The sequence below is a fragment of the Bacillus norwichensis genome, assembly GCF_014836955.1.
Taxonomy (GTDB): domain Bacteria; phylum Bacillota; class Bacilli; order Bacillales; family Bacillaceae_C; genus Siminovitchia; species Siminovitchia norwichensis.
On sequence record NZ_JACSPV010000033.1, the window covers coordinates 1 to 49,555 of the forward strand.

General features: G+C 41.0%; 49 protein-coding genes and 1 pseudogene. 10 read left to right on the forward strand and 40 right to left on the reverse strand.

From position 1 onward, the window contains the following. From H9631_RS15835 to kynU, 26 genes and pseudogenes are all read right to left on the reverse strand, one after another. Positions 1-146, reverse strand: a pseudogene (locus H9631_RS15835) (agmatinase); the annotation flags it as partial. A 152-nt stretch (positions 147-298) separates the two neighbouring features. After that, the gene (locus tag H9631_RS15840; protein WP_191814488.1) at positions 299-1,696 is read right to left on the reverse strand and encodes a sigma-54 interaction domain-containing protein; all 1,398 of its coding nucleotides are present in this window, start codon (positions 1,694-1,696) and stop codon (positions 299-301) included. A gap of 439 nt (positions 1,697-2,135) precedes the next feature. Further along, a complete protein-coding gene (locus H9631_RS15845) occupies positions 2,136-3,551 on the reverse strand; it encodes an amino acid permease (RefSeq protein WP_225221098.1) in 1,416 nt (471 codons plus the stop codon). Between the two features lie 247 nt (positions 3,552-3,798). Further along, a complete protein-coding gene (locus H9631_RS15850) occupies positions 3,799-4,011 on the reverse strand; it encodes a 4-oxalocrotonate tautomerase (RefSeq protein ID WP_191814492.1) in 213 nt (70 codons plus the stop codon). Positions 4,012-4,029: 18 nt separating this feature from the next. Further along, entirely contained in the window at positions 4,030-4,821 is a 792-nt protein-coding gene (locus H9631_RS15855; protein ID WP_191814494.1) for a 2-keto-4-pentenoate hydratase, read from the reverse strand. A 2-nt stretch (positions 4,822-4,823) separates the two neighbouring features. Beyond that, a complete protein-coding gene (gene dmpG / locus H9631_RS15860) occupies positions 4,824-5,849 on the reverse strand; it encodes a 4-hydroxy-2-oxovalerate aldolase (RefSeq protein ID WP_191814496.1) in 1,026 nt (341 codons plus the stop codon). 39 nt (positions 5,850-5,888) lie between these two features. Continuing rightward, the gene (locus tag H9631_RS15865; RefSeq protein ID WP_191814498.1) at positions 5,889-6,764 is read right to left on the reverse strand and encodes an acetaldehyde dehydrogenase (acetylating); all 876 of its coding nucleotides are present in this window, start codon (positions 6,762-6,764) and stop codon (positions 5,889-5,891) included. 24 nt (positions 6,765-6,788) lie between these two features. Then, positions 6,789-7,565, reverse strand: a complete 777-nt coding sequence (locus tag H9631_RS15870) for a 2-keto-4-pentenoate hydratase (RefSeq protein ID WP_191814500.1) — start codon at positions 7,563-7,565, stop codon at positions 6,789-6,791. 66 nt (positions 7,566-7,631) lie between these two features. Beyond that, positions 7,632-9,101: an aldehyde dehydrogenase gene (locus H9631_RS15875; protein ID WP_191814502.1), complete on the reverse strand. Its 1,470-nt coding sequence runs from the start codon at positions 9,099-9,101 to the stop codon at positions 7,632-7,634. Further along, on the reverse strand, positions 9,098-9,595 hold the full coding sequence (locus H9631_RS15880; RefSeq protein WP_191814504.1) for a RidA family protein: 498 nt from the start codon (positions 9,593-9,595) through the stop codon (positions 9,098-9,100). Before H9631_RS15880 ends, H9631_RS15875 begins: the two co-directional genes overlap by 4 nt. Further along, entirely contained in the window at positions 9,592-10,602 is a 1,011-nt protein-coding gene (locus tag H9631_RS15885) for an amidohydrolase family protein (RefSeq protein WP_191814577.1), read from the reverse strand. Before H9631_RS15885 ends, H9631_RS15880 begins: the two co-directional genes overlap by 4 nt. Continuing rightward, positions 10,599-11,144: a 3-hydroxyanthranilate 3,4-dioxygenase gene (locus H9631_RS15890; RefSeq protein WP_191814506.1), complete on the reverse strand. Its 546-nt coding sequence runs from the start codon at positions 11,142-11,144 to the stop codon at positions 10,599-10,601. Before H9631_RS15890 ends, H9631_RS15885 begins: the two co-directional genes overlap by 4 nt. A gap of 291 nt (positions 11,145-11,435) precedes the next feature. Further along, positions 11,436-12,092 (reverse strand): cysteine hydrolase family protein, encoded by a 657-nt coding sequence (locus H9631_RS15895; protein WP_191814508.1) that lies wholly within the window; start codon positions 12,090-12,092, stop codon positions 11,436-11,438. Positions 12,093-12,298: 206 nt separating this feature from the next. Continuing rightward, the gene (locus H9631_RS15900) at positions 12,299-12,826 is read right to left on the reverse strand and encodes an FAD synthetase family protein (protein ID WP_191814510.1); all 528 of its coding nucleotides are present in this window, start codon (positions 12,824-12,826) and stop codon (positions 12,299-12,301) included. Positions 12,827-12,862: 36 nt separating this feature from the next. Next, on the reverse strand, positions 12,863-14,368 hold the full coding sequence (locus tag H9631_RS15905) for a 4-hydroxyphenylacetate 3-hydroxylase family protein (RefSeq protein ID WP_191814512.1): 1,506 nt from the start codon (positions 14,366-14,368) through the stop codon (positions 12,863-12,865). Positions 14,369-14,587: 219 nt separating this feature from the next. Further along, on the reverse strand, positions 14,588-15,070 hold the full coding sequence (locus H9631_RS15910) for a flavin reductase family protein (protein WP_191814514.1): 483 nt from the start codon (positions 15,068-15,070) through the stop codon (positions 14,588-14,590). 152 nt (positions 15,071-15,222) lie between these two features. Next, positions 15,223-16,506: a TRAP transporter large permease gene (locus H9631_RS15915; protein WP_191814516.1), complete on the reverse strand. Its 1,284-nt coding sequence runs from the start codon at positions 16,504-16,506 to the stop codon at positions 15,223-15,225. Further along, the gene (locus H9631_RS15920) at positions 16,503-16,988 is read right to left on the reverse strand and encodes a TRAP transporter small permease (protein WP_191814518.1); all 486 of its coding nucleotides are present in this window, start codon (positions 16,986-16,988) and stop codon (positions 16,503-16,505) included. The genes H9631_RS15915 and H9631_RS15920 overlap by 4 nt, the downstream gene beginning before the upstream one ends. Before the next feature lie 15 nt (positions 16,989-17,003). Then, positions 17,004-18,023, reverse strand: a complete 1,020-nt coding sequence (locus H9631_RS15925; RefSeq protein ID WP_191814520.1) for a TRAP transporter substrate-binding protein — start codon at positions 18,021-18,023, stop codon at positions 17,004-17,006. 66 nt (positions 18,024-18,089) lie between these two features. Further along, on the reverse strand, positions 18,090-18,878 hold the full coding sequence (locus H9631_RS15930; RefSeq protein ID WP_191814522.1) for an IclR family transcriptional regulator: 789 nt from the start codon (positions 18,876-18,878) through the stop codon (positions 18,090-18,092). A gap of 182 nt (positions 18,879-19,060) precedes the next feature. Continuing rightward, a complete protein-coding gene (locus H9631_RS15935; RefSeq protein ID WP_191814524.1) occupies positions 19,061-20,314 on the reverse strand; it encodes an MFS transporter in 1,254 nt (417 codons plus the stop codon). Positions 20,315-20,584: 270 nt separating this feature from the next. Beyond that, positions 20,585-21,217: an arylformamidase gene (gene kynB, locus H9631_RS15940; protein WP_191814526.1), complete on the reverse strand. Its 633-nt coding sequence runs from the start codon at positions 21,215-21,217 to the stop codon at positions 20,585-20,587. Positions 21,218-21,331: 114 nt separating this feature from the next. After that, entirely contained in the window at positions 21,332-22,324 is a 993-nt protein-coding gene (locus tag H9631_RS15945) for a TauD/TfdA family dioxygenase (protein ID WP_191814528.1), read from the reverse strand. 240 nt (positions 22,325-22,564) lie between these two features. Beyond that, the gene (locus H9631_RS15950) at positions 22,565-23,926 is read right to left on the reverse strand and encodes a sodium-dependent transporter (protein WP_191814529.1); all 1,362 of its coding nucleotides are present in this window, start codon (positions 23,924-23,926) and stop codon (positions 22,565-22,567) included. An 88-nt stretch (positions 23,927-24,014) separates the two neighbouring features. Beyond that, positions 24,015-24,794 (reverse strand): tryptophan 2,3-dioxygenase, encoded by a 780-nt coding sequence (kynA, locus tag H9631_RS15955; RefSeq protein WP_404801751.1) that lies wholly within the window; start codon positions 24,792-24,794, stop codon positions 24,015-24,017. Between the two features lie 170 nt (positions 24,795-24,964). Beyond that, entirely contained in the window at positions 24,965-26,242 is a 1,278-nt protein-coding gene (gene kynU, locus H9631_RS15960) for a kynureninase (protein ID WP_191814533.1), read from the reverse strand. A 166-nt stretch (positions 26,243-26,408) separates the two neighbouring features. Between kynU and H9631_RS15965 the strand changes: the two genes are divergently transcribed. Then, on the forward strand, positions 26,409-27,023 hold the full coding sequence (locus H9631_RS15965) for a TetR/AcrR family transcriptional regulator (protein ID WP_191814535.1): 615 nt from the start codon (positions 26,409-26,411) through the stop codon (positions 27,021-27,023). Between the two features lie 192 nt (positions 27,024-27,215). On the opposite strand, the gene H9631_RS15970 is transcribed toward H9631_RS15965, so the two are convergent. The 4 genes from H9631_RS15970 to aguA form a co-directional block, all read right to left on the reverse strand. Then, the gene (locus tag H9631_RS15970) at positions 27,216-28,487 is read right to left on the reverse strand and encodes an ATP-binding protein (protein WP_191814537.1); all 1,272 of its coding nucleotides are present in this window, start codon (positions 28,485-28,487) and stop codon (positions 27,216-27,218) included. A 323-nt stretch (positions 28,488-28,810) separates the two neighbouring features. Beyond that, a complete protein-coding gene (locus H9631_RS15975; protein ID WP_191814539.1) occupies positions 28,811-29,524 on the reverse strand; it encodes a hypothetical protein in 714 nt (237 codons plus the stop codon). A 451-nt stretch (positions 29,525-29,975) separates the two neighbouring features. Further along, the gene (locus H9631_RS15980; protein ID WP_191814541.1) at positions 29,976-30,737 is read right to left on the reverse strand and encodes a hypothetical protein; all 762 of its coding nucleotides are present in this window, start codon (positions 30,735-30,737) and stop codon (positions 29,976-29,978) included. A 413-nt stretch (positions 30,738-31,150) separates the two neighbouring features. Further along, positions 31,151-32,251 carry an agmatine deiminase gene (gene aguA, locus H9631_RS15985; RefSeq protein WP_191814543.1) on the reverse strand — a complete coding sequence of 367 codons (1,101 nt, stop codon included), beginning with the start codon at positions 32,249-32,251 and terminating at the stop codon, positions 31,151-31,153. 664 nt (positions 32,252-32,915) lie between these two features. Between aguA and H9631_RS15990 the strand changes: the two genes are divergently transcribed. Continuing rightward, positions 32,916-33,263, forward strand: coding sequence for a DoxX family protein (locus H9631_RS15990; RefSeq protein WP_191814545.1), 348 nt, complete (start codon positions 32,916-32,918; stop codon positions 33,261-33,263). 202 nt (positions 33,264-33,465) lie between these two features. Here the strand turns inward: H9631_RS15990 and H9631_RS15995 are convergent, their stop codons facing one another. Next, positions 33,466-34,353, reverse strand: a complete 888-nt coding sequence (locus H9631_RS15995; protein WP_191814547.1) for a LysR family transcriptional regulator — start codon at positions 34,351-34,353, stop codon at positions 33,466-33,468. A gap of 238 nt (positions 34,354-34,591) precedes the next feature. On the opposite strand from H9631_RS15995, the gene H9631_RS16000 reads away from it, so the two are divergent. Both H9631_RS16000 and H9631_RS16005 read left to right on the forward strand, forming a co-directional pair. After that, positions 34,592-35,188: an ankyrin repeat domain-containing protein gene (locus H9631_RS16000; protein WP_191814579.1), complete on the forward strand. Its 597-nt coding sequence runs from the start codon at positions 34,592-34,594 to the stop codon at positions 35,186-35,188. Between the two features lie 179 nt (positions 35,189-35,367). Then, positions 35,368-35,850, forward strand: a complete 483-nt coding sequence (locus H9631_RS16005) for a nucleoside deaminase (protein WP_191814549.1) — start codon at positions 35,368-35,370, stop codon at positions 35,848-35,850. A 252-nt stretch (positions 35,851-36,102) separates the two neighbouring features. On the opposite strand, the gene thiD is transcribed toward H9631_RS16005, so the two are convergent. Beyond that, entirely contained in the window at positions 36,103-36,930 is an 828-nt protein-coding gene (gene thiD, locus H9631_RS16010; protein WP_191814551.1) for a bifunctional hydroxymethylpyrimidine kinase/phosphomethylpyrimidine kinase, read from the reverse strand. A gap of 238 nt (positions 36,931-37,168) precedes the next feature. Here thiD and H9631_RS16015 point away from each other — a divergent pair, with 238 nt between their 5' ends. Continuing rightward, positions 37,169-37,945 carry a MerR family transcriptional regulator gene (locus H9631_RS16015; RefSeq protein WP_191814553.1) on the forward strand — a complete coding sequence of 259 codons (777 nt, stop codon included), beginning with the start codon at positions 37,169-37,171 and terminating at the stop codon, positions 37,943-37,945. Positions 37,946-38,032: 87 nt separating this feature from the next. Here the strand turns inward: H9631_RS16015 and H9631_RS16020 are convergent, their stop codons facing one another. Continuing rightward, complete coding sequence (locus tag H9631_RS16020) at positions 38,033-39,283, reverse strand: DUF5068 domain-containing protein (RefSeq protein ID WP_191814555.1); 1,251 nt, start codon at positions 39,281-39,283, stop codon at positions 38,033-38,035. 271 nt (positions 39,284-39,554) lie between these two features. Between H9631_RS16020 and H9631_RS16025 the strand changes: the two genes are divergently transcribed. The 4 genes from H9631_RS16025 to H9631_RS16040 all read left to right on the forward strand — a co-directional run bounded on the left by H9631_RS16025 (position 39,555) and on the right by H9631_RS16040 (position 41,880). Beyond that, on the forward strand, positions 39,555-40,289 hold the full coding sequence (locus H9631_RS16025) for a GTP pyrophosphokinase (protein ID WP_191814557.1): 735 nt from the start codon (positions 39,555-39,557) through the stop codon (positions 40,287-40,289). A 7-nt stretch (positions 40,290-40,296) separates the two neighbouring features. Further along, positions 40,297-40,725, forward strand: a complete 429-nt coding sequence (locus H9631_RS16030; protein ID WP_191814558.1) for a DUF5392 family protein — start codon at positions 40,297-40,299, stop codon at positions 40,723-40,725. Between the two features lie 15 nt (positions 40,726-40,740). Then, on the forward strand, positions 40,741-41,379 hold the full coding sequence (locus H9631_RS16035) for a TetR/AcrR family transcriptional regulator (protein WP_191814560.1): 639 nt from the start codon (positions 40,741-40,743) through the stop codon (positions 41,377-41,379). A gap of 93 nt (positions 41,380-41,472) precedes the next feature. Further along, entirely contained in the window at positions 41,473-41,880 is a 408-nt protein-coding gene (locus H9631_RS16040) for an SLAP domain-containing protein (RefSeq protein WP_191814561.1), read from the forward strand. A gap of 189 nt (positions 41,881-42,069) precedes the next feature. On the opposite strand, the gene H9631_RS16045 is transcribed toward H9631_RS16040, so the two are convergent. The 7 genes from H9631_RS16045 to H9631_RS16075 form a co-directional block, all read right to left on the reverse strand. Beyond that, entirely contained in the window at positions 42,070-42,876 is an 807-nt protein-coding gene (locus H9631_RS16045; RefSeq protein WP_191814563.1) for an HAD-IIA family hydrolase, read from the reverse strand. Between the two features lie 17 nt (positions 42,877-42,893). Then, complete coding sequence (locus tag H9631_RS16050; protein WP_191814565.1) at positions 42,894-44,015, reverse strand: ABC transporter ATP-binding protein; 1,122 nt, start codon at positions 44,013-44,015, stop codon at positions 42,894-42,896. Further along, complete coding sequence (locus H9631_RS16055) at positions 43,993-44,793, reverse strand: sugar phosphate isomerase/epimerase family protein (RefSeq protein WP_191814568.1); 801 nt, start codon at positions 44,791-44,793, stop codon at positions 43,993-43,995. Before H9631_RS16055 ends, H9631_RS16050 begins: the two co-directional genes overlap by 23 nt. 17 nt (positions 44,794-44,810) lie before the next feature. Then, complete coding sequence (locus tag H9631_RS16060) at positions 44,811-45,596, reverse strand: carbohydrate ABC transporter permease (protein WP_191814570.1); 786 nt, start codon at positions 45,594-45,596, stop codon at positions 44,811-44,813. A 12-nt stretch (positions 45,597-45,608) separates the two neighbouring features. Then, positions 45,609-46,493, reverse strand: a complete 885-nt coding sequence (locus H9631_RS16065; protein ID WP_191814572.1) for a carbohydrate ABC transporter permease — start codon at positions 46,491-46,493, stop codon at positions 45,609-45,611. A 21-nt stretch (positions 46,494-46,514) separates the two neighbouring features. Next, positions 46,515-47,852: an ABC transporter substrate-binding protein gene (locus tag H9631_RS16070; RefSeq protein WP_191814574.1), complete on the reverse strand. Its 1,338-nt coding sequence runs from the start codon at positions 47,850-47,852 to the stop codon at positions 46,515-46,517. Positions 47,853-48,075: 223 nt separating this feature from the next. Then, a complete protein-coding gene (locus tag H9631_RS16075) occupies positions 48,076-48,663 on the reverse strand; it encodes a glycerol-3-phosphate responsive antiterminator (RefSeq protein ID WP_191814575.1) in 588 nt (195 codons plus the stop codon). 163 nt (positions 48,664-48,826) lie between these two features. On the opposite strand from H9631_RS16075, the gene H9631_RS16080 reads away from it, so the two are divergent. Continuing rightward, positions 48,827-49,372 carry a hypothetical protein gene (locus tag H9631_RS16080; protein ID WP_318246823.1) on the forward strand — a complete coding sequence of 182 codons (546 nt, stop codon included), beginning with the start codon at positions 48,827-48,829 and terminating at the stop codon, positions 49,370-49,372. The last annotated feature ends 183 nt before the right edge of the window (positions 49,373-49,555 follow it).

Genomic DNA, 49,555 nt, shown 5'->3' on the forward strand with positions numbered 1-49,555 from the left:
CCTGTCCGGTTGGATGCCGCCGTGTCAAAAGGAACACCAAGCACAGCGAAGTCAATATCATCAGTTGTTCTGACCTGCTCCAATCTCATAAAAGTCCTGTGTCCCACAAAGCGTGGAGATTGGGATGAGTCTTTAGGCTTATACATTGGTTAACCTCCTAAAATTATTGCTTACCCCTAACTTATTAAGCAAAGAGCATGCCAACTGTATAAGCCTTCCATATATGAAAATCCCAATAAAATAATCCGAATCTGCATCAAGGAGAGGTTTATTGATGCTAATCCGGATTTAAATTCACTTATGAATTAATACCATATTTTTGCAGCTTTCTAACAACACTTGACTGGCTGATTCCTAAGTAATCCGCCATTTCATACGTAGTTTTATATTGTCTATAAGCTCTTTTCAGCCAACGGATTTCTACGTTTTGTAATGCTTCTTGCAGGTTTTCCGCCTGTTCAGGAAGCTCTTCCTCTTCCTGTTCATAAGCAACGGAAGGAGAGTGCCTCTCATGAAACGGAAGGGCCACAGGATAAATGATCCGATCTTCTGTCGTAATCACTAGCCGTTCCATTAAATTCTCTAATTCTCTAACATTACCCGGCCAGCTATAGTCAAGTATTTCATGGATTGTCGTCGCATGAAGTACCTTATCAGTTCTGTACTTGTCATTGAACATCCCTAGAAAATACTCGCATAATTGCAACAAGTCATCCTTCCGCTCCCTTAGAGACGGTATAGTAATTGGGACGACATTCAAGCGATAAAAAAGATCCTCGCGGAACTTCCCTTCCTTTACCATCTCCGCCAAGTCCCGGTTCGTTGAAGCAATAATCCGAAAGTCAATCTGTTTAGGCTCTGTGCCGCCGACTCTTGTCATTTTCTTTTCTTGAATCACCTTCAGAAGTTTTGCTTGGAGATTTAACGGCAGCTCCCCTACTTCATCTAGAAACAGCGTACCTTTATTGGCTAGTTCTATTAGCCCCGGCTTCCCTTCCCTGCTTGCTCCAGTAAAAGCTCCCTTTTCATATCCGAACATCTCGGATTCAAATAGCGTCTCCGGTATGGCTCCGCAGTTCACTTCAATGAAGGCTTCCTTACTGCGACTACTTTTTTCATGAATCGCCCTCGCAAAAACGTTTTTTCCGACCCCTGATTCACCGAGAAACACGACAGTTGCATCAGATAGTGCCACCCGCTGAATGAGCTGCCAAACATTGCTCATCTCCTTGCTTTTTAACACAATGCCATCTGTATATTGTTCCTTATCCCGCAACTCTTGAATTTCTGACTGATAATATTCCATTTTGACTCGCAGTTCTTCAAAATCTTCCTTGATTTGGCGGAGCTCGGTCAAATCATGTGAGAAGCTGATAACTCGAATGATTTCTCCATTTGCATCAAATACAGGCATAGCAGTTGCCATGACTGTGCGACCCGTGAGCGTATTTTGCATCACCTGGATTTCTTTCTTTTCTCGAAGCACTCTTTTTGTAACTGATGGCGAAAAGACCTCCATCTTCTCCAAATCATCGACCGTTTTTCCGATCAGTTCTTCAATTGCCAATCCATATATAGATTGGCAATTAGGACTACTTCTTATTACTTTTCCCTTCCCATCAGTAATAACAATATTATCATTTGATGTTTCAAGAATAGCCCGTAATTCCAGCTCACAAATATTTTCTTCCACCATTCAACTTTCACTCCTCACACAATATCCGAACTCATATGTAAAGATATTCTATCATAGTAGTGTTTGAATACATGCAGCTTTGCTACGGTGTTCAAAGCTTCTCCAATATGTTTCCACACGGCTTTCCCTCTAAACCAGCAAATAGCTTCTTTTTGAATCAGCGAAGACACTTTTATTCATTCTTTTGCTTCTGATTTGCCAAGTGCATTCCTTATCTGCAATTCTCTAATTAAAGCGACCGCTGAACAAGAGATTTTAAATCAGCAAAACTAAACGATGAATCAGGTAAAATACGTTTATAAAATCAATAAGCACACAGCTTTTTTGCTGTGCGCCCCTTCTGTAATAAAAGACATTCGATCTGATCGTATTAAAGACGCTTTATTCGCGTCTATTACGGGTCAGCATTCTTCACAGATGATCTTCAACATCCCCAATATTAAAGTGCATCTTCCTGATTTTCCGCCCCTGCCCGATTCGATTGTATCTTTTTCCATATAAAGTATACAACGGTAATCAAAATTAACCATGGAATTCCGTAGATCAGCGTTTCTTTGAAGTTTTCCGAGTACCAAGTAGAAATGACGATAGAGAAAACGAGAACTGCACCTAAAATAGATGAAAAAGGATACCCGATCATTTTAACCGGAAGCTTTCTGCCACCGATTTCATTCCAAGTTTTTCGAAACGCCAGGTGAGTAATAAAAATCATAAACCAAGTAAACATCGCTCCAAAGCTGGAGATAGAAATCATTGTTGTAAATGCTGTTTCTGGCGAAACAACTGTATAAACGGTTGCAATAGCAATACCAATAACGGACGTTGCTAGAGCCAATGTTGGGACGGATCTTTTACTTAATTTTCCAAATACCTTTGGTGCATAACCCGCTCGCGATAATGAAAACATCATACGTGTGGATGTATATAGCTGACTGTTCATTGCTGAAAGTGCTGCAACCAGAACAACGAAGTTTACAACACCTGCTGCCCCAGGTATATTTAAAACTTCCATAACCTTTACAAAAGGACTTACTTCTATACCCGCTACACCCCATGGAACAATCATGAGCATAAGCGATAAAGATACAATATAGAACAATACTAATCTTACAACCGCAGATTTTAAAGCGATAGGAACTGCCCTCTCTGGCTCTTTCGCTTCCCCTGCGCTAACCGCAATCATTTCAATACTCAGGTAACTGAAAAGTGAAATAAATACAGCGATCCACATACCCCAAAATCCATTTGGGAAAAACCCACCATTATTTGTATAGTTTTGTATACCAATTTCAGAAGAACTGTCTGCACCCACGATTACGTATATTGCAAGAATAATAAAAGCAGTAATCGCTACAATTTTGATTAGAGACAACCAATATTCAACTGCTCCAAACATGTTCACACTCGTTGCATTTACATAAATAAGAAGGCCGGCAAAAAGAAGGATCCATACGATTCCAGGCACCGTGGGGAACCAATATTTCATATAAATGGCAATCGCTGTTACTTCCGTCCCTACCGCACACACAAGGCAAAACCAATATGAATACCGGACAGAGAATCCTGACCATGTGTTTAAATACCGTTCAGCATAGGCACCAAATGAACCAGAAGTCGGGTGGGCAACGGTCATTTCAGAAAGAGCTCCCATCAATAATAGAGCGATAAGTGCACCTATTGCATAGCTTAGAATTACACTTGGTCCAGCTGTGCTGATAGCCAGCCCGCTCCCCAAAAACAATCCTGTTCCAATTGCCCCGCCAATGGCAATCATGGTCAGCTGTTTCGTGGTCAATCCTTTGTTGAGTCCTTTTTCTCTTTCAATAATCTCCTTAATTCGATCATTTTCTTGCAAGTGTCTCACCTCAAATTCCTTTTTTGTCATTCCGGCTTTTAGAGGTGTTTCATTTTTTAAAAATTGTCTTTGTAATCCAAAATAATTATTATTGAAAAGATATTAAACTTTCTCAAATTCCGCGGTAACAATGGCACTTGATATACTCTGATCCTGCTCTATAATTTGCTTTATTATAGTCTACTGGGGCCTCCTCATAGAAAACAAACACGTTCCGAGAGCAAGATTCTTATCGTAAGGCTCTCTATTACGCCTGGCTTAATCCTTTTGTCTTCCTAATCTCTTTCATTGGGAGGCCACCGGCCCCCCAATGGCTATGATCAATTTCCGTTACCAGTACCCTAACTTGCTCTGGCTTGACTGAAAGGTTTTTTACTGCAGCTTGCGTTACATCCGCAATTAGCCCTTTTATCTGCTCACTGCTCCTACCTTTTAAAACTTGAACTTGAAAGATTGGCATAACATCCCCCTGTATACCCTATTGGCAATAGAAAAAGACACTGCCCAACCCGTTAAACTGAGCTACGATTGTATCTCCTGAATCAAAAGAAATAGCTTCGGACATGGCACCGCCAAGGATGATTTCACCCTTTTTAAACCCTCTGCCTCGTTTGCTCAACTGATTGGCCGCCCATGCTATGGCTGTAGCAGGATGACCAAGAACAGCAGCACTCGAACCAGTCTGCTCTACTTTTCCATTCTTTGACATAACCATACCGATATTTCCCAGATCCAATTTACGAGGACTGACCAACTGGCTGCCCACAACAAACTTGATAGATGAGCAATTGTCCGCAACAACATCTGTCAAAGTGAATCGGAAATCCTTATAACGGCTGTCGATTACTTCTAATGCTGGAGCTACATACTTGGTTGCTGCAATGACATCTTCTTCCGTTACATTTTCTCCTTCTAAATCCTTATCCAAAAAAAAGGCAATTTCGGGTTCAGCTTTCGGATGGATTAGCTCCGACCTTTTCATTGCTTCCCATTCGTATGCCAGCATATCCGCATGCAAATAGCCATAAATAGCTTCATTGACTCCCATCATTTCCTGTTTAGCCTTGCTTGTCAATCCTAGTTTAATACCGACAGTTTTCGTTTGGTTTTCTTTTAATCTGCGGGTGAGAAGACCATCCTGAAGCTCATAGGCTTTTTCAATCGTCAAGTCAGGATATGTATCCGTAATTTTGACTACTTCACGAGCTTCACGTTCGGCAGATAACAGATAGTTAATAATCTCTTGATCCTCATTTGTTTTTAATAACATGATCATGCCTCCACTGTTTGTTTTTTAGACAAATTGGCTGCCACATCCAATATCATATCTTCCTGCCCACCGACAACGTTCATTTTGCCAAGCTCTATTAAAATATCTCGTGGGTCGATTCCGAATTTCTTGCCAGCGCGTTCAGCATGAAGTAAAAAACTTGAATATACTCCTGCATAACCAAGAGCCAAGCTGCCTTTTTTGATTTCTTGGGAGCCCGGTATAATCGGACCAACGACATCTTCCGCCAGGTCCATCATTTTATATAAATCAATGCCGACATCATACCCCATCCGATCCATCACCGCCAGCAGCACCTCCGTCTGTGTATTTCCTGCTCCTGCCCCAAGACAGCGTACACTGCCGTCGATCCGTGTAGCTCCTTCCTCAATGGCAGCAAATGTGTTGGCAACTGCTACAGACAAGTTGTTATGCCCATGGAACCCAACTTCGATATCAAGGGATTCACGCAGGGCTCTTATTCTTTCCCGCACTTCATGCGGCAGCAAAGCTCCGGCTGAATCAGTAACATAGACTGCTTCAGCTCCATAGCTTTCCATTAATTTTGCCTGTTCCACTAGTTTTTCGACTGGTGCAGAGTGCGCCATCATCAGGAAGCCCAAAGCTTCCATTCCCAGTTCGCGAGCCATATTGATATGCTGAGCTGAAACATCTGCTTCTGTTACATGAGTCGCCACTCTGACTAGTTTCGCACCGCACTTGTTGGCTTCTTTGAGCTCATGCACTGTACCGATGCCCGGCAGCAGCAAAACTGCTATCTTGGATTGCTTCACTTCCTCAACAGCTGCTGCAATCAGTTTCAATTCATCTACAAGAGACCGCCCGTACTGGATTGTAGATCCTCCAAGCCCGTCTCCATGGCTGACTTCTATATAATGCATACCTGCATCATCCAATGCTCGAGTCACATCTCGTACCTGCTGCTCTGTGAACTGGTGAGCCACCACATGACTTCCATCACGTAGAGAAACCTCTGTAATTTTAATATCCTTTCCAGGTCTACTCATAAGAGGCACTCCCTTCATATTCGATTATTATCTTCTGACTTAAGAGACGACAATCATACTGCGAGCAATATCTTCCCCCACTCTTGCAGCTGCTGCTGTCATAATATCAAGGTTACCTGCATATGAAGGAAAATAGTCTCCAGCCCCTTCTACTTCTAGAAAGATCGTAACGATATTCCCATCAATAAGAGGCTCCTGTTTTAATCGGTAACCTGGCACGTATTCCTGTACTTTTTTGGCCATGGCATGAATGGCATCAAAAACTGCTTGTTCATCCATATCTTTCACTTCGCAATAAACCGTATTTCTCATTAAAATCGGCGGTTCCGCAGGATTTAATATGATAAGGGCCTTTCCCTTGTCCGCTCCGCCAATTTCCTCGATTCCACGTCGGGTAGTCAGCGTGAACTCATCAATATTTGTACGAGTACCTGGTCCTGCACTTTTACTGGAAATAGTGGCTACAATCTCTGCATAAACCACATCTGCTGCCTGATTCACTGCGTTCACCATCGGAATCGTTGCCTGGCCGCCGCAAGTAATCATATTGACGTTATCTGCAGGAGCGTCCCCGAACTTGGTGCCGACCGCCGGGCTAAAAAATGGCCCTACCGCAGCGGGGGTCAAGTCTACTACTTTTTTCCCCATCTCTTTTAAAATTTTCGCATGGTTCAGATGAGCTTTGGCCGATGTGGCATCAAATACAATGTCGGCAAGGTCTGGATGATCAATAAGAGCCTGGATTCCATTAAAAAATGTCTGGTATCCTTTATTCTGCGCTCTTTTCAAACCTTCAGAATGCTCTTCTATGCCGATCACGGCCGTTAATTCGATGACATCACTGTTTTCAAGCTTATACATCAGGTCTGTGCCGATATTTCCCGAGCCGATAATGGCGGCCTTTACTTTTCCCATAAAATATCTCCTTTCATATCATTTCTATTTAAATGTCACACTGACGGACCCCAACGAGCCAAAATCAGCTTTTACATAATCACCGGCCTTAATCGCCACGGCAGCGGAGAGAGCCCCTGGTAAAATCAGCTCATCCTTTTTCAAAGTGATGCCGAAGTCATACAATTTATTAGCCAGCCAAGCAATAGCCTCCGCCGGGTGTCCAAGAGCCGCTGCTCCGGAACCGGTAGCTAGTAATTCTTCATTTTTATAAAGTGCCATTCCCGCTGTCCGCAGATTTGTATTGTCCAAGCCAGTCTGCCGGTCTCCCAACACCACTTTTGCTGATGATCCGTTATCTGCTACCGTATCAATCAGTTTAATTTTCCAGTCGGCGATGCGACTGTCGATGATTTCCAAAGTAGGAATAACATATTTTGTGGCCATCAAGACATCCAAATAGGTTACGTTCGGACCAACCAGATCCTCGCTTAACATGAAGCCGATCTCAGCTTCTACCTTTGGAGCTATCATGTCGGCTGTATCAATTATGCTGCCATTTCTAATTTGCATATCATCAAACAGATGCCCGTAATCTGGTTCTTCAACATTAAGCATCTTCTGCATGGCTACGCTCGTTAATCCAACCTTCTTGCCGATCGCTGTTCTTCCTTGGTCATTTTTTAATTTGACTGTCTCCAATTGAATTTGATAGGCGTCTTTTAGCGTTAGTGACGGATCACGTTCTGTTAAAGGAGACACTTCTTTTCGGGTTTCTTCAGCATTTAACAGCTCTTTGGCATAGTCCTCTAATGTAGTCAATTTTATCCCCCCACAAAGTAAGTAAAACAAAGGAAAGGTGATGAGATCACCTTTCTCTATGTCTTGTCATTTTTTTATTGTGATTGTTTTAGCCTCAGTATAGAAATCAAAGCTGTGTCTTCCGCCCTCTCTTCCAATACCACTTGCTTTGGAACCTCCGAATGGTGTGCGCAGATCACGGACATACCAGCAATTGACCCACAATAGCCCGGAATTGATGGCTGATGAGACTCGTTGGGCTCTTCTTAAATCATTTGTCCAGACCACGCCAGCTAAGCCATAGATGGAATCATTAGCAATAACAACAGCATCTTCTTCCGTTTTAAATGGAATAATCACTGGGACCGGTCCAAAGATTTCTTCCTGTGCCACTCGCATTTTGTTATTCACATCATATAGAACAGTCGGCATATAGAAGTTTCCTTCTTCAAGTCCTTCGACCCTCTTACCGCCATGCGCCAGTTTTGCTCCCTCTTCAAGCCCAATCTGTACATACTTGTCAACCGTTTCCAAATGGCTTTGAGAGACAAGAGCACCCATATCAGTAGATTCATCCAATGGATCTCCCACCTTAATAGCGCGAACTGCTTCGACAAACTTGTCTAGAAATTGGTCATAAATGCTTTCTTGCACAAGAATTCTAGACCCTGCTAAGCAGATTTCTCCTTGGTTGCGGAATATCGCTTCAATCGAACCGGCTACTGCTTCATCCAAATCTGCATCTTCGAAAACGATGTTAGCTGACTTTCCACCTAGCTCCAGCGAAACAGGAATGAGACTCTTGGATGCGTTAGCCATGACAGTCTTACCTGTTTCAGATTCGCCGACAAAAGATATTCGGCGCACAGACGGTTCGCTAGCCATCACCTTACCTACCGTACTACCCGGTCCAGTTACGATATTCAGCACACCCGCAGGCAGTCCAGCTTCGTTGGCAATTTCCCCAAGCATGACAGCACTTAGAGGTGTATAAGAGGCCGGTTTAACAACAATAGTGTTTCCCGCCGCCAGGGCGGCTGATGCTTTCCAAGTCATTTGCATAAACGGCAGATTCCAAGGAATAATCAGACTGGTGACCCCTGCAGGAGCATACTGGGTATAAGACATATGACTGCTCATATCATAGTGTTCATGAGCGATATACTTAGCCATTTCAGCAAAAAAACGGAAGTTCGCTGCTGCACGCGGAATGTCAAAGTCCCGACTTTCTTTAATCGGTTTCCCAACATCCAACGTCTCCACAAAGCTAAGCTCATCCACTTTCTCTAAAATAAGGTCTGACATTTTGCATAAAATACGGGATCGTTCTTCAACCGACATGCCGCTCCATATACCACTGGTGAAAGTCCGCTGGGCAACATCGATAGCGCGTTTCGTATCAATTTCATCTGCACTTGCTACCGAAGCTAATCTTTGGTTGTTTGCCGGATTAAGGGAATCGAACGTGGCTCCAGAATGGGCATCTACATATTGGCCGTCTATAAAAAGCTTAGCATCTTGTATTCTTGCTTTCTCCAATGCTTTCTGTTTCGTCACCTTGATTCCTCCTCGTCCTCCACTTCAAGAATCATTTCAATTTCAATGGCTGTATTGTTAGGCAGTTGTGCCATCCCAACTGCAGACCGGCCATGTTTACCTTTTTCACCGAAAACTTTTCCAAGGAGATCAGATGCTCCGTTCATGACTACCGGCTGCTCAGTGAAATCTTCAGTACTGTTCACCATACCCAGCACTTTTACAACCCTTTTCACCTTACTTAAATCACCTAATTCATTCTTGACTACGCTGAGTAAATTAAGCATTGACTGCTGGGCGGCCTTATAGCCTTCTTTTGTTGTCAAGTCTCGGCCTAGCTTTCCGTGGTATTCATCCACGCCCTGCCCTGCGGTAAATAATAGATTTCCTGTCCGCACACAGCTGACATAGGAGCCTACAGCTGGTCTTAGAGATGGAAGCTCCAATCCGAGTCGTTCTAATCTTTTTTCAGGAGTTTCAGATATATCTGCAACATTTGCTTTAGGATTCGTCATTTCAACAATTCTTCCTTTACATTGATATTTAAGAAAGCTAGTGCGTTTTCGCCAAGGATGGCTTTCTTTTGTTCTTCGGTTAGCCCGAAAGTGTCATCAATGACCTTACCTGGCGGAATCTCCCGTAACAAGAATGGATAATCAGACCCCATGACAATTTTCTCATGACCGAAGCGGTCAACTAAATATTGTAGATTCATTGGGTCATAGTTTAATGAATCAAAGTAGAACTTTTTAGCATAAAAGCTCGGCGGCTTTTCAATTTTTCGGATATTCGGCCAGACATTCCAGCCTTGATCCAGACGGGGCAGGATATAAGGGAACGCTCCCCCGCCATGTGCAAAGCATACTTTCAGATTCGGATGTTTCTCCATAACAGCTCCATTGATCAGACTGGATGCAGCCAAAGCCGTCTCACTCGGCATTCCAACTGTGTACATGAAGTTATGGCGCGGAAAACGTTCCTTTCCTAGGGTTTCCCAAGGATGAACAAAGAGTGGGACGTTCCACTCCTCTGCGATAGCAAAAAAATCGGCAAAAGATGGGTCATCTAGGTTGTGGCCATTAACGTTTGTGCCAATTTCTATCCCCTTCAGGCCAAGCTCAAAGATGCAGCGCTTCATTTCACGTATAGCCGTGTTCGCATCCTGCATAGGAACGGTTCCAAGACCAATGAAGCGATCCGGATGATCTTTTACCGTTTCAGCGATAAAATCATTTTGTATTTTTGAAAAATCCTCCGCTTGGGCCGGATCTGCCCAGTAAGAAAAAGTGACTGGGATCGGAGACAAAACCTGAATATCAACCCCTTCTTTATCCATGTCTTCAATTCGCTTTTGTGGACTCCAAACCTGATCGGTAACCTCACGGAAATTCTTTCCAGAAACCATAATATTGGCTCCACAAGAACAAGTTTTTTCCAATACCGGCCAGCGCCCGCCCCCATATTTTTCGACAAAATTTGGGATGTCTTCTGGAATAATATGTGTGTGGAAATCTACCCTCATTTCCACAAGCCTACTTCCTCAGGCATAACATGGCCGCAATTGTCACACGTGCGAAGATCCTCGCTGCTATTAAATTCTTCAATACCGGCTTTTAGTTGAGTTTCAATATTGGTCAATTGCATGGTAATACGATGCAATTCATGATCGCACTTGTCACAGAACCAAACCATATCCTCTAATTGTCCAGGCCCACGCATTTTCTCAATTACAAGACCATATGTGTCAGCTACTCGATGCGGGGAATGCGGTACGTTGGCTGGAAGCAAGAACACTTCCCCTTCCTTGACAGTGACCACCTCGCGTTTTCCCTCATCATTAATGATTTCAACATAACAGTCTCCTTCAATCTGATAAAAAAACTCTTCAGCAGGGCTGACGTGGAAATCACGGCGTTTATTTGGTCCACCAACCATCATGTAAATGAAATCAGAGTCTTGCCATAAAGCTTTATTGTTCACCGGCGGCTGCAGCTGATCTTTGTTTTCCTCAATCCATCCCTTTAGACTAAATGCTTCAAACGTCCTGATTGTGTCTTTTGTCATAATTAATACCCTCCATTCTAAATCCTCCTAAATAAAGCGCATTCATTTTTAATTTCAGCTGGATGCGCCTCCTAGCTTAGAAGTTTTTTTATTTAAGATTAGTATAATGAAAGGGCATTCTTTATATGGTCGTATTATTTCACAATATGAAATAAGCTAAAAATTCCTTAAAGTTTTTCCTTTAATGTATTTTTGGGTAAATAGCAAATGTGCCATAAAAAGCTTGTAGAGAAAAACTATCTACCTCTACAAGCCAAGCAACACCTTTAGATAAGTTATCTCAAATCCACCCTACACCCGCTCAACCTCCTCCGTACCTTCAACCTTCTGCATAAAATCATCCGCCTTCATAACATGAGCGGTAGATCCTCCCAAAATTGTTAAACATACGCGGTGAACTTCCTCTGCTGGAACCTTTCCGAAGCCAATATCTCCATAATCATAGGTACCTGTCACATCTGATAGAAAAGCGACCTTATATCCTCTATACATCGCATCCCGCGCTGCCGCAAAACAACAATCTTCTGTTGTCAGTCCTACAATCACCACATTCTCAATCTCCTGGTTCCGCAGGATTATATCCAAGTTAGTACCGAAAAAGGGACTGTATCGATGTTTTTTAATCACAATTTCATTTTCCAAAGGAGCGACTTCAGGATAGATCTCTGTCCCCGGTGTGCCATCAATTAAGCAGGCTCTATCAGCAACAAGTGGATAGATATCTCCGTACAATCCCATATCGGATCCGTCTTCGCGGTGAACATGTGCTGTATAGATCACCGAAATTCCTTTTGTCCTTGAAAACTCCAGAACATCCTTGAGTCTCGGCAGCAACTTTTGTCCCATCGCAGTCTCCAGCGGCGCTCCTGATGCGACAAAATCATTTTGCATGTCAATGACCAATAAAGCTGTTTTTTTCGGATCAATATGATTAATTTGTAACCCCATACCTATCCCTCCTTATCAAATGCACCTTGGCCTATTTGCGCCAAGATTATATCAAGCTTCGCTCGATAAATTCCTCTGAAAATCTGTGATCCTTCGAGGGCTTTGAGCTTAATTAGCCGGACTTGCAACCCCCACTGAATGGAATATCATATGCAATCAGTTCACCACTTATAGAATTGGGAGACTTGTGTCAACTTACCTTATCACTACGCCCACCCAAGCAGAGGCAAAGCCTGATCCTGCTTCCCCTGTAAAATCAATTCTCTGATTCTACTGGAGGAAATTCGTTCTCCATTCGCACAACAAATAGGATGAATCGGGTTGACGAGGAAATGTTTTTTTAAAAGAGAAACATCCCCACCCCGCTCATATCCGAACCTAAAATCATCTCCAACTATGATTGACCTTGGATTCATCACAGATAACTCATTAATAAAATCATCCGGCGTCCGTTGCAAATAGTGTTCATCAAATTTAGCGAGCACAACATGATCTACACCTAAATCCTTCAAAAGCTTTAGCTTTTCATTCGGATTCGTCAGTATCTGAGCTCCCTGAAAGTACGCTCGAGGAGGCGGATAAAATGTATACACTACACTCGCTACGCCCTCGGAGCGGCTATTCTTTACCATTTCACGGATGACGGTTTGATGTCCGCGATGTACCCCATCAAAAGCCCCGATGGCAACAACCGACCCGGATAGTATAAGACCTTCGTTTTGGTGAACTCTCAACTGATCTCCCTCATTTCAGCCCTAAAAATCGGAACGTTATTTGGTTAATTCTTTCATTTTGCTTTTATATTCATCAGACATCAACAAGGATTCTTCCAAGGCACGATCCACACGAGGATAAGAAGGATTATTCCTCTTATGCACATTGTAGAACATTCCCATTTTGCGAACTGGATCTCCTGAATAATAGCGCTCATATTGTAATAGCCTTTGACCAAACGCCTCTCCACTCAAATCCCAAGCCAGCTTGAACAAACGTACTCTCTTTTCAGATGAGATACCTGAACGCCCAGTATAATACTTATTCATATCATCGGCTATTTCTGGGTTATTAAAATCTGCTCCTGTTGGTGACATCAAGAGGCCGCCTGCAGCAACTGTCTGGAGAATCTCTATTGCTCTCGGATACATATTAGGCAGTAAACCACGAACAGTTTCCAGCGGTACAATATTTGGAATCGCTTCTCCTTGTTCCGTGATAGTAAATTCCCGCTCAGCAGTGCGCACCAATGCTCTTATGGTTTCCACACCTTGGATCAGTTCAGACAACTGATTTTGAACGTTCAGAAACCCGTCTACTCCAATGGAATCTGCAATGGCACATGTCACATCAGTGACAAAAGAGATTTTGGCTAGTCCCCTTACAGCCGACTGATGAGAAGGCTGCAAATTGGCCCCTGTTTTCGGATACAATAAGTTGCCAGCCTCCACATTTTGATTAATAAATACACGCTCCCAAGGAACAAGAACATCATCAAAGACTAATACTGCATCCATTTCTTCGAACCTTGAAGCAAGTGGGTGATCCCACGTTGAACGTTTTCCATCCTGAGTCTCTTCACGGCAGTAGATTTTCAAACCAGGTGTATCGATTGGCAAAGCAAACGAGATGGCAAACTTTTCATCACCTGGCTTAAAGCTAGGATAAGAATAAATAATCACTTCATCAGTAATAGGCGCAAGCGTTGCCAGCATTTTAGAACCGCGGACAATTAATCCATCTTCCGTTTCTCTTACCACTCCTAGGTGAGAGTATTCAGATTCCTGTTCATGCGAAGATTTGCTTCGATCATTTTGCGGATTCACAATTGCATGTGTGAGAAATAAATCGTTATCCCTTACATATCTGTAATAATTAATGATATTCTCACCGTAGCGGTCTTCTCCATACTCCCTGAAGAACCAATCATTCGTCGCAAAGGAAGTGAGGACTACATTCAAGAAATCCGGGGTTCTCCCCATCAGCCCAAAAGTGGCTTCAGCCCAGATTTCGAATACGCGTCTGCGCTTTTGCAGATCTTCTCCATCCCTTGGAATAAGAAACGAATTATTGACTCTTTCTCCTGTTTCCTCACAAATATGAGTAATTTCTTCCTGGTACTCAGGATCATGCTGCATGTCATATAACCTGGCAAACTCTTTAATCGGCTGCGTAAAAACCGGATGATTATAAACATCTGTTATTCTTTCACCGCGAAGCCATACCTCCGGTTGCCTTGATTGAACTCCTTTAATGTAATCTGCTCCTGTTCTAATCCCCATTTTCCGTCCCTCCATTTGTTAATCAAATGCGCCTCGGCGTATTTGCGCCAGATTTTAACGAGCTTTAATCTCAATACATCTCCTCTGAAAATCTAATGCATCTACCGGGAGCTTTAATTTTATTCAGACGGGGTTTGACCCCCGCTGAATGGAATACCGAAATCTTTCATCTCACCACTTACAGAAGTCGGCGACTCCTGCTGTATGAAGTTAAAAAGATTAATTTCCTGCTAACATAGCTTTATATTCCGTTTCGGAAAACCTACCTCTGTAAAAAATGAGCCCTTCATTGTCACTATGAGAAAAGTCTTCAATCTTACCTACAAACAACAGATGGTCACCACCTTCATATTCCGCCCAAGGAGAACATTCAAAGTGAGCCGAAGCACCTTTTAATCTGGGACCTCTTGTACCTTCTTCCCATTCCACAACTAAATCTTCTTGAGGACGCCCTGCAAATTGCATGGCATAAGCTGACTGATTTGCAGATAAAACATTGATTACGAATGATCTGTTCTTTAATTCCTCAAAAGCTTTTGTCCCTTTATCAATTGAAACAAGCAAAAGTGCCGGGTCCAAAGATACGGAAGTAAAGGAATTAACCGTAATCCCTCTTCTTTGACCTTCATTATTCACCCATGTAACCACTGTGACACCGGTTGCAAAACAGCCAAAAGCATTTCTTAACTCTCTGACATCCATATGCTTACTTCCTCCAATCTCGGTGTTTGTACTATCAATATATTGAAAACGCTATCAACGCTCAATCTTAGGATTCCTTATGATGAAATCATCCAGATTTTTTTCAAAAAAAAGTGACCCTGTCGGATCACGCAAAGAAATATGTAGGCTATTTACTTGTAAAGACCAGGAAGCCATAATACAGCACTCTCCCAATATGTGATGATCATCAATATAATTATTGTTGTAATCAAGAAGGGCATAATGGCTTTTACAAGAGATTCGATTTTGACTTTTGCGACAGAAGAAACAATAAATAATCCTGTTCCCACCGGCGGAGTTAATAAACCGATGGTTAAGTTGATTGTAACGATAACACCGAAATGGACAGGATCAATTTGATAGGTTACAAGAAGCGGCGCCAAAACAGGAACGAGTATAATTAAAGCTGCAATTCCATCCAATACCGTTCCTAACAAAAGCAATAAAATATTAACCAGTAAAAGAAACACAAGTGGATTTTCTGAAATGCTTAACATGGATTCAGCCATTAATTGCGGAATTCTCTCATACGCGATGATATACCCAAACAAATTGGCTGTCACAATTAAAAACGTAATTGTTGCCGTATTAACAACTGTGTTCAGTAAAATCTCTGGAAGATACTTTGCTTTTAACTGCTTATAGGAGAAACCGATAATAACAGCAATAATACAGGCAACAGCCGCAGATTCTGTCGGTGTGAAAATTCCACTTAATATACCATATATAATAATGAATGGGATGAGTAACGCAGGCAGGACATTCAGAAAGCTTTTGAAAATGTCTTTTGATGTTCCGCGTTCGCTTCTTGGAAAATTCTCTTTGACATTCATGAAGCCAATGACAATGATAAACCCAACACCCAGCAAAATTCCTGGAATGATTCCCGCTATAAACAGATCACCGATAGAAGCACCTGTCAAGGTACCATATATGATAAACAGCATGCTTGGTGGAATTACTGGAGCCACCACAGATGAAGCCAATGTAAGAGCTGAAGAAAATTCACGTGAGTACCCTTCTTTTTCCATTTCAGGTACCATTACTTTACTCATCATCGCCGCTTGTGCATTTGCTGATCCAAGTATTGAAGCAAGAAACATATTCGCTATGATAGAAACATAGGCTAAGCCCCCTTTAAAATGACCTATCAACACTTTGGCAAATTGTATAAGCCTGGTTGTAATCCCGCCGAAGTTCATCAGTTCACCAGCCAGCATAAAAAGCGGAATGGCGAGCAGTCCGAAATTATCCATCCCGGAAAACATTTTTTGAGGTACTGTCGCTAACAATGTGAGATTATCAGTTAAAAATAAATAAGAAAGAGATGTAATGGCCAAAACGAGAGAAATTGGGATTCCAATGATCAACAGCAGAATAAAAACGATGATAGTTGATATTAAGCCAAATGTCATAATACATCACTTCTCTTCGGTGTTTTTTTAATCAGATCTACTATGTAATCCAACAGATGAATAAAGGCAAAAGTCAATCCCACCGGCACTGACAGATATGGAATCCACATCGGAATACGCATGGAACTAGATTTCTGTGGTGACAGGGTCAGAACCCACTCATAGCTTAAATACAGTAATAAAGCAAGAGCTGCCAAAATAATGATATGGGTAATGATTAAGAGAATTCTTTTACCTTTTATAGAAAAACGGTCAATCAAGAAAGTAATAGAAGCTTGGGACTTATATTTAAGTCCCAAACTTCCTCCAAGAAAAGTCAGCCAAGTCATCATAAAAATACTCGCTTCATTCGCCCAGAACAGCGGGGCGTTTAAAAAATACCGGTAAACAACAGCAATAAACAATACTAGAGTTATTGCAGCCATCAATGAAATTGAGACAATTTTTTCAATCCTTTCAATCCAATTGCTTAAAGTTTTCATTATAAGCAGCCTCCCCTATTTGCGGAACGTATCAATAAACTCTGAGATCAAAGGATCTTTGGCCTTATATTTTTCGTCAAATTCCTTTGTATATTTTTCGAACAAGGCAGGATCAATTTCGTAGATGTCCATTCCTCTTTCCTTTAGAGTTTTGATAAATTCGTCTTCTTGGGATGCCCGTTTCATAGTAGCGAATTCAGATGCGGCTGCCATGGACTCTTCAACAATCTTCTTGTCCCCATCAGACATTTCATCATACAGGGCTTTATTGATGATCATGACAGAAGGCCATACCATATGATTGGTTAGAGCTCCATAACCGGTTACTTCGTTATAATTGGAAGTGATAGCTGCATCCAAATCCATATCCATTCCATCAATGACACCGGTTTGGGCAGATTGATAAACATCAGGTAATGAGATGGATTCCGGACTGATTCCAAGGGAGCGATACCAGTCTTCCAATGCCGGACTTGGTGTTACACGCAGACTTAAGCCATCCATGTCCTTTGGTGTTTCCACTTTTTCTCGGAACATCATTGTACGGTTACCGGAGAAAAAGTAATCCAATGCCTTTAACCCTTGATCATCCAACGTTGCCAGAATTTTTTTTGCTTGATCACTTTTACTTGCTTCCAGTGCTTCTTCATAAGAATTAAAAAGGTAAGGCGCAAACCATGCGCTGAACGCATCAGATTTAGATGTTAAGAAAGCGTTTGTAATAAACGCAAAGTCTAAAGACCCTGCTTCCAGCTGTTGAACCATATCAGAGTCGCTGCCAAGCTGTCCCCCAGGATACAGTTCCATTTTCATTCTTCCATTGGAACGTTCCTCAAGTTCCTCTGCCAACTTCTCTGCTGCTTCATTCCAAATATGATCAGACGGAGCAATATGACCTAACTTGAACTTATATGTTTTTTCTCCACCTTCCCCACTGGAGCTGGATGCTTTCTCAGAATCTCCGCTGCCACATGCAGATAAGAACATCAATACCACAATCAGCATGCTCAACAAACGGATTTTGTAGTTTTTCATAACAAAGTCCCCCTCATTTTGTGTTTTTATGTAGGTGAATCATGATGTAGCAATTAACCTATAATTTCAAGAGTATTTAAATTTCTTTGAATATTCACTCTCTGAACTTTTTACCTCTATATAACCAAGTTCGCGTGAGATTTCCTTTGCTGTGTTCACTACACTTTGAATGATATGACTTCTGTGAAGACTTTTCATATAGCTTGTCGGTCCTACTAAGTTTACTGAAGCAATTGTTTCACCAGAATATGACATAATTGGAGCAGCAATTGCATAAGTACATGTATCGTTCTCACTATTACTGACAGAATAGCCTTGTTGTCGTACAGTCTCTAAGTCTTTTTTAAGTATTCTGATATCCGTGATCGTATTGGGCCCTTGCTGTGATAGCCCTTTATCAATTGTTTCCTGAAGATAGGCATCATTATAAGCAAGCAAAGCTTTGCCTGCACTTGTACAATACGCCGGTTTTCTTGCCCCTAGATAGGTAGGAACTGAGTCAGAATCCTCCGAAGAAATTCTTAAAACAAAAACGACATCCCCTTGATCAAACATACCAATATGAGCTGTACCTTTAAATCTATTCGTCAACTCTTTTACTAAGGGCATTGCTCTATTATAAAATTCCTGCTGAAACATAACGCTATTATTCCATTCCAGCAGCTTCCATCCTAATCTATATTTCCTGTCAACATCTCTCATTAATACACCTTCATTGCAAAGGGTGGTAATCAGATGATGCGTAGTACTCCTGCTCAAACCAAGCTTTTCAGCTATCTCTGCATTTCCCATAACAGGCTCATCGCTTGTAAAACAGCTTATTATAGCACAAGCCCTTCTAACTGAAGCAATCATAGTAATCACTCCTTCTTCTTTTAGGAATTCTAACACTTGAATCCACTATCAAAAAGTATACAGATCTATGTCACCTCCCCTTCGGTAAGCGCTATCATTTTTTAAAAAAATGTTAAATATTACACATCAATATAATGACTAAACAGTTTATTAACAAGCAAGGAGTTTAACATAGTGAAACTTTATGTTTTTTTAATAAATTTTTTGAGAAAAACATGATGACTCCCGTTTTCCTTTTTCAAAACAGACATGGCACTAAGCAGAAAGACCATCACAACGAGCATAATAAAGGTCACAAAAAACCATCCAATCCTAAAAGATCCTGTAATATCCAAGATAAATCCGAACAAAGGCGGCCCTATGATTACTCCCCATGAACCGACCGTAATACTGAATCCCGTAGCGAGTCCAGACTGATTAGATGGGACAAGTTCTGTTGTTGCATTCATCCAAATCCCATTAAATCCTGAAACACTCAAACCAAACAGAAAAGCAATAGGAAGCATCGTCCAATACGAAGTTCCCGCTGGCAAAATCGCCACTAAAATAGATACACATGCGGCCATGAAGGAAATCATGAATAGTACAATGATCCTTTCACCTTTGAATAGTCGGTCACTGATCACTCCCCAGCCAATCCTGCCAAATGATCCGCCAATTTCAGACACCACCAGTAATGTACCTGACAGAAATAAACTAATGCCAAGTCTTTCATATGAAAACAACACTAGATAAGTGTTTAAAATCATCTGCGAACCACTTAAAATCAGTGCCCCCAAAGTGACAAACAGCAAGGGCTTATTCTTCAACAAGTTTTTAAAATTGTGAAGGGTATTTCCCCTCTTATCCGCTGAATTCTTGCTTTTCTTCTCTTCAGGTTCTTTGTATGAAATAAAAGTCAGTATCCCCGCCGCAAGCAAAATAACACTTGCCATTAAAATGGTCGGACGCCACCCCCAATGGCCTGCAATTGGTAATAACAACAATGCAGCCATGGCAGAGCCAAAAGTGACCCCCATTTGCTTAATTCCCATGGCAGTCCCTCTTTTTTCTGCTGGAAACCAAAACATAATTCCTCGATTTGTGGCAGGGTGTGATGCGCCATAGCCAATGCCTCCTGCGACTACAACCACAAGAAGTGGAATGAAAGAAGTGGTAAACGACATGAACAGAAAGCTCGCTCCAAGGCAAATGGTCAACACCATAAGCAGTTTTCTAGATCCAATTTTATCCGCCAGCAACCCTGCAGGTATTGAAATCAATGACTGTCCCAAAAATAAGGCTGCTGGCAGCATTCCTATTTGAGCCTTCGTTAAGGACAGATCATCACCTATAACTAAACCTAATGGAGCTAAACTTCTTCCCACAAATGCCACTAGAATTTGGATAAGTAACAGCCACCCCAGCATTTTCCAAGGTGATGTATTAGTATGCATGTAAAACAACTCCGTTAATTAATCAATTCATTCTTCTTCAAGACTAAAGAAGCATAATTTATTTAACTTTATCAGGTTGTTTCATTAAACAGCCCACTAAGTTTCATAAAGTGAAATCCCATGAGATTTTTTCTTTACACAAAGAGTAATGTCCAGAAATGGTTAACCACCTTTTATCCCAAAAAGTACAACACTTAAATCGTACTAAGGTAACTCTTGCAAAGAAACAAATAGGAGGACACTTGCTCCTAAAAGCAATGTCCTCCTATTTTAAGCAATCGGCCTCAAAACTGCCCTTACTGGGCTCCCATCTGCCCCCTCAATTGCAAGAGGCAAAGCAATTAATTCATAATCGCCGGGTTCCACACCAGTCAACACGATGTTCTCCAAAATATAAACACCGTTGTCATTCAGCGAATGATGGGCATCCATCGTTTTGCTGTCAACCGCATCAACAGATGGGGCGTCTGTTCCAAGCAGCCGAACTCCTTTTTCTTTAAGGAATGGACCGATATTTTCGCGAAAAATGGTAAATTTTTCAGGAAAATGCCCCAGGTCCCTTCCATCTGATGTTTTGAGAAGCAGCCGCTTCACACCATCCAAGTTGAACGGCTCCAATTCTTCTCTGCCAATCATCTCACAACCAGTTACATCAACAACCCGGGCCCCCCCGATATAGATATTGACATCCAGTTCATGAACTTTCTCTCCATTTTCGTCAAAGTGGTACGGAGCATCAATATGCGTACCGGTATGGGCACTTGTTGTGAATTGTCCGATGTTGACCGACCCCGTCTGTTCTTTCGTGAAACTTAGTTTGAAGGTAAACGGCGTATCACCTGGCCAAACAGCCATATCGTTAGTTAAGGGTTGTGAAATATCAATCCATGGTTTATTCTTCATCTCGGATCACCATCATTCTAAAAAAGTATGCAAGCTTTTGTTCTATTTTTGCCATGTGGAAGAACACCTTTCAAGAGTTTTGAAAAGGTGCTCTCTCCTTGATTTATTTTCTCCTTACTGAGCAGCAGCTGCCTTACTTTTCACAATACCACTGCGTGTAGAGAAGTCCGGAGCAAGCTCCCGGCTATTTGGCATTGTCAACCATAATCTTAATAAGTGGCGCCTGCGTTCAGGCTCTTCGTAGTCTTCAAACAAAGTCCGTGAATGGAGTACAATGTTATTGTTTGCGAATTGAATATCCCCTGGTTCCAGCGTCATATCCATACGAATGTTTTCATCATGAAGAATGGAATCTATCAAATCAAATGCCTCCAGCTCCACTTTCGATAGTGGAAAGCCCTGCTTTTCCTGTCCTGATTCGATATACTCGCGCATATATCTACAACTTAATTTACCGTCATAATAACTAAAGATCGGTGACAAGCCCTGCGATTTTTCAACACCCAGGTGGTCAAAGTAAAATGGACGGTATAGCAATCCAATATACTCCGGATGCTTTTCCATTAACTCATTATATAGGGTAGCGGTGCTTGCCAGGCTGCTTAAACCGCCTGATTTCGCCTTGCGAAGTGACAACAGTCCGACAACATCAGATAAATCTGAATGGTAAGGAAGATGTGAGTTTGTCTGGTAAACTCGCACACTTTTAGTATCTAGGGCTCCTACATTTTTAACATGCCCTAAGAGGTCTCCCTTTGCGTTTTGTGTTACAGGTATCCCCATGTGAAGTCCAAGTCCATAGTAAATGATGCTGGCTTCTTCATCGGTATACCTTTCAATCGGCAATCCACGAAGCAGTAAGAAACCTTTTCCATCTTCCAGCTCCTCTGCAAAGTAAGAGATTTCATCAGACAGATCTTCAATCGGAAAATCCTCTTTCGTAAAATCAGGAGCTTTTAACCCTTTTTTCTGAACCTTCTCTAGGGCATTTTCAAGTGATGCAATCGTTTTTTCGGACAGATAGTAGATCCAAGAATCATCTTTGGACAACTCCGATCCTTTCCAAGCTGATGACCCTTGAATTTTTTCCTTTAAAATCATTCCCATAATGAATCCTCCCCTTAAACAATTGAAATCGTTCATTTAATCATTGCCGGAGAAACCTTCTCCAACGGGAAATCTTTTTCCAACTGCCGGATACTGGTTCGTTGTGAAAACCCTTATTTCCCTACTTTGTGGAGATATCTGGAAACCCTCTCACTTTATTATACTAAATTATACAATTTAATAAATAGAAGCAATATTTAAAAGTATCAGGGAGTGACGGTATCAGAAAGAGCAAAACTTCTAATTTGTACCGTTAGGTCCAATAATCCCAAGCATATTCAAAAACACTATGACAATCGTAATCGGCACAACCCATGTCATCAAAATACGCCAAAAGGAATACAAACCAGCTGAGCCAGATCCGTTCAACTGGAACTCTTCTTTTACAAGCGCCTTATCCATGCGATGGATAATGAAGAGTGCGATGAGCAAGCTCCCAAACGGCAGCATGATGTTGCTGACAAGATAGTCAGTTGCATCAAAGATGCTTCTTTTAAAAATCGTAAATTCTGCCAGACTGCTTGAAGATAGTGCAGCAGGAATTGCCGCCAAGATGATAACTAATCCTGAAATCCAGGTGACTGGCTTTCGGGAACGTTTCCCGTTTGATGTAAATGCAGCTACAATGATTTCGTACAGACTGAACGATGATGTCAATGTGGCAAATAAAAATAAGATTAGGAATAAACTCAGGAATAATTCGCCAAATGGCATTTGAGCAAATACCGAAGGTAATACAATGAACAGCAGACCAGGCCCCTCAGTCGGCTCATAACCGAACGCAAAGACAACCGGAAAAATCGCGAGGCCTGCAAGCAAAGAAACGAAAATGTTCATTCCAACTACAGAACCTGCCGAAGAAGTCAAACTCACATCTCTCTTTAAATAAGAGCTGTATGTCACCATACAAGAAAAGCCGACTGCAAGCGAGAAGAACGACTGTCCCAATGCATATAGCAGAGAATCACCAGTAATATTTGAGAAATCAGGTGCCAGGAAAAATTTTACTCCTTCCATCGCTCCGTCAAGTGTCAAAGCACGTACAACCAAGATGATAAAAAAGATGAACAAAAGCGGCATCATGTATTTGTTCGCTTTTTCAATACCGTTTTGGACCCCCATGGAAATGACCAAAATGTTGATTAAAGAAAATAACAGTAAGCCAAGCAGTGTCACCCCAGGGCTCCCAACGACAGAACCGAATAATTCCGGATAATTGGCCCCTTCACCAATCACCTTGCCAACAACGGACCTTCCTGTATAAATCAACACCCAGCCTCCAACAACGCTGTAAAATGAAAGCAGCAGGAAGCAACCTAGAACGCCTAGTCTTCCGACCCACACCCAAAAGCTGTCAGGAGCCAGCTTTTTATATGCACTGATGGCTTCAGACCCTGACCCCCGGCCAATAATAAATTCTGAAACCAGCAGTGGCAGTCCAATCAGCAAAGTAAATGCGACAAAAATGAGGAAAAAGGCTCCTCCACCGCTCATTCCAGTGACATACGGAAACTTCCAAATTGCGCCAAGTCCAATTGCGGCACCCGCCGAAGCCAAAATAAAGCCAAGCTTGGATGACCATTGATCTTTTCTCTCCTCCATTTGCTCTCCCCCTCCTCTAAACCTTCTAATAATTTTTGACCAAAGCCATCATTAGCACACAAAAACTAATGATGACGGTAAAAGGCCCCTACAACTCAGTTCTCAAATCCCAAAGCTCAGGGAAAAATCGATGATCCAATACTTGCTTCAAATAGTTGACACCTGAAGATCCACCAGTACCCATTTTAAATCCAATGATTCTTTCAACGGTTTTCATATGACGGAAACGCCACTGCTGAAGCCAGTCTTCGATATCAACAAGCTTTTCCGCAAGTTCATACAGGCTCCAATATTTATCTACATTGCGATAAACCTCTCTCCAAGCTGCCGCTACTGTAGGATCACCCGAATAGACCTGTGAAAAGTCGCGTTCCAACAAATCCGGGTTAATATCGAAGCCTGCGCGCGCCAAAGCCTTGATAGCTACATCGTAAATGCTTGGAGCATTGTATGCCAGCATAAGGGCTTCATGCACCGCAGGATCTTTCTCATAGATTTTTAATATATGGGTTGATTTATAGCCAAGTGCGAATTCAATCAGCCTATATTGATATGATTGAAAGCCCGAAGCTTGGCCAAGAGAATCGCGAAACTCCAAATATTCGGCCGGAGTCAATGTAGAAAGCACATCCCAGGCCTGTATGATCTGAGTCTGAGTTTTGGATACACGGGACAGCATTTTGAAAGCCGCTTGCAGTTCCCCTTCATCAATCGCTTTAATAGCAGCCGTCATCTCATGCAGAATCAGCTTCATCCACAACTCGCTCACCTGATGGATGACGATGAACAGCATTTCATCATGATGGTCTGACAGCCGTTTTTGACTTGATAAAACTTTATCCAGGTTCAAATATTCTCCATAAGTCATGTTGTTTTTGAAATCAGTGTGAATCCCCTTTTCGCTTTCCAGTTTTTTATATAGCTCCGATATGGATTTTGACAATGTCTTCTCCTCCTTTTTGATATATGTTAGCGCATTCAATAAATGAATAAATTTAAAGAGCAAGGGATGTCCGGCTTAGCCGGAACACCTCCTGTTTATGCAACAACATCTCGTTGATTCTCAAATTTCTTGTATTCTTCGTTTTGCATGATTTTTTTCAAAATCTGAACGACCTGCCAGACTTCCTCAAATGTATTATATAGTGCGACCGGCGCCAGGCGGATTCCGTTTGGCGTACGGAAATCTGGAATAATATTATTCTCCTTCAGAGCTTTGCAAATCCTTGCTGCTTCTTGATGCTCTAGGAAAATATGTCCACCTCTTTTTTCATCGTCCCGAGGATTTGCCACGATAAAATCAAACTCACCTAATTCTGCATCAATCAATGTCATCATATATTCTGTCATTTTCAAAGATTTGTCCCGAATTCTTTCAATTCCTGCTTCTTCAAACATGGACAATGAGCCCAACAGTGGAGCAGCACTAAGCAAGTGTGGAGTCCCCATTTGCATCGACCCAGCATCTGGTGCCGCCGTCAATTCGTGCTCCATATCGAATTGCTTATTTTTATCCGAGCTGAACCAGCCCGCCAAACCTGGATTTATACCAAAGTGTTTCTTGTTTACATACATGCCGGCGACCGCACCTGGTCCACCGTTTAGATGTTTATACGTACACCAAAAAGCGAAGTCCACATTCCATTCACTTAAAGAATGGGGAACAGAACCAATGGAATGACATAAATCAAACGCTATCAAAATGCCGCGCTCATGTGCCGCTTTTGTCAACTTTTCCATATCTAAAATTTGTCCACTCCGGTATAAAACTCCCGCAAGAATAATGATTGCCACTTCATCAGACATGGCTTTAATGATATCATCCTCATCAAGTGTCTGCCCATCTCTGCTTTTCACCTGAATCAAATGCTCTTCAGGGTCCAGCCCATGAACACGAAGCTGGCTTTTAATTGCATATATATCCGTTGGAAAATTCAATTCATCCGCTAAAATTTTCGTTCTTTTTCCATTCGGCTTATAAAATGTCGATAGGATCTGGTGCAGATTAGCGGTCGTGGATCCGGTTACAATAACTTCCTTAGGATCAGCTCCAATAAGTGAAGCGCTTTTTTCACCAAGCTTTTCTGAAAAATAAAACCATGGATTTTCTCCCTTTAACCAGCCGTCAATTCCAAACTCCTTCCATGAATCAAGCATGGATAGCAGTGACCCTTCCGCTCTTTTTGATAATAGTCCTAAGGAATTCCCATCAAAGTAGATCGTTCCAGGTTGGATATAAAACTCATCTCGATACTTCTTCAAACCGTCCTCACCGTCCAACTGACGGGCATACTCTCTTGATAATTTCTCAGCCATATTACCTACTCCTTCCCCCTTGAACTTTCAGTATAAATTTACTATACCCGAATAGTTTATCACTAGTCAATGATATAATGTCAATGACATTATATCATTGACTAGATTGCCTGTGGACATTGAACAAGGTAAAATAAGATAAAACACCAAGGAAGGAGCAAATAGAATGGACGGTTCTGAGCACCTGTCCAAGCGACAGCTCCAAGCACTGCAGACGAGGGAGAATTTGTTGAATGCGGGGCGTTCAGTATTTTTGGAAAAAGGGTTTCAAAAAGCAACCATGACGCAGATCAATAAGCTTGCACACACAGGCTATGGAACAGCATACGTCTATTTCAAAAACAAAGACGATCTGTTTACAGAATTGATGGAAACAATCATGCAGAAAATGTATGATGTTGCGGCACTTCCCTTTCAGCCCAGTTCCAAAGAGGAGGCTTTCGCACAAATTCTAGAGCAAACCCGTCTTTTCATGAAATCAGCATTGGAAGAAAAAGAAGTGATGAAGATTGTAAAAGAAGCAATTGGCGTTTCAGCAATTGTTGAAGAAAAGTGGAATAACATCCGCGCCCGCTTCATCAAAGGAATTACAAAAGATATTTTATTTGTCCAGCAAGCCGGGCTGGTCAATGAAAAATTCGATGCTTCCCTAATTGCAAAGGGATGGTTTTACATGAATGAGCAGGTCATGTGGGAGCTTGTCCTTGGAAAAATCGAAGATGATCTGAATACAGTATCTGAAAACCTGACAAAGCTATATACGGGGGGACTGTATAAATAACATTTCCTCCAAGACAAGCATGCACTTGAACCCTCTCGAAGAAAACACCATGTCTTGTAGCATTAGTTGATTCAGAACGCAGCATACACTGTTTGAATGTCTGTTTTACTTTTTTCCTTTAAGAAAGCCTTTGAGCGATTTGCTCAAAGGCTTTAAAAATAATATCGTTCTACCCATTTACTGAAGCCAGTTTTATATGCCAAACCCAACTTTGGAATAGTCAGCTTCTCCCCACTCCTGAGTGCGGGTTTTTTCGTTGGCTGCTTCAAGGTTCCGAATGATGCTATCAATATCAACCGCTTGGTCGTAATGCCACTGAAGAGCCGCAGATGTGTACAGCTCGTTTAACTGGGCAATGGAGAACTTTTCGGTCTGCTCTGCGATATAAAGAATATCCTCTTTCGACATAAACCGTTCCATCTGTTTGATTTGAAGGAGATATTGAAGTCGAAGATCGAAATCCGGGCGTTTGATCTCATAGGCACGATCAAATCGGCCAGCACGATTGATTAAAGCGGGATCGATTTTTTCTGGATAATTAGTTGTTCCGATTAAGAAAATTCCTTCTTTCGAAGTGGCACCGTCCAAAGTATTTAAGAACACAGATCTCGAAGATTCCGGCATGGAGTCAATATCCTCAATCACCAAAACCATCGGTGCCATCTTCGCCACGATGGAAAAGACCTCTTTTATGGAGTAACTCGTTGTATATTCCGTGATCTGCCAATAAGCAACAGGAGCATCAATACTGCCCGCAATAGATTTCACGAGCGTTGTTTTCCCATTGCCCGGCTGCCCGTAAAGCAGAATACCCCGTTTATAAGGGATATTATACGTTTTAAAAAAATCGCCGCTTTCATTGAAAAATTCGTCAATGGAACGGTAGATTTCCGATTTCAGTCCCTCTTCCAACAGCACGTCGTCCCTGCGAACAAGGGAAGTGACTCTCTCCTTTTCCCGTTCCACACCTTCTTCCGTGTCAGTGAAGACGCTGACGGAATCCTTCATGATTTCCTTTTGGCGATCGTAAACATATTGCAAAAATGCTAGCAGACTATCATCGCTTTTCGCATAAATAAACTCATGCTGATAATCTGTAAAGCTTTGGAAAATGGGGAGCTTGACCAATGCAATTTCAAAATCCGGATAAAAATAAACGGCATTATTAATGGATGGCTTGATGACAAAGCCATTTTCATTTTGCTCATAGTCAATACACCCTGTTTCCACGTGATCATAAATATATGAAAGTAATTCTGCTTTACCACAAGCTAAATCCTCTTCGAGGACATTCCAAATTTCCTCCACATTTTCATTGTCAAGATACATTTTCAGTATGAGGCCCGTTTGCTTTAATATAAATCCATGAACTCGGTCCAGCGCCACACCGTAATCGTAATAATTCGGCAAAATTTCGCGGTTATTTTCTGGTAATCGAATAATAAATGATTCTTTCAATGTCATTTCCTTCCGTCTATATAGGCTGTATTACACACTTTAGTTTACTGGAAAATGAACAAATTGAAAAGGCAATCCGATTTGGAAACCAGCGACTAATTCGGTAAAAAAATTGTTACCTCAAATCTACTCGAAACGCGTTGCCAATCATATTTCTAGTTTGACTGTTTTGTCTTTATTTGATTACAGTTTCACGATCAATAAAAAAACGGGCACTATTACGCTCTTGATTAGTGACCCGTTTCTACAGTAACAGCGGAAAACGAGCATCTTAATGCTTGAAAACTCCCGATTTTCCAATAATTACCGATTTTAAATACTTATTTCATTCAAGGATGACCTTTTGGAAATAACATAAGCTCTTCTTTAAATGGAAATAGTTTCATCTCCCTTGCTTTTTCTCCATGATTGATCATGATTTCGTGAAAGATCTCCTGATCGGTTTTTCCATCCGTGTTTACACCTAGCTTCTGAGCCGCATTGTGAATCATTGTTTTTCTTACATCCATAGCCACCTCACGAAGATCTCTGCCCTCCGTTTGAATGCCGTATTCTTTGGCATACTTCAGGATTTGAGCCTTACGCACCTCGTAAGTGAGCTCTTTCAGTGATTTTCCTTCACTAGTAATCCCCAGCTCAGCTGCTTCTTTTTTCACCTTCACTTCTTTGATTTCTTTCTTCAGAGTTTTAATATCTTTTCCCTGAGTACTTATTCCATATTGCTGTGCAATTTTTGTCACCCAAACTGTTTCAATCTCTTTTTCCAATTGATCTGAACTTTTTCCTTCAGTTGAAATACCTAGTCCTTCTGCATGCTTTTTGATGGAGACATCACGTATTTCCTTCTTGAGCGTTTCCATATCTTTGCCTTCCGTATCAATTCCCAGCATTTCCGCATATTTCTTTATCATTTCCGGATTGTTTTTAAATTCGCGTTCTCCCCACTTCGTGTCATGCTTTTCCGCTGACACAGCTGATCCTATGCCGCCAAAGACCCCTAGGGCAATAACCGTTGCAAAAAAATATGTAGCTAGCCTTTTCATTCAAGCTTCCTCCTTTAAGTGAATAACTCGCTTTTAGCATGCCCTTTTGTAAAATTGTCATGAATTAAAAATGGGGTGAGATGATATCCAGGAAAGATATTTGTCCAAAGAAAACCCAAAAGTAACATCATCGATCCTCCAACACTCAAACGCGCCTTGACGTATTTGTACCCATATATTTTCGCTCTACGCTCGATGCATTTCCTTTGTAAATTTGTAACACTCGCCGGAAGCTTTAGGGTTTGAACCCACACTGAATGGAATACCAATAGCCTTTCATCTCACCACTTATAGAGGTCGGAGACTTGCTGAATGAAGATAAAATAAGTAAAAAGTGGCATCTCCACACAATTCATGTTGGCGGTTGCCACTTTTTTATCAACTGGTTTTTATCCAGTCCATATGCAGCTGCTTAACGCACAAACAAATGGCTACTTCAGCACCTTTGTCGTCACTGCTTCTGTTCTTCACTTTCTTTTTGCTGCCCTTTTTGTTTAAGCAAAAAAAGCTGCAATGGCTCCACAGAACCACTCATAAGTTTGTAAATATAAGAGGAAGTGAGCTGGTAACTGTTTTCGATTTTTTCAGCGAGATAATTGGCCCTTTCAAACAAAATGGAACGAATATTAGTCACCTGTCTGAGGATTTTTTCAGTGACTGCTTCTTGGCTATCCAATCGGCTCATCACTTCCTGGTGCCTTTCTTCCTGCTTCGAAATTTGTTCAGTCATCTCTTTTTGGAGTTCATATTGTTGATTTAGTTTCGCTAAAAGCTCTTCATTGTCAACTTCCACTGATTTCAATCGTTGTTCAATTTCTGCATTCGTACCACTGACCTGCAGAAGCTGTTCCATGACTTCTTTTTTAAAAATGATTTCCTGCTCAAGCATCACCTCCAGTTTATGATTTTTTTCATCAATAATCGTCAACTGGCCCTTAACGTTTTCATAGTCTTCAGCATGTTTCCGGTCATTTCTTCTCAAGTCTTTCAATTGATAGTTTATTTTCTTCCATTGATTCTTTCGTATCTGATCCTGCTGTTTCATGACTTTATTTAAATCAAAAAAGGCTTGCTGTAATCTTGTGTTCGATTTTTTCTGTGCTTCAAAAAACTCGGACCATTCATCTATTTGAGCAACCGATTGGTTGGGTTCATCAATCGTTTCTTCACTTTTATAAATATACTGTTCTTCTTCATTGAAATACAATCCCATATTCCTTCACACCCTCCCTTGCTTATCAAATGCGCCTTGGCGTATTTGCGCACAGATTTTTTCAAGTTCCGCTCGATAAAATCTGTGGCATCTGCCGAAAACTTTAACTTGATCCAGTTGGGGGTTTTAACCCCACTGAATGGAATATTAAGAGGTCTTCATCCCCCACTCGCAGAAGTCAGAGACTTCTACTGAATGAATTTAAATCCATGTATTAGCTTATGCAAAATAGTTGGAAGGAGGGACGTCAAATTCACCATACCAATTTTGACTCTTGCCAATATTTCCTGGCTCAATAGTTCGGGCACAAATTCAGATGGAAACAATCAAAGTACAAAAAAAAGAAAAAGTTTGTAGAAACTATACTTTTCTCTACAAGCTTTTCTCTCATTGGATATGATGTTTTGACAGAATTATGGTCTAGGTTGGACCAGCGTCATGCAATGTATATTGCCGCCGCTTAGGGACCACTCCTTAGTCGGAAGGCCAATCACTTTTCGGTCTGGCATCAATTCTTGAAGTTTTTGAACAGCTTCCTCATCTCGAGGGTCATTAAATTGAGGAACTAGAAATCCTCCATTCACGAAATGTCCATTAATATAAGTCACTGCCAACGGCTGATTTGGTTCACGGGGCGCCGCATCCGCAGCAATATCAAAGCCTTTATTTTCCTCTTCTGTTATATGGATGACCTCCGGTATATGAATTTTATGGATCTTAAACTTTCTCCCTTTCGCATCCGTTTCTTTACTTAAAACATCATAAGCTTCTTTGAATACAGGATACTGTGGGTGATTTACATCATCAACCCATGAAAGAGCTATTACCCCTGGTTTGATGAAAAAACAAATATCATCCACATGACCGTCCGTTTCATCATATAACATACCTCTTTTTAGAGAAATCACTTTGTCCAAGCCTAGATATTCCTTGCAGTTCCTTTCCACTTCTTCTTTTGACATATCCCCGTTCCGATTCGGATTCAGGTTGCACTGTTCAGTCAAAATAATAGTGCCTTCTCCGTCATACTGTGTGGCTCCTCCTTCAAGAATAAAGTGTTTTGCATCATATGAATCTATATTTTCAAGTTCAAATAGCTTTTGTGCAAATTGCTGATCCAAATCCCACGGAAAGTAAAGACCGTCTTTGAGCCCTCCATATGCATTAAAGCCAAATTGAACTCCTCTCATTTCACCTTCATCATTGATCACGTAAAATGCCCCTTTATCCTGAACCCATGATTCATTCGTTGACATTTCCACAACCCGGACTCTTTCAGATAATCTTGCTCTTGCATTTTCATACTGATCCGCAGAACAGATGACCGTCATTTCTTCATATTCTGCAATGGTATTTGCAACGATAACTGCCACCTCCTGAGCGGGTTTTCCTCCATTCCTGAATGCAAAGCCTTTTTCTGGCCAGATAATGAATGATCCCTTATGCGGTTCGAATTCTCCCGGAATTCTAAATCCGTCTTTTTTTGGTGTGCTGTTTTTAATTGTTCTTGCCATAGTGATTCTCCTCTTTTTCATATGATGTGATTTTTTTAATTATTTCATTGATCATTATGAAGTTCTGACGGACAGACTTTAAAAAATTTGGTCAAATATAAAATATCGCCAAAACCAATCGCCGCCCAAATTAACCCAAGTAATAAATCCCACAAAACTTTTTTAGTTTTCTAAGGGATAAAAAATACTCCCTTTCCCATAAAAGTGATTGCCACCATTCTAAAAGAATACGTTTGACAGCAGGCGCTATTCATTTTTGAATTAATTTCTGCCACTGTGATTGATGACGCTTTCAAAAAAACCGATATCATGATTTTTCCAAAGTACATAAATTGCCATGCTTGTCAGTAAGATCCACAGCTTAACGTATTTCCTTTTATCAGACCCCCTTCTTAAAGGAACCAATAAAAAATGGCTTAGTTCATCTGCAGCTTGCTAATTTTCTAACACGCAAGATTTATGCCATTTTTAACCCCTCCTAAATTGCAGAACTCCAGACTTTCATCAAAATAGAAGTTCTCTCGGAGAAATAGATTGAACCGATGTCGGATAAAAACGATGCGCTATTGAATCAATCTGCAGTCCTCATAAACCAGATATAAAAAATGAAAACAAGCAATGTTTGTCCAACACAAAACATATAGTTTATAAAGGGGAGATGGTAATGATCACTTTGGTAAGATGGGCGGTCGCCTATGTGTTCATTGTTTCCGGGGCCATGAAATGGATGAATCAGGAACTGGCAGGCACATTCATACAGCTGAGGCTGCCGTATCCCGAAAAGCTGATGCTTGCAGTCGCGGTGACCGAGGTTGTGTGCGGGATTTTGATTTTGATCAATAAGGGAGCAAGGCTGGCTGCAGTGCCCTTAATGGGAATCATGGTGGCAGCATTGATATTGACAAAAATTCCTTTGATTTCATCTGGGTTCATGCAGTTTGCTTTTGCAGCAAGACTGGATATTGTGATGATTTTGCTTCTATTTGTCTTGTATCATCATCGGGGAAAATAAGTAAGGTACTTTCACCAATGAGAATAATAGACGAAAGTTCCATTCAAGTCTAGAGCCCATAGAAAGCAGTGATTTCCATGGGCTCTAAACAAGCATCAAATTTGGCAATTGCTATAGGTGAGCTGTATTCGTACTTTCCGTCTTGAAACGTCGATCCCTCCCTTAACGAATCGAGAGCCTAAAACAGTTACAGGCATGCACGCTACGAATACAGTACTTTGCTTTTGTACAATCGGATAAACTTTCGGGCTGTATTAGATAGGCGATGATTTTTCAACCAGACTAATCCGACTGGGGCTGCCATGTCCATCATGCTGGATATTTTGTAAGCATATACAGCTGACTCTTTATACCGGTTCACCAATGTTTCCGGAACAATTGATGCACAAAAGTCAGATGAAACCAAATCCATCAAAAGTGAAATATCTGAACATTCTCCAATAATTTTCGGGTGCAGATGAAATCGGGAAAAAGCTTCCAAAATCAAATAATGTACACCTAACCCCTGTGTACTGGGCAATAAGAGCGGCACGTCCTGAATATCCTTAAGCAATACGTCATCATTAAATCGTTTCTCCTTGTTGGATGTAATAACATAAAACGGTTCCGTATAGAGATGAAGAACTGAAAAATCATCCAACTCCAGCGGCAATCGAATGATAGCAAGTTCAATTATCCGGTCTTTGACTAATTTACAAAGGTGGGCAGACTCGTTTTGCTGAATCGTATAAGTAACTTTAGGATACTGCTCGCGCAAACTATGAAGAATTTCAGGCAGTTCTGCAACCGAAAGTGTATTCACTCCTATTGTCAGTCTTCCCTTCACCCCGCTTTCAACTTCTTGTACTTCCCTTTTCGCCTCTTCCATTAGCTGATCCATCTGCAAGGCATATTTGTATAAGGCTTCTCCGGCTTGCGTCAGCTTTATGTGCTTTCGGCTTCTCTCCACTAATGTTGAGTCCAGTTCCTCTTCCATCGCTTTCAATTGTTGACTTAAAGGAGGCTGAGATAGATGAAGTCTCTTCGCAGCAGCTGAAATGCTCCCCTCCTCCACAATTGCTATAAAGTATCGCAGCTGTCTAATGTCCATCTAAAGAGCACTCCTTTCTTTATATATGAAAAACCTTAGCAAATCATATTTTATATATATTTTTCGTTAAGATGCCTTCATGTTACCATATTTTTATAGGGTCAAAAAAGGAGGGTGGACGATGAATCGATACTGCTTAATCTTTATTATCGCTCTGCTTTCCGCATGTCAAAGTGTTACAAACTCTTCACAAGATTTACAGCAACAACCACAATCCAGTGAAAAGAAGGTGGAGGTAATGGATCAACAGCTAATTGCTTCAGCAGAAAATGGAAAGACTGATGATGTTTTGGCATTGCTTCAAGACGGGGCAAATATTAATGCAACAGATGACCAAGGAAGGACAGCCGTCATGGCCGCCACTTATAACAATCAAGTAGAGACAGTAAAGGCTTTGATCCAAAAAGGCGCTGACGTTAACATTCGCGACAACAATTTAGACAATGTGCTCTTACATGCCGGAGCATCAGGAAAACTTGAAATCCTTAAGCTAGCAATTGAAGCTGATGCGGATACAAAGCTTACAAACCGATTCGGAGGTACAGCGCTGATTCCAGCTTCAGAACGTGGACATGTTGAAATTGTCCGCGAGTTACTTACCCATTCAGACATTGATGTTAATCATATCAACAATTTGCATTGGACCGCATTATTAGAAGCTGTTATTTTGGGCAATGGTGGAGAGAAACATCAAAAAATTATACAACTGCTACTCGAACATGGAGCAGATGTGACTATAAGCGATAGCGATGGGAACACTCCTTTGCAACATGCAAAAAAACTTGGATTCAAGGAATTTGAGAGTCTATTAATAAAGGCAAGTGAAAAAAAGTAAGATGCCATTATCATTGTCATAAATAAGCAACAGCGGAGAGATGCATCAGTGTATAATATTTAATTGCTGTTTCGATACATGATCAATGGTCAGGATAAAAAGTTGCAGTTTTTAGTATAACTGCATTAAAGAAAAGTAAAATCCCCTTCGAAAACCTGTATGATAAGGAGGATTCAATCATGATCAATAAGACAGATTTAAAATATCTGCAGCGTTGTGTTGAGCTTGCAAAGACAGCTTTAGAGAAGGGAGACGAGCCCTTTGGCTCCATCCTCGTCTCAGCCAGCGGAGAAATACTTGCAGAAGACCATAACCATGTTGCCGGCGGTGACCATACTCAACATCCGGAATTTGCATTGGCGCGCTGGGCCGCTCAGAACATGACATTGGAAGAAAGAAGCAAGGCGACAGTATATACTTCCGGCGAGCACTGCCCTATGTGTGCTGCTGCACATGGATGGGTTAAATTAGGACGGATCGTTTATGCAAGTTCCTCCAAACAATTGGGACAATGGTTGAATGAATTCGGGGTGACTGCATCGCGCGTCCGCAGTCTTCCGATCGAGGATGTCATAAGTGATACAGAAGTAGACGGCCCTGTTCCTGAGCTTGCAGAACAAGTTCGTCGACTACATCAGCAATATCACCAATCGGAACAGTGAACTGGGGGACATTCTTGTGTTAGCTGAGTTGCTGCAACTCAAACTATTGTTCATCTTGAAGAAAGATAAGTTCCCGTTTTTTTTGTAGATTTTATTAGGTAGAATCACGATTGCCGTTAGAAATTCCAATCTTAAGCAAGTTCCATTAAAAGCGTTCACGCTTAACCAAATACCGCCCAAAATCCAGAATCAGCCGAAGAAAAATCTTCGGCTGATTCATTTTAGGGGATATTTAGACTCCCCTCTTAGTTTTTATTCAACTGTGATATGAACCCCTGTTTCACCATATTTCTGATAGGCGGCATGGTATGTTGGACCGACGCCGCGTCTAAATGTAATCGAGTGCCGAATGGCTGCTGTAATGAATTTTTTCGCTTCTTCCACAGCTTCTTGGACTGATTTTCCTTTGGCCAACTGAGCCGTGATGGCTGCTGAATAGCTGCATCCTGCCCCATTTGTATGAATCGTATCGATTCGTGGCGCTTCAAGCATATGGAATTTTTCACCATCAAATAAGACATCGACCGCAGGACCCTCTAAACGCCCGCCTTTGACAAGTACATATTTGGGACCCAGCTTTTGTAATTCTACTGCTGCTTGTTTCAGATCATCTACTGAACGAAGCGGCTGATCGATCTCCAACAGCCTTGCTGCTTCGGGCATATTCGGCGTAATGATAGTGGCTAATGGGATCAATTTTGTTTTTACCGCCTCAATGGCATCGTCCTTTAACAACGCAGACCCCATTTTCCCAATCATGACTGGATCTACAACAATATTAGGCGTGTCCGTCTCCTCTATCCACTTCGCCACATTAGTGATAATTTCCTCAGTAAAAAGCATCCCCGTTTTTATCGCATCTGCTCCAATATCGCGCAATGCAGTGTAAACCTGTGCTTCAATGGCATCAAAAGCTAGCGGAAAAACACCTTGATCTGTGCGCGGGTGATTGGCTACAATCGCTGTAATGGCACTAAGTCCAAACACATCCATCTCTTGAAATGTCTTTAGATCCGCCTGAATTCCAGCTCCACCTCGCGCGGCAGAACCAGCTATTGATAATGCTCTAGGTATACTCATGTGATCCATCCTTCCTGACTATTGAATCAACTAAAGATCAGTTTTAGCTAATAAAATCCTATCCATATTATCCTGCAACCATAAGAGCTTTTGCAAGAAGCTGACACCTTTGTTTAAACAGACTATCCAGTTTAGTAATTAATTCAGTATGAAACGAAAAAATGTTGCAAATCCAACTTGAACCTCCAGTTACGTGAGGTTTTATAATGGTTGTAATCTTCTTTATGGGGGTATCAGTATGAAAGAAAATAATAAGTATTCTATCGGAGAATTCTCAGAAAAAACAGGGATTTCTATTCGGACTTTACATTATTATGACGAAATTGGACTTTTACAGCCAGAAAAGCATCCAACTTCAGGTCACCGCATTTACAAGCACAGAGATATTTTAATTTTGCAGAAAATCATCAGTTTAAAATTCCTCGGATATAGCTTGGATAAAATTCTGGATTTGCTAAACGAATCGAGTATTACAAATGATTTAAACGAAACGTTAACCCTCCACCTGCAAGCACTAAAGAAAGAACATGAACAGATTGAACAATCTATGGCAGCCATTCAGAGAGTAATTAAATTACTTGAAGAAGAAGGAGAAGTAGACAGCACCGTCCTGTTCAGCCTTATTCATGGTATGCAAACGGAAGATATACAAAATGAATGGATGGAGCGACATAAGCTAGCGGATATAGTCGCAGAATTATCAAAGAAAACGGAAGAAGAAAAGATCACCTTAGATCAATCCTATATTCAATTGGCTAAGGAAGTAAAACAATTGTATGGCAGGCCAGTAGAAGATCCGGAAGTACAACAAATGGTTAAAACATCTTTAGAAGCCTCTTTTAAGTTTCTTGGTGATGACTTGATGCAAAAACTGGCTGATACTGATGTTGAAGAACTTGATATTCAAGAGCTTGAAAGCATGACATTTTCTCCATTTACAGAAGATGAACAAAATTGGCTGAATCAAGCAATGGAATATTATATGCAGGTATGGAATAATAGAAGCGCCCGTTGATTATTAGAACAACTTCCCTCCCAATTTTCTCACCTATAATAAATCCGGCCCATGGAATATGGGCCGGGTTTATTTTTAGCATAGTCATTACTTCTCCACAGGCAAGTCAAATGAGACAGATTTCTCTTTGAATAAAGCCTTGGCGCTTTCATCTTTCAGAGGTCCGATTTGCAGCTCAAACTTTTTGAAAATGTCGAACTCATCTTTTCTGAATAGGAACACAGTGAGAATCTCATCTTTGTCGCCAGGTTTGAACGTACCGCTGTAACTCGGTTCAAGCATTCCTTGGTTGAACATCGTTCCACGATCATCGTCAATAACCAGCTTTCTGTCGATCAAAAACTTATCGAAAGGAGTCTCGCTTCCGTTTTCGATTGTCGTCTTCACAGTTAATGCCACCAATCCGCCATCACCAAAATTGGTGAATCTGTCAGCATGGGCATCTGTCGGAGTCACATTAGCATACTGAACACCATCTAATGTGATCTTAACTTCATCAATTTCTTTAGTCTCATTCATATCAGTCTTTTGGAAGAAGATTTCTTTATCCGCAATGTTGTCTGTTACCATCTTATCCTGGTAAAGCTCTGCTGTAGTTTCTGCCTTCTTTGCACCACCCTCATTAAAAGGCAGTTTGAAAACCGCGTCTTCCCCAAGCTTCTTGCTAACATCGTCATCAAGGAACAATGCGTCAATTTTCAGCGTAGGCGTGGTCAACTTTTCAAATTGCGCTTTTGTCATCGTATGGGCATTCATTCCTGTAAAACTTTTCCCTTTTGAATACTGAGAGGCATGTTCCGTGCTGCCGTCCTTCATCCATTCATCACGATCAACAAAATGCTGTCGTGGAATAATGTATTCTCCGCCATCATCTGATAACAAAGAAACACCACCTGCATAATAAACATCCTCTTCGGCCTTATTATCCAATGTCATTTTATAAGTGAGGACATAACCTTCGTCCTCATCGTCAAAATCGATCTTAGCCGACTCGTTCATATTAGATACGTGAACAATTTGGTACTCATCAATTTCAATCGTCACGTCCTCACTATAAGCGTGCTTTAATTCAGGTTTTTTGTTTGTATAAACAATTTTGACATCCCCGCCTGTTTTCTCTTTAATATACGAGTTCAATTCAGACTCGTCATCTTCTTTTTTTGGGGATTCCTTCTTCTCCTCTTCTTGCTCAACATCCTCTTCAACATTTTTTTTGTCATCTGCTTTCTCTTCAGTAGCAGATGGCTTCGCCTTTTCTTTTTTATCGTCGGCTTTGCTTCCACATGCTCCTAGTAAAAAAACTGCCATTATCAACATGGCAAACTTTTTAACATTCATTCCATAATCCCCTTTTTACAATTTGTTATCAATAAGTATCATAGCATTTGCAATGTGAACTGAGTGCCTTTCATTATAAAACGAAACGAAAGACCTAACCGATCAAAAGGTAACAATTGGTTCATAAAACTTATTCGCAACCATTTTTTTACAAATATATCAATCTATTGTTTTAGCTCATTTTTTAACAATAGATCAATTGACTAGTGACACATTGTCATTTACACTGAACATATAGATATGACATTGTGTCACAAAAGGAGTCTGTATAATGGCAACAATAGTTGAAAATGAACTTGACAGTTTGAAAAATTTGAAGGACTCATTGGTCCGTTTCATGATGAGTTACAAATTTGCCTTAGAAGAAGTGAATACAAAGATTAATATTTTAAAACAAGAGTTTCAATATGCTGATGATTATAATCCGATTGAGCATATTACATCGCGACTGAAGTCACCAGAAAGCATTATCAATAAAGCATTTAGAAAAGGGTATGACCTTACACTTCCATCCATAAAAGAAAACATTCGAGATATTGCTGGTGTTCGGATTACATGCTCTTTCATTTCCGACATTTATAAGATAAGTCGCATGTTGCAAAATCAAAAAGATATCAAATTAATTGAAGCAAAAGACTATGTCAAAAATCCAAAGTCTAATGGCTATCGAAGCCTGCATTTAATTATTCAAATTCCGGTTTTCATGTCCAATCAAGTGAACAATGTATATGTAGAAGTTCAAATTCGGACAATTGCCATGGACTTCTGGGCCAGTCTCGAACATAAAATCTATTATAAATATAGTGGTGAAATACCGGAGGAGCTCAAGGAGGAATTGACCGAAGCTGCATTTTCAGCATTGAAGCTTGATGAAAAAATGGAAAATATCCATGATCAGGTCAACAAAATCAAAAAGCATAGCCGCTTTGAGCAAAACCTGACACTTGATGATCCGCTTCAAATTAGCGAAGAATTTTTACGACAAATACAGCAAAATAAGGAGTGAAGCAATTATGTTTCCAATCGCAAATGTTCCTCCTTTTATCCAGAGAGAACTTGAAAAACTAAATGAGCTTATAACCCCTTTATTAAGAAAATCATCAAAATACGGATTCTGGTCTCTGCCTTTAATCCTTATTTCTGTTTTCAATCTCGTTACCATATTATTTTTCATTCCAGACAAGCAAAACATGGTGCTGACTATCATCCTGTATGCTGTTTTAGGTGCTTTCGGCATGGCACTGTCCAGAGAAGCTAAACACCAGCGGAAAAAAATCCAACAAATCAGTGCTGATTATATTATCGAGCGAATCGAAAAAAGTGAGGTTGCTTCTTCTTCCCTAAAGAGAAAATACACTGAAATGGTGAAAAAATCTCCAGTATTGGCAATCAACTACTTTGTGAAATTTTTGGAAGCAGAAAATAGGGAAAACTATTATTAAAGGGTGAAAGATACGATGCCTAAATTGACATTTTACAATTTACCAGATGAAAAAAGACAAACATTGATTCAAGCTATACAAGCTGAATTTTCGAGAGTACCACTGTTTGATGCCTCCATCTCCAATATTGTGAAAGCAGCAGGTATTCCGCGTGGAAGCTTTTATCAATATTTCGAGGACAAGGATGATGCTTTTTTCTTTTTACTGACTGAGCTGTCCGAAAAAGAGAAATACAATTTTATCTCCATATTAACGGAACGTGAGGGAGATCTGTTTGAAACCGCATTTGACTTTTATAAACGGATGCTTGAAGAAGAGGAGCATTTCTATTTTTTGAAAAATGCATTTCTGAACATGACACAGAAAATAGAAAGCTCATTCGCTCGAATGATCAGTGATAGTAATAAGCATGGAGAGAACTTCAAGGCAACCGCAGCTTTGATTGATCGAAGTAAACTGAACATTTCCAGCGAGAAGGAACTATTTCATGTCCTGCAAATCATTACAACCATTACATTTAGAAATCTGGTCGAAACCTTCGCTCATGATTTATCTCATCAAGACTCGCTGGAAAATCTGAAATTGGAGATGAATCTGATTAAAAGAGGGTTAGTTTGTGAAACAATTAATATACAATCTATTCGTATTGATTAGAATTATTTCTTGGGAAATATGTCGAATGCAATCCCTATATTTCCAGAAATACCATTTCATATGATTGAACAAATATTGGAAAGTGGGAATTATATGAGCCAATTACAGTTCCATCCTGTATGGAAAGACAAACTTACACTGAAGCAAAAAGAAGAACTGCTCACCTTTTTTGAAGAGCAGGCACCAATCACTGGGAAATTTGATGCAGTACTTGTAAGAGGGAAATACAAGAAAAATGAGGGAGCAGTCGCCACAGTATTGCTAAGAAATGGTTATGAGAAACTGTTGGACATCAAACAGGCGATAGTGGAAATTACGGACTCAGCTAATCATTTGGTTGCTGCTGAAAAGTTTGAACTGGATCTCTCTTTAAAAGGGGATTCTGCACTGCCATGGTCGTTTGTCTTTTCTAGGGAATCCGTAAAAAAAGCGGATGTTGATTCCGCAAACTGGAAGATTCATGTAGATTTACAAGAAGAGATTCAAACAAAAAAAGAGTGACCTATTCGCCGCTCTTTCTACCACTTTTCAACAAGACTTATCAAATTCACCTTTACGCTCAGATTGTATCGAGCTCAAGCTCGATACATCTCCTCTGAAAATCTGTGGTATCCGCCGGAGGCTTTAACTTTATTCAGTCGGGGTTTGAACCCCTTCTGAATGAAATACCAATAAACATTCATCTCACACTTACAAAAGTGGGAGACTTCTGCTGAATGAAGTTAATAACGAATTGAGATCCTTGATAATATAATCCGGATAAATTTTCATCTGGTCAACATCCTCTTTCCTTGCCACTCCAGAAAGGACAAGACACGTACGAATTTTACTAAACTTGCCCAATAGAATATCAGTTTCCAACCGATCACCCACAATTAAGCATCGATCTCTATCCACGTTTAATTGTTTCAGAATCCGTTCCCCATAAAAAGCCGAAGGCTTTCCGGTTACTTCAAAGATAGGCTGTCCTGATGCCACTTCAATTGCGCGGGCAATCGCATAAGTATCAGAAACAACTCCCCCCGGAACAGGGCAGGTTGGATCTGGATTTGTCACAATGAGCTTCGCTCCATTTCTGACAGCCGTCATAGCCAGGTTCAACTTATCATACGTAAAGGAGCGATCCAGTCCAACGATTACATGTGTCGCTTCCAAGGGATCCTCCGTCATTTTCAGTGAGAAATGATTGAATTCTGTTTTGATTGCCTCTTCTCCGATAACATAAATGAGAGCGTCAGGAAAGTTCTCCGAGAAATATAAAGCCGAAATAAAAGGACCTGTCAGTATTTCCTCGCTGGATACATCTACCCCTAATGCTTCCAGTCTTTTTCGGCAGCCTTCTCGGGTCTGGGTTGGCGAGTTCGTAATAAATAATATTTTTTTCTGATTCATTCTTAACAAATCGAGTGTTTCCTTTGCTCCAGGCAAAATATTATTCCCCAAATAAACCGTCCCGTCCAAATCAAAACAATACGCTTCAAAATCATCAATATTCATGATTGATTCCTCCGTTGTCAGCAAGATGTTAGCAAAGCTTCTTTTTGAATCGCGTTTTCTGTCAACCGCTTTTCCGTCTTCTTATCAAATATATGAGTGGATTCTTGGTTAAAGCGAAGATTGATTCTATCCCCCGTTTTCAAGGTTTCGTCCGTTTTACATTTAATGACAATTTCTTGATTTGCCAATCGCGTATGAACAAGCATTTCCGCCCCGTTTCTTTCGATTAATTCCACCACTCCTTTTAAAGTGGTTTCTTCAAAAGTGATAGCAATATCTTCCGGCCGAATTCCCAACACAACTGCTTCACCATGATTGGCATTTACAATGCTTTTCTCACTTTCCGAGAATGAATAGGATGCTTCGCCCAAGCCAAAAACAAATCGATCGCCCTGCACCTTGCCACGTAGAAAATTCATGCCCGGCAGCCCAATGAAACTTGCCACAAACATATTTTCAGGTGTGCTGTAAACTTTGGAAGGTGTACCAATTTGCTGAATTTCCCCATCTTTCATAATGACAATTCTTGTAGCCATCGTCATAGCTTCCGTTTGGTCATGGGTAACATAAATCGTCGTTGTTCCCAACTGGCGGTGTAATCTAATAATCTCTGCCCTCATATGCACACGCAGTTTGGCATCTAAATTCGATAACGGTTCATCCATCAGAAAAATACTTGAGTTACGGACAATCGCCCTGCCCAGGGCTACCCTTTGCCTCTGCCCCCCAGAAAGCTCCTTCGGTTTTCTTTTCAACAAGCTGGTCAATCCCAAGATTTCGGAAGTCTCTTCAACCTTTGCCTTCACTTGATCTTTTGGCGTCTTTTGACGCCTCAATCCAAAAGCCATATTTTCAAACACCGTCATATGGGGATATAACGCATAATTTTGGAAAACCATGGAAATCCCCCTATTTTTCGGTTCTATCTCATTGACCCTGCGGCCATCAATCAACAAGTCTCCTTCAGAAATGTCTTCCAGACCAGCAATCATTCTTAAAGTAGTTGACTTGCCACATCCTGATGGCCCGACAAGTACAATAAATTCCTTTTCTTCAATATCCAAATTGAAATTCTTAACAGAATGCCCTTGGCTGCCAGGATATGTTTTGCATACATTATTTAATTGAATTTTCGACATCCTGCTTCCCCCAGCTATTTATTTTTACAAAATTCATCGAGTTCTCGGCTCGTTCAACCGTATTTGTTTCAAACACGTACTTCACAGACCTGTCCTCTAAAGCAAACAATAAAGGCCCAAAAGGAATAGTCCCTTCTCCAATCTGCAAATGTTCATCACTCACACCATGATTGTCATTAATATGCAGACCATATAAATATGGAAAAGCTTTTGTACATTCTTCTAGAAACCGCGGCTTCTCATTCATATAACAGTGCCCTGTATCAAGCATGATGCCCGCACGAGGGGTATCAATCATTTCAACCACCTTATTGAGCTCGTCAATAGAAGTGCCTACAGCCATTTCAGCATAAGGGACATTTTCAACAACAAGCTTTGTTTTTTCAGGCAGCTCCCCGAGCATTTTCTTTGAGAAATTGGCGGCTGATTCCAGACCGCCACTAACAGACGGATGACTGCCAAGATGAAGTAACACATAGTCCACTTCCAGGATTTCAGCTATAAACAAGCATTTCTCCCAAATTTGCTCTGTCACTTCGTCTGGCTTTGCGGGATTAAATCCAACAATCGGCAGGTGAAAACCAAATGAGACACCATTGTCTTTTCCAAGTCTCGCCAGTTTCTCCAATTGTGTTCTGTCCATGTCAAACAGCCGTCTGCCATGAGTCTCTCCTTCCCCCATAATCTCAATCGATTTCCACCCTTTTTCAATAATAGCTTCAATCGCTTCCTCAATGGGAAGTTTAAATAACGTATAAGTTGAAATGGAATACTTCAATTCGCTTCCCCTTTCTGTCATTTGATTCCTGAGTGCATGAAACTCGATATGAACTGCTTTTGAAAAATGAAGAAGGCCATCAAAAGCGGCAAAGCAACAAACAAAGTTGCAGCACCAACAACTCCCCACTGAGCACCGGAATCGGATGCTTTGGCAAACATAGACAGTCCGACTGTCAGTGGACGGTTTTCATCGGAGTCAGTGATAATTAACGGCCATAGGAAATTGCTCCATTGATGACATACAGAGATAAGCCCAAAGGCGATGTACGTCGGCTTTGCCAACGGAACATATACATGCCAGATGATCTGGAGCCGATTGCAGCCTTCCATTTTCGCAGCTTCTTCCAGTTCATACGGAATTCCTTTAAACGTCTGCCTAAGCAGGAAAATACCGAACGCGGAAATGAAATATGGCATCATGATGGCCAGCTTCGTATCATAAATACCCAGCTGGGCAATCGTATTTGAGTTTGGAAAAATCAGCAGTTCAATAGGAATCATGATCTGCACGAGATAAAGAAGGAACATGATTCCCTGTCCGATGAAATTCATCCGGGCAAACGCATAGGCAGCAAGTGTCATCGTAACAAGCTGCACAGCCAAAATCACAACGACGATAATCATCGTATTAAGATAATACTGAGCGAAAGGAGCAGTGTTCCAGGCCACCGCAAAATTACTAAATGTAAATGAAAATCCTTCCGATTTTGTATCTTTAAAGGCCATATAGATGATCCCGAAAAGGGGAAGAGCCCAAAGCAGAGCTAAAACATATGTCAAAATATTAATCAGGCGACTCAACTGTACACCACCTTAGCTATAGTGAATTTTCCGATCCGCTCCAAAAAACTGTATGGAGGCAATCACTAGCATCAAAACCAGCACTACCACCGTTGCTGAAGATGCTTTTCCGTAATCCAGGAAACGGAAGGTACTTTCATAAATGTAATAAAGCAGGAGATTACTTGCATTATTGGGACCGCCTTGCGTCATCACAACAAGCTGATCCACAGTTTTGAACGCATTGGTTGTAGCAATGACAATAGAGAATAAAGTTGTCGGCATAATCAAGGGGAAAATGATTTTCCTAAATTGGACCCATTTCGAAGCCCCGTCCATATAGGAAGCTTCCAGCAATTCCTTCGGAATATTTTGAAGCGCGGCCAGATAAAAAATCATAAAGAATCCAGCTTCCTTCCAAATAACCATCACCATGATAGCCATCAGTGCCGTGCCTGAATTTCCAAGCAAGTTCATCTCCCCTGCACCGAGGAACTTAAATAGGCTGTTAATCATCCCATATTCAGGTGTGTAAAAGAACAGCCAGATAAACGCTGCGGTCACCATCGGAATGACTACAGGATAAAAGAAAAACGTTCGTGCCAAACTGCTTCCCACCATCGTCCGATTGACCAATATGGCCAGCCCCATTCCAATCAACACACTTGTTGGAACGGTACCAACAGCAAATAGCAGATTATTGATAAAAGCCTTCCGAAACACCTCATCTTCCCACATCATTTTAAAGTTTTCCGAACCGATATAAACCGGCTCAGTAGTTGATAAATCCGATTGAAAAAAGCTCATGATAAAGGTCTTAAAGATCGGATACAACGTAAACAAGATGAGGAAAATAAGGGACGGAAGGAGAAAAAGCCAGGCAGATGCATTTTCTTTTAATTGTTTGCTTTTTCCCAATTCCTTCACCTCATTGAACGATTACTTATACGGCTTTAACAGAGCATCAGCCTCTTTTTGTGCTTTTTCTAGTGTTTCGTCTACATCTGAACCACCGATTGCTGCTTGAATGGCATCAGATAAAATCTTGATGATTTTCCCCTGCTCGTAAACAGAGATTTCTTTATGGGCGGTTTCTAGCTGCTGCATCGCTGTCAGCGCCTGCGGAAATGAATCTGTGTACTCTTTTAACGCAGGGGTTTCATAGCTTGATTGACGCGTAGCAATATACCCTGTGTCAATGCTCCACTGTGCTGCACGTTCAGAATCCGCAATCCATTTGATAAATTCCATTGAAGCAAGCTGTCTCTCCTCAGAAATATCCTTGAAAATATAGAAGTTTCCTCCGCCTGTTGGAGTGGCAGCACGCTCATTTTCCGGTAAATAAGCGACACCAAATTCAAAATCAGCGTTGTTTTTAACATTCGTCAGGTTTCCGGTAGTTGAGAGCATCATAGCTGTCTTTCCTTCAATGAAATCGGAAGGAACCGTATTCCAGTCAAGCACTCCCTCCGGCATCACTTTATGTTTCTTGGACAAATCAACCCAATATTGAAGGGCTGTTTTAGCTGCGTCAGAGTTAAAATATACTTCTTTACCATCATCACTCATTAAATTTCCTTCACCCGCTTGCAGCGCAAGTGCCTGATAGATCCAATAACCGCTGATGGTAGCTGGCAACTCTATTCCCCACTGCCCGTCTTTCGAAAGTTTTTTACCATATTCGACAACCTCATCCCAATTTTCAGGGGCTTTTTCCGGATCCAGACCGGCTTGCTTGAATTGATCTTTGTTGTAATAGAGCAAGACCGTACTCCGTTGAAATGGAACAGACCAAGTTTTTCCTTCCGCCTGTGAGTTCAACATGAATCCTGGGAAGAAATCATCCATCATTTTTTTAGCTTCGGGGTCCTTTTCAATCATGTCATCCAAAGGAAGAATGGCATCTTTCAGCTGGAAGAGATCCACTGAAAGGAGGACTGCCAAATCCGGAGCCTTTCCATTTTTAACCGCTGTCTGCACCTTTGTCATGGACTCATCGTAGTTTCCGCTATATACCGGTGTTACTGTGACCTTTTTTCCGTCAACCTCAATGCCCTCTTTGTTGAACTCTTCGGCATATCCGTCAATTACTTTTGTAATTTCACCGCCGACATTCACCGGGTAATACCAGGTCAGATCAATCGTTTCTCCATTCTTTTCTCCAGACTTTGAAGCACCTGATTTGCTGCTATCAGAACTTGAAGAGTTACTGCCGCATGCACTTAGCACTGTAAAAACAAATAATAAGAGTGCCAGAAATATTGGTGTTTTTCTCATTTTTTTTTCAACCTCTTTCTTATTGAGATATTGTCCCGATAAATACTAGAGCTGTTATGACGCTTTTTACAACCTCCTTCTCGACAAAAAGAGACCACAAATATACTGTTTTTAAACAACAGATATTTGCGGCCTCTCTCTTCGCGCCTGTTTGCTATTTACTTTTCGATTATCAATATACCAGTCTATTATTTAGTTCTTATGAATGGATTGTAAAGATTTCTTAAAGATGATTGAAATCCAATTTCCATAACTTTGTATTGGATGTAGTCACAGCTGTCGCTCCCCGTTCCAAGGCTTCCTTTGCGTGCTCGGCTGTCGTTAGCAACCCGCCCGTAATGACTGGAACAGGGGAAACCTCCGACAATTTTTCAAGGAAATCTGGAGCTCTGCTGGGCATGATTTCAATAATATCGGACTGTAAATGTTCCATGGTGTTCAACAAATGATCATAAACCTCTGTGTCAATCAGAAATACCCTTTGAATGACGAACATCCCCTTTGACTTAGCTCGTTTAATAATGCTGGATTTCGTAGTGACAATAGCAAACGGCTTAATATAATCAACAATGATATCCATCCCATGCTTATCCACCTGCAATCCGCCGATCTTTTCGACGTGCAAAATAACCGGGAGCCCTTCACTTTGCAGCACATCCACATACTGTTTCACATTCAAAATAGTCCCTGTCATTAAGATAACTGCCGAAATATGATCTTTATACTTAATCGCCTTTTCAATAGATCTGGGCTCTTTAATGGCAGCAATTAATTTATGTTTGTTCAGCCTTTCTTCAAAAGCTTTTATCATAATTGAGCGGCTCCTCTTGTTCATTGAATTGGTATTCCTTATATCCAGTGTACTTCATGGAGTCAAGTATACTGAAGACCCTAATACAATTTCCATACACTTCATAAAAGCATTGCCTAAAGCTTTGTTATTTTATAATCTTATTTTATAAGAGAGATGAGAAATGGTGGTGTTGCAATTGATTCAAATGATTAAGGAGTTGGACGATGACATTTTGTATTGGGAAGTTTGGCAAGACGGGAAGTCCCTTATCCTTCACTACGGCACTGTTGGTGATACTGGTGAAACACAGGAAAAGAAACTGCCCTTATTGAAAAAGGCAGAAAGAGTCATGGACGAACTCTCTAAAGAGCAACTACAGGAAGGCTTTGATTATTTGGACGAAGATGAATTAATCCAACTTGTTATCCAATACAGCTACAGAGAAAGCGATATGGAATCAACGCTTGAAAAAAGACATGATGTTGAAGATTTGATGAATGAGTGTTTAGGCTGGACAGGAAATGGCCATTGTGGTGGAGGAGATATTGGCAGTGGAACGGCCAACATTTTTAACTATGTGATAGACATGGAAAAAGCAGCACAAACAATCATGGAAGAATTAAAAGATAATGCCCTATTGGAAGATGCAAAAATTGCTTATTCCCATCCGGAAGATGAGAAATATATTGTTCTGTATCCCCAGGGAGCAGAATTCAATTTGATGTAATAGAGCGTTGGGATACCAAGCGCTCTTTTGCGATATAAAAACCCCCTGCCAAAGGGAGGAGGCCCAAACGCTCCGTATTTTTTAAATAGCACTTTTTATTTCCCGACGGGTTTGTCAAATAAAGTGTGTAAGTACACTTTATTCAAGGTATCTTAAAACCCTATCTTTCAGTTCGTCGTGAAG

Bases quoted from the DNA above. Each gene is read 5' to 3' on its own strand.
- kynB (WP_191814526.1), bottom strand. From the start codon at position 21,217: ATGAAGAATAAACCATGGATTGATATTTCACAACCCTTAACTAACGAT.
- H9631_RS15915 (WP_191814516.1), bottom strand. From the start codon at position 16,506: ATGACATTTGGCTTAATATCAACTATCATCGTTTTTATTCTGCTGTTG.
- H9631_RS15895 (WP_191814508.1), bottom strand. From the start codon at position 12,092: ATGGGGTTACAAATTAATCATATTGATCCGAAAAAAACAGCTTTATTG.
- H9631_RS15975 (WP_191814539.1), bottom strand. From the start codon at position 29,524: ATGAAAAGGCTAGCTACATATTTTTTTGCAACGGTTATTGCCCTAGGG.
- H9631_RS15945 (WP_191814528.1), bottom strand. From the start codon at position 22,324: ATGGGAATGATTTTAAAGGAAAAAATTCAAGGGTCATCAGCTTGGAAA.
- H9631_RS16040 (WP_191814561.1), top strand. From the start codon at position 41,473: ATGAGCCAATTACAGTTCCATCCTGTATGGAAAGACAAACTTACACTG.
- kynA (WP_404801751.1), bottom strand. From the start codon at position 24,794: ATGACTTATGGAGAATATTTGAACCTGGATAAAGTTTTATCAAGTCAA.
- thiD (WP_191814551.1), bottom strand. From the start codon at position 36,930: ATGAGTATACCTAGAGCATTATCAATAGCTGGTTCTGCCGCGCGAGGT.
- H9631_RS15855 (WP_191814494.1), bottom strand. From the start codon at position 4,821: ATGTTATTAAAAACAAATGAGGATCAAGAGATTATTAACTATCTGTTA.
- H9631_RS15935 (WP_191814524.1), bottom strand. From the start codon at position 20,314: ATGCATACTAATACATCACCTTGGAAAATGCTGGGGTGGCTGTTACTT.
- H9631_RS15840 (WP_191814488.1), bottom strand. From the start codon at position 1,696: ATGGTGGAAGAAAATATTTGTGAGCTGGAATTACGGGCTATTCTTGAA.
- dmpG (WP_191814496.1), bottom strand. From the start codon at position 5,849: ATGAGTAGACCTGGAAAGGATATTAAAATTACAGAGGTTTCTCTACGT.
- H9631_RS16050 (WP_191814565.1), bottom strand. From the start codon at position 44,015: ATGTCGAAAATTCAATTAAATAATGTATGCAAAACATATCCTGGCAGC.
- H9631_RS15920 (WP_191814518.1), bottom strand. From the start codon at position 16,988: ATGAAAACTTTAAGCAATTGGATTGAAAGGATTGAAAAAATTGTCTCA.
- H9631_RS15925 (WP_191814520.1), bottom strand. From the start codon at position 18,023: ATGAAAAACTACAAAATCCGTTTGTTGAGCATGCTGATTGTGGTATTG.
- H9631_RS16020 (WP_191814555.1), bottom strand. From the start codon at position 39,283: ATGAATGTTAAAAAGTTTGCCATGTTGATAATGGCAGTTTTTTTACTA.
- H9631_RS15990 (WP_191814545.1), top strand. From the start codon at position 32,916: ATGATCACTTTGGTAAGATGGGCGGTCGCCTATGTGTTCATTGTTTCC.
- H9631_RS16005 (WP_191814549.1), top strand. From the start codon at position 35,368: ATGATCAATAAGACAGATTTAAAATATCTGCAGCGTTGTGTTGAGCTT.
- H9631_RS15910 (WP_191814514.1), bottom strand. From the start codon at position 15,070: ATGGATGTCAGAGAGTTAAGAAATGCTTTTGGCTGTTTTGCAACCGGT.
- H9631_RS15950 (WP_191814529.1), bottom strand. From the start codon at position 23,926: ATGGAGGAGAGAAAAGATCAATGGTCATCCAAGCTTGGCTTTATTTTG.
- H9631_RS16075 (WP_191814575.1), bottom strand. From the start codon at position 48,663: ATGATAAAAGCTTTTGAAGAAAGGCTGAACAAACATAAATTAATTGCT.
- H9631_RS15980 (WP_191814541.1), bottom strand. From the start codon at position 30,737: ATGGGATTGTATTTCAATGAAGAAGAACAGTATATTTATAAAAGTGAA.
- H9631_RS15850 (WP_191814492.1), bottom strand. From the start codon at position 4,011: ATGCCAATCTTTCAAGTTCAAGTTTTAAAAGGTAGGAGCAGTGAGCAG.
- H9631_RS15995 (WP_191814547.1), bottom strand. From the start codon at position 34,353: ATGGACATTAGACAGCTGCGATACTTTATAGCAATTGTGGAGGAGGGG.
- H9631_RS16000 (WP_191814579.1), top strand. From the start codon at position 34,592: ATGGATCAACAGCTAATTGCTTCAGCAGAAAATGGAAAGACTGATGAT.
- H9631_RS15965 (WP_191814535.1), top strand. From the start codon at position 26,409: ATGGACGGTTCTGAGCACCTGTCCAAGCGACAGCTCCAAGCACTGCAG.
- H9631_RS16030 (WP_191814558.1), top strand. From the start codon at position 40,297: ATGTTTCCAATCGCAAATGTTCCTCCTTTTATCCAGAGAGAACTTGAA.
- H9631_RS16025 (WP_191814557.1), top strand. From the start codon at position 39,555: ATGGCAACAATAGTTGAAAATGAACTTGACAGTTTGAAAAATTTGAAG.
- H9631_RS15865 (WP_191814498.1), bottom strand. From the start codon at position 6,764: ATGGGAAAAGTAAAGGCCGCCATTATCGGCTCGGGAAATATCGGCACA.
- H9631_RS16080 (WP_318246823.1), top strand. From the start codon at position 48,827: ATGGTGGTGTTGCAATTGATTCAAATGATTAAGGAGTTGGACGATGAC.
- H9631_RS16070 (WP_191814574.1), bottom strand. From the start codon at position 47,852: ATGAGAAAAACACCAATATTTCTGGCACTCTTATTATTTGTTTTTACA.
- aguA (WP_191814543.1), bottom strand. From the start codon at position 32,251: ATGGCAAGAACAATTAAAAACAGCACACCAAAAAAAGACGGATTTAGA.
- H9631_RS15880 (WP_191814504.1), bottom strand. From the start codon at position 9,595: ATGACGAATCCTAAAGCAAATGTTGCAGATATATCTGAAACTCCTGAA.
- H9631_RS15890 (WP_191814506.1), bottom strand. From the start codon at position 11,144: ATGACAAAAGACACAATCAGGACGTTTGAAGCATTTAGTCTAAAGGGA.
- H9631_RS15905 (WP_191814512.1), bottom strand. From the start codon at position 14,368: ATGGGGATTAGAACAGGAGCAGATTACATTAAAGGAGTTCAATCAAGG.
- H9631_RS15930 (WP_191814522.1), bottom strand. From the start codon at position 18,878: ATGATTGCTTCAGTTAGAAGGGCTTGTGCTATAATAAGCTGTTTTACA.
- kynU (WP_191814533.1), bottom strand. From the start codon at position 26,242: ATGGCTGAGAAATTATCAAGAGAGTATGCCCGTCAGTTGGACGGTGAG.
- H9631_RS15885 (WP_191814577.1), bottom strand. From the start codon at position 10,602: ATGAGGGTAGATTTCCACACACATATTATTCCAGAAGACATCCCAAAT.
- H9631_RS16045 (WP_191814563.1), bottom strand. From the start codon at position 42,876: ATGAATATTGATGATTTTGAAGCGTATTGTTTTGATTTGGACGGGACG.
- H9631_RS16035 (WP_191814560.1), top strand. From the start codon at position 40,741: ATGCCTAAATTGACATTTTACAATTTACCAGATGAAAAAAGACAAACA.
- H9631_RS15970 (WP_191814537.1), bottom strand. From the start codon at position 28,487: ATGACATTGAAAGAATCATTTATTATTCGATTACCAGAAAATAACCGC.
- H9631_RS16015 (WP_191814553.1), top strand. From the start codon at position 37,169: ATGAAAGAAAATAATAAGTATTCTATCGGAGAATTCTCAGAAAAAACA.